Source organism: Streptomyces sp. ATLC9 (genome assembly GCF_057196705.1).
The window spans coordinates 1-47298 of sequence record NZ_JBXUOY010000010.1; the positions used below are offsets into that span (position 1 = coordinate 1).

36 protein-coding genes and 5 pseudogenes are annotated in these 47298 nt (G+C 71.7%); 18 read left to right on the forward strand and 23 right to left on the reverse strand.

The genetic code is table 11. The annotated features are described in order from the left end of the window. Positions 1-369, reverse strand: a 369-nt coding sequence (locus AC2CJA_RS02190; protein ID WP_484600926.1) for an FHA domain-containing protein, incomplete at its 3' end; no start/stop codon positions are given. Positions 370-595: 226 nt separating this feature from the next. Between AC2CJA_RS02190 and serB the strand changes: the two genes are divergently transcribed. Then, on the forward strand, positions 596-1837 hold the full coding sequence (gene serB / locus AC2CJA_RS02195; protein ID WP_484600927.1) for a phosphoserine phosphatase SerB: 1242 nt from the start codon (positions 596-598) through the stop codon (positions 1835-1837). Between the two features lie 61 nt (positions 1838-1898). On the opposite strand, the gene AC2CJA_RS02200 is transcribed toward serB, so the two are convergent. The 4 genes from AC2CJA_RS02200 to AC2CJA_RS02215 form a co-directional block, all read right to left on the reverse strand. Beyond that, the gene (locus tag AC2CJA_RS02200) at positions 1899-2420 is read right to left on the reverse strand and encodes a SixA phosphatase family protein (protein ID WP_484600928.1); all 522 of its coding nucleotides are present in this window, start codon (positions 2418-2420) and stop codon (positions 1899-1901) included. Between the two features lie 88 nt (positions 2421-2508). After that, the gene (locus AC2CJA_RS02205) at positions 2509-2724 is read right to left on the reverse strand and encodes a hypothetical protein (protein WP_484600929.1); all 216 of its coding nucleotides are present in this window, start codon (positions 2722-2724) and stop codon (positions 2509-2511) included. Positions 2725-2935: 211 nt separating this feature from the next. Then, on the reverse strand, positions 2936-3052 hold the full coding sequence (locus AC2CJA_RS02210) for an SGM_5486 family transporter-associated protein (RefSeq protein ID WP_093848199.1): 117 nt from the start codon (positions 3050-3052) through the stop codon (positions 2936-2938). A gap of 16 nt (positions 3053-3068) precedes the next feature. Further along, positions 3069-4373, reverse strand: a complete 1305-nt coding sequence (locus AC2CJA_RS02215; protein WP_484600930.1) for a CynX/NimT family MFS transporter — start codon at positions 4371-4373, stop codon at positions 3069-3071. Positions 4374-4469: 96 nt separating this feature from the next. On the opposite strand from AC2CJA_RS02215, the gene AC2CJA_RS02220 reads away from it, so the two are divergent. Then, complete coding sequence (locus AC2CJA_RS02220; RefSeq protein ID WP_484600931.1) at positions 4470-5150, forward strand: FadR/GntR family transcriptional regulator; 681 nt, start codon at positions 4470-4472, stop codon at positions 5148-5150. A gap of 96 nt (positions 5151-5246) precedes the next feature. Here AC2CJA_RS02220 and fabI read toward each other — a convergent pair whose 3' ends face one another. Together fabI and fabG are read right to left on the reverse strand one after the other, a co-directional pair. Then, positions 5247-6026, reverse strand: coding sequence for an enoyl-ACP reductase FabI (fabI, locus tag AC2CJA_RS02225; protein WP_484600932.1), 780 nt, complete (start codon positions 6024-6026; stop codon positions 5247-5249). Between the two features lie 5 nt (positions 6027-6031). Continuing rightward, positions 6032-6736: a 3-oxoacyl-[acyl-carrier-protein] reductase gene (gene fabG, locus AC2CJA_RS02230; protein WP_484600933.1), complete on the reverse strand. Its 705-nt coding sequence runs from the start codon at positions 6734-6736 to the stop codon at positions 6032-6034. Between the two features lie 253 nt (positions 6737-6989). Here fabG and AC2CJA_RS02235 point away from each other — a divergent pair, with 253 nt between their 5' ends. Next, complete coding sequence (locus tag AC2CJA_RS02235) at positions 6990-7250, forward strand: hypothetical protein (RefSeq protein WP_484600934.1); 261 nt, start codon at positions 6990-6992, stop codon at positions 7248-7250. Positions 7251-7306: 56 nt separating this feature from the next. Here the strand turns inward: AC2CJA_RS02235 and AC2CJA_RS02240 are convergent, their stop codons facing one another. After that, entirely contained in the window at positions 7307-7543 is a 237-nt protein-coding gene (locus tag AC2CJA_RS02240; protein ID WP_484600935.1) for a hypothetical protein, read from the reverse strand. Between the two features lie 101 nt (positions 7544-7644). Next, on the reverse strand, positions 7645-8175 hold the full coding sequence (locus AC2CJA_RS02245; protein ID WP_484600936.1) for a DUF1648 domain-containing protein: 531 nt from the start codon (positions 8173-8175) through the stop codon (positions 7645-7647). A gap of 140 nt (positions 8176-8315) precedes the next feature. On the opposite strand from AC2CJA_RS02245, the gene AC2CJA_RS02250 reads away from it, so the two are divergent. Together AC2CJA_RS02250 and AC2CJA_RS02255 are read left to right on the forward strand one after the other, a co-directional pair. Next, positions 8316-9881 carry a TldD/PmbA family protein gene (locus AC2CJA_RS02250; RefSeq protein ID WP_484600937.1) on the forward strand — a complete coding sequence of 522 codons (1566 nt, stop codon included), beginning with the start codon at positions 8316-8318 and terminating at the stop codon, positions 9879-9881. Beyond that, a complete protein-coding gene (locus AC2CJA_RS02255; RefSeq protein ID WP_484600938.1) occupies positions 9878-11278 on the forward strand; it encodes a metallopeptidase TldD-related protein in 1401 nt (466 codons plus the stop codon). Before AC2CJA_RS02250 ends, AC2CJA_RS02255 begins: the two co-directional genes overlap by 4 nt. On the opposite strand, the gene AC2CJA_RS02260 is transcribed toward AC2CJA_RS02255, so the two are convergent. From AC2CJA_RS02260 to AC2CJA_RS02275, 4 genes are read right to left on the reverse strand one after another with little or no spacing between them, the layout of a single operon-like run. After that, positions 11262-11918, reverse strand: coding sequence for a hypothetical protein (locus tag AC2CJA_RS02260; RefSeq protein ID WP_484600939.1), 657 nt, complete (start codon positions 11916-11918; stop codon positions 11262-11264). The genes AC2CJA_RS02255 and AC2CJA_RS02260 overlap by 17 nt on opposite strands. After that, a complete protein-coding gene (locus AC2CJA_RS02265; protein WP_484600940.1) occupies positions 11915-13123 on the reverse strand; it encodes a glycosyltransferase family protein in 1209 nt (402 codons plus the stop codon). Before AC2CJA_RS02265 ends, AC2CJA_RS02260 begins: the two co-directional genes overlap by 4 nt. Before the next feature lie 7 nt (positions 13124-13130). Further along, the gene (gene asnB / locus AC2CJA_RS02270; RefSeq protein ID WP_484600941.1) at positions 13131-15083 is read right to left on the reverse strand and encodes an asparagine synthase (glutamine-hydrolyzing); all 1953 of its coding nucleotides are present in this window, start codon (positions 15081-15083) and stop codon (positions 13131-13133) included. A gap of 5 nt (positions 15084-15088) precedes the next feature. Then, a complete protein-coding gene (locus AC2CJA_RS02275; RefSeq protein WP_484600942.1) occupies positions 15089-16111 on the reverse strand; it encodes an NAD-dependent epimerase/dehydratase family protein in 1023 nt (340 codons plus the stop codon). Between the two features lie 376 nt (positions 16112-16487). Here AC2CJA_RS02275 and AC2CJA_RS02280 point away from each other — a divergent pair, with 376 nt between their 5' ends. Beyond that, a complete protein-coding gene (locus AC2CJA_RS02280; protein WP_484600943.1) occupies positions 16488-18194 on the forward strand; it encodes an ABC transporter ATP-binding protein in 1707 nt (568 codons plus the stop codon). A 16-nt stretch (positions 18195-18210) separates the two neighbouring features. Further along, on the forward strand, positions 18211-20064 hold the full coding sequence (locus AC2CJA_RS02285) for an ATP-binding cassette domain-containing protein (RefSeq protein ID WP_484600944.1): 1854 nt from the start codon (positions 18211-18213) through the stop codon (positions 20062-20064). Between the two features lie 11 nt (positions 20065-20075). On the opposite strand, the pseudogene AC2CJA_RS02290 reads toward AC2CJA_RS02285, so the two are convergent. Next, positions 20076-20507 (reverse strand): annotated as a pseudogene (locus AC2CJA_RS02290) (DDE-type integrase/transposase/recombinase); the annotation flags it as partial. Positions 20508-20510: 3 nt separating this feature from the next. Then, positions 20511-20675: pseudogene (locus AC2CJA_RS02295) on the reverse strand (transposase); the annotation flags it as partial. Positions 20676-21296: 621 nt separating this feature from the next. Between AC2CJA_RS02295 and AC2CJA_RS02300 the strand changes: the two are divergent. Then, on the forward strand, positions 21297-21665 hold the full coding sequence (locus tag AC2CJA_RS02300) for a hypothetical protein (RefSeq protein WP_484600959.1): 369 nt from the start codon (positions 21297-21299) through the stop codon (positions 21663-21665). On the opposite strand, the pseudogene AC2CJA_RS02305 reads toward AC2CJA_RS02300, so the two are convergent. Next, positions 21626-21772: pseudogene (locus AC2CJA_RS02305) on the reverse strand (IS256 family transposase); the annotation flags it as partial. The gene AC2CJA_RS02300 and the pseudogene AC2CJA_RS02305 sit on opposite strands and share 40 nt — an antisense overlap. On the opposite strand from AC2CJA_RS02305, the pseudogene AC2CJA_RS02310 reads away from it, so the two are divergent. Next, positions 21760-22066 (forward strand): annotated as a pseudogene (locus AC2CJA_RS02310) (transposase); the annotation flags it as partial. The pseudogenes AC2CJA_RS02305 and AC2CJA_RS02310 sit on opposite strands and share 13 nt — an antisense overlap. Here AC2CJA_RS02310 and AC2CJA_RS02315 read toward each other — a convergent pair. Beyond that, positions 22067-22270: pseudogene (locus tag AC2CJA_RS02315) on the reverse strand (transposase); the annotation flags it as partial. A gap of 580 nt (positions 22271-22850) precedes the next feature. Here AC2CJA_RS02315 and AC2CJA_RS02320 point away from each other — a divergent pair. The 8 genes from AC2CJA_RS02320 (at position 22851) to AC2CJA_RS02355 (ending at position 32909) form a co-directional block, all read left to right on the forward strand. Further along, on the forward strand, positions 22851-25457 hold the full coding sequence (locus AC2CJA_RS02320) for a collagenase (protein WP_484600945.1): 2607 nt from the start codon (positions 22851-22853) through the stop codon (positions 25455-25457). Between the two features lie 174 nt (positions 25458-25631). Then, positions 25632-26792, forward strand: a complete 1161-nt coding sequence (locus tag AC2CJA_RS02325; protein ID WP_484600946.1) for an NAD(P)/FAD-dependent oxidoreductase — start codon at positions 25632-25634, stop codon at positions 26790-26792. Between the two features lie 53 nt (positions 26793-26845). Then, a complete protein-coding gene (locus AC2CJA_RS02330) occupies positions 26846-27160 on the forward strand; it encodes a (2Fe-2S)-binding protein (RefSeq protein WP_484600947.1) in 315 nt (104 codons plus the stop codon). Next, positions 27141-28616 carry an FAD-dependent oxidoreductase gene (locus tag AC2CJA_RS02335; RefSeq protein ID WP_484600948.1) on the forward strand — a complete coding sequence of 492 codons (1476 nt, stop codon included), beginning with the start codon at positions 27141-27143 and terminating at the stop codon, positions 28614-28616. The genes AC2CJA_RS02330 and AC2CJA_RS02335 overlap by 20 nt, the downstream gene beginning before the upstream one ends. A 124-nt stretch (positions 28617-28740) precedes the next feature. After that, positions 28741-29604, forward strand: coding sequence for a dihydrodipicolinate synthase family protein (locus AC2CJA_RS02340; RefSeq protein ID WP_484600960.1), 864 nt, complete (start codon positions 28741-28743; stop codon positions 29602-29604). 49 nt (positions 29605-29653) lie between these two features. Next, on the forward strand, positions 29654-30655 hold the full coding sequence (locus tag AC2CJA_RS02345) for a proline racemase family protein (protein ID WP_484600949.1): 1002 nt from the start codon (positions 29654-29656) through the stop codon (positions 30653-30655). Next, a complete protein-coding gene (locus AC2CJA_RS02350) occupies positions 30652-32073 on the forward strand; it encodes an aldehyde dehydrogenase family protein (RefSeq protein WP_484600950.1) in 1422 nt (473 codons plus the stop codon). The genes AC2CJA_RS02345 and AC2CJA_RS02350 overlap by 4 nt, the downstream gene beginning before the upstream one ends. Before the next feature lie 122 nt (positions 32074-32195). Continuing rightward, positions 32196-32909, forward strand: a complete 714-nt coding sequence (locus AC2CJA_RS02355; protein WP_484600951.1) for a GntR family transcriptional regulator — start codon at positions 32196-32198, stop codon at positions 32907-32909. An 85-nt stretch (positions 32910-32994) separates the two neighbouring features. On the opposite strand, the gene AC2CJA_RS02360 is transcribed toward AC2CJA_RS02355, so the two are convergent. Continuing rightward, positions 32995-34458, reverse strand: a complete 1464-nt coding sequence (locus AC2CJA_RS02360; protein ID WP_484600952.1) for an aminopeptidase P family protein — start codon at positions 34456-34458, stop codon at positions 32995-32997. A gap of 373 nt (positions 34459-34831) precedes the next feature. Between AC2CJA_RS02360 and AC2CJA_RS02365 the strand changes: the two genes are divergently transcribed. Then, a complete protein-coding gene (locus AC2CJA_RS02365; protein WP_484600953.1) occupies positions 34832-35008 on the forward strand; it encodes a hypothetical protein in 177 nt (58 codons plus the stop codon). A gap of 237 nt (positions 35009-35245) precedes the next feature. Here the strand turns inward: AC2CJA_RS02365 and AC2CJA_RS02370 are convergent, their stop codons facing one another. From AC2CJA_RS02370 to AC2CJA_RS02390, 5 genes are all read right to left on the reverse strand, one after another. Beyond that, the gene (locus tag AC2CJA_RS02370; protein ID WP_484600954.1) at positions 35246-35608 is read right to left on the reverse strand and encodes a transposase; all 363 of its coding nucleotides are present in this window, start codon (positions 35606-35608) and stop codon (positions 35246-35248) included. A gap of 5 nt (positions 35609-35613) precedes the next feature. Next, the gene (locus AC2CJA_RS02375; protein WP_484600955.1) at positions 35614-35754 is read right to left on the reverse strand and encodes a helix-turn-helix domain-containing protein; all 141 of its coding nucleotides are present in this window, start codon (positions 35752-35754) and stop codon (positions 35614-35616) included. Positions 35755-37048: 1294 nt separating this feature from the next. Next, entirely contained in the window at positions 37049-38176 is a 1128-nt protein-coding gene (locus AC2CJA_RS02380) for a ferritin-like domain-containing protein (RefSeq protein WP_484600956.1), read from the reverse strand. Between the two features lie 19 nt (positions 38177-38195). Further along, entirely contained in the window at positions 38196-39569 is a 1374-nt protein-coding gene (locus AC2CJA_RS02385; RefSeq protein ID WP_484600957.1) for a hypothetical protein, read from the reverse strand. Beyond that, positions 39566-46933, reverse strand: a complete 7368-nt coding sequence (locus AC2CJA_RS02390; RefSeq protein ID WP_484600958.1) for an SDR family NAD(P)-dependent oxidoreductase — start codon at positions 46931-46933, stop codon at positions 39566-39568. Before AC2CJA_RS02390 ends, AC2CJA_RS02385 begins: the two co-directional genes overlap by 4 nt. Between the last annotated feature and the right edge of the window lie 365 nt (positions 46934-47298).

Sequence of the window (47298 nt, forward strand, 5' to 3'; positions counted from 1 at the left end):
GCCCTGCGGCTGCGCCGCCGGCCAGTGGGCGGGAGCGGCCTGCGCGGGCGCGGGAGCCGCCGCGGTCCGGCCGGAGAAGGCCAGCCGGGGCCCGTCGGCGGCGTTGCCGAGGTGCACCACCGAACCCGCGCCGACCTCCAGTCGCTGGACGCGCCGGCCCTGCGCGTACGTGCCGTTGGTGCTGCCGTGGTCCTCGACGAGCCAGTTACCGCCGCCCCAGCGCAGTGTGGCGTGCCGCCAGGAGACCCTGGCGTCGTCGACCACGATGTCACCCTGCGGATCACGTCCGAGGGTGTACGGCCTGGACAGGTCGAGCGTCCAGGTCCGTCCGTTCAGTTCCAGTACGAGTTCCGGCACTCCATGCCCCACAAAGTTGTCCCCCCGAGCTACCCCCTGTGACGAGGGGGCTAGGGATGGCGAACGATCGTGGAGGAACTATTCCAGGCCCGGCGGCCGGATATGAAGTCGCCCTCGGCGGATGGCTGCCGAACCCCTACGGTCCGGCGCGCCGCCGTCGGCGGTGCCTGACCTGGGCTGTCCGGGGTACGGACGTGCGTACGGAACCGCCCTGGTGCTCGATACCGTAGGGACCATCATGAGCGCTTCGCAGACCCCGCCGCCCGTCCCCGCCGCCGCGACCGGAGCGGACGCCGACACCCCCACCCTCCTGGTGAAGATCTTCGGCAGGGACCGGCCGGGCATCACCGCAGGTCTCTTCGAGACGCTGGCCGCCCACTCCCTGGATGTCATAGACATCGAGCAGGTCGTCACCCGCGGCCGCATCACCCTGTGCGCCCTGGTCACCACGCCGGGCGGGAACGGCGCCGAGGGGGGGCTGCGGGCGACCGTGCACTCCTGGGCGGAGTCGATGCGGCTCCAGGCGGAGATCATCTCCGGCCGGGGCGACAACCGGCCGCGCGGTACCGGCCGCTCCCACGTCACCGTGCTCGGCCATCCGCTGACCGCCGAGGCCACGGCTGCCATCGCCGCCCGGATAACCGGTGTCGGCGGCAACATCGACCGGATCTTCCGGTTGGCGAAGTACCCGGTCACGGCGGTGGAGTTCGCCGTGTCCGGCACCGGCACGGAGGAGCTGCGCACCGCCCTGGCCCCCAAGGCGGCGGCCCTGGGCGTGGACGTCGCCGTCGTCGCCGCCGGGCTGCACCGCCGGGCGCAGCGCCTGGTGGTGATGGACGTGGACTCCACGCTCATCCAGGACGAGGTGATCGAACTGTTCGCGGCGCACGCCGGCTGCGAGGAGAGGGTCGCCGAGGTGACCGCCGCCGCGATGCGCGGCGAGCTGGACTTCGAGCAGTCTCTGCACGCCCGGGTGGCACTGCTGGAGGGACTGGACGAGTCGGTCGTCGACAAGGTCCGCGCCGAGGTCCGGCTCACGCCGGGGGCGCGCACACTCATCCGCACGCTCAAGCGCCTGGGCTACCAGGTGGGCGTGGTGTCGGGCGGTTTCACCCAGGTCACCGACGATCTGCGGGAACGGCTGGGGCTGGACTTCGCCTCGGCCAACACCCTGGAGGTCGTGGACGGGAAGCTGACCGGCAGGGTCGTCGGGGAGGTCGTCGACAGGGCGGGCAAGGCCCGGCTGCTGCGCCGCTTCGCGGCGGAGGCCGGGGTGCCGCTGGCCCAGACCGTGGCGATCGGCGACGGCGCCAACGACCTGGACATGCTCAACACCGCGGGGCTCGGTGTCGCCTTCAACGCCAAGCCGGTGGTTCAGGAGGCCGCGCACGCCGCGGTGAACGTGCCGTTCCTGGACACCGTGCTGTACCTGCTGGGCGTCACGCGCGAGGAGGTCGAGGCGGCCGACACCGCGCTCTGAGACCGCCCGCCCGTACGGGCCGGCACCGGCCGGGTCGGCCCGTGCGGCGTCAGTCGTGCCGTCAGTCGTGCGGTGCCCAGTGCGCCTCGAGGCGGCTGGTTCCGAGTTCCACGGACTTCCAGGAACCGGTGAAGGAGAGCACGACCGCGGCGGAGGTGGGGAAGCCGATGCGGGCGAGCCGGCTCCTGGCGTCCTCCTCGGCCTCTCCGGCGAGCGCGTCGGCCATGGCGTGCATGCCGGGGTTGTGGCCGACGAGCATGAGGTCCACGATGTCGTCCGGCACCTCGTTGACCACCGCGATCAGTTCGCCGAGCGAGGCCTCGTAGAGCCGCTCCTCGAAGACCGTCCTCGGCCGCTGCGGCAGTTCGTGGACGACCAGTTTCCAGGTCTCGCGGGTGCGGGCGGCGGTGGAGCAGAGGGTGAGATCGGGGACGATGCCGCTGGCGGCGAGCCAGCGGCCGGCGGCCGGTGCGTCCCTGCGTCCCCGTTCCGCCAGGGGCCTGTCGTGGTCGGCCACGTCGTCGGGCCAGTCGGCTTTGGCATGTCGGAGGATGACGATCCTGCGTGACACATCGGCGCTCATGCCTCCAGCTTCGCACGAACGGCGGCGTGTGGCGCGGGGAGTTGAGGACCCTCCCCGACCGGGTGACCTCGTGGGCGGAGGCGGCCGGTCAGCGGGACAGCAGTTCCCGGAGCCGGCCCAGCAGGTCCGCGAGGTACCGCCGGGACTCGGCGTCGGCGGCCTCGGCCTCGCCGGCGCCCGCGAGCAGCGACAGCAGCACCGCGAAGGCGATCACGGGCAGCGCCGCGGCCCACCACGGCAGCCGTGCGTCCGCGCCGCCGGCCGTCGGCCGGGGGGTGTGCCGGGTGGGTGCGTGGGCCGTCATCGGGCTCGCCTCCGTCGTCTTCCGTGGCGTCTTGGCGGTGTGCCACGACGCTACGGACCGCGGGGCGGCCGCTCCATCCGGTGGTCCACCCATTGCCCCCTGAGGCCGGCCCCCTAGGGGATGGCGGGGCGGGCCCCACCACGGCACCGCCGCGCCCCGCCGGGCGGTGGTCCCGGCGGTGGCGCCGTGCGGCCGGGGCGGGCCGGTACGGCTACGGGGCGATGACGGAGGCGAGCACGCCGATCACGACCGTGACGCCGAGCATCGCGCCGAGGACGAGGAGCAGCTTCTTCTGGCCATTGGGCGGATTGGGTTCGAGCACTGGCATGGGCCCAGTGTCGCACTCAGCCGCCGTCCTCGACGCATCGGTCCCGGCCCGCCACCAGGCCCACCGCGAGCTGGGCGGTCATCAGGGCGGCCATCAGAGCCAGGGGTGCGTGCCAGCCCCCGGTGTGCTGGTGGAGGGCTCCGACCAGCAGCGGCCCGGGAACGGCGATCAGGTAGCCGGTGCCCTGGGCGAAGGCGGAGAGTTTGGCGACCCCGGCGCCGGTCCGCGCCCGCATCCCGATCATCGTGAGGACGAGGGGGAAGGCGCAGTTGGAGACGCCCAGCAGCAGTGCCCAGGCCCAGGCCCCCTGCGCGGGAGCGAGCCACAGCCCGGCGTATCCGCCCAGTCCGCAGCAGGCCAGGACGGCGACGAGGGGACCCTGGTGGCCGAGCCGGGCGGCGATCCGCGGCAGCACGTAGGACAGGGGGATGCTCATTCCCATGGTGACCGCCAGCAGCAGGCCGGCCGTGGAGGCGGGGACCCCGGCGTCGCGGAAGATCTGCGGCAGCCAGCCCATGACGACGTAGGCGGCGGTGGCCTGGAAGCCGAAGAAGACGCCGAGCGACCAGGCGGTGCCGGAACGGGTGATCCGGATTTCGGCGCCGGGTCCCTCCGCGGCGGTCCCGGCGCCGGCGGTCCCGGTGGCACGGGCGCGGGCACCGCGTACGACCGGTGCCCACACCAGCAGGGCGAGGGCGCCGGGCAGTGCCCACATCCCGAGCCCCAGGCGCCAGTCGCCGCCCAGCGTCCGGACCGCCGGGACGGTGAGGGCGGCGGCCGCGGCGGTGCCCACGGAGAGCGACATGGAGTACAGGCCGGTCATCGGGCCGATCCGGTCGGGGAACCAGCGCTTGACGACCACGGGCATCAGGACGTTGCCGACCGCGATGCCCGCCAGCGCCAGGGCGCTGGAGGCCAGGAACCAGGCCGTCGCGCCGGTGAGGGGACGCAGCGCCAGTCCGGCGGTGACGGCGGCCATCCCGGCGAGGACCACGGCGGCCGGGCCCCAGCGGCGGGCCAGCCGGGGTGCGGCGCCACCGAAGACGGCGAAGCAGAGGGCGGGCGCGGAGGTCAGCAGCCCGGCGACGGTGCCGTTCATCGCCAGCGCTTCGCGGACCTCCTCCAGGAGCGGGCCCAGTGCGGTGATGGCGGGGCGCAGATTGAGGGCCGCGAGGACGATGCCCGCGACCAGCAGCCTCCGTGCCCACGGGGAGGCGCCCGGGGAAGCGTCGGAGGGAGCGCCCGGGGCGGTGCGGGTGCCTACGCTGTCCGGGTTCCCTCCTTCGGCGCGGTGGTCGGTGATCGCGGGATCCTCAGCCATGACATGCATCATAGAATCATCGGATGAATTAAGGCCACCTGGTGCGCCTCGCCGCTCGCCCGCCGTACTCACCGCCCCGCCGATCCGGGAAGTGCCATGCCCCTGACCTCACCCCGCCGCTCAGCCCTGGCCGACCAGGTCATCGACGCCCTGCGCGACCAGATCACCTCAGGAGAGTGGCCGGTGGGATCCCGCATCCCGACCGAGCCCGAGCTGGTCGAACAGCTCGGCGTGGCTCGCAACACCGTACGCGAGGCCGTGCGGGCGCTCGCCCACAACGGACTGCTGGACATCCGGCAGGGCTCGGGCACCTACGTGGTGGCCACCAGCGAACTCGCCGGGGTGATGCACCGCCGTTTCGCGGACGCCGACTCGCGCGACGTGGCCGAGCTGCGTTCGGCGCTGGAGGCCGAGGCGGCCCGGCTGGCCGCGCACCGCCGTACCGAGCAGGACCTGCGCCAGCTGCGGGCGCTGCTCCGCCGCCGCGAGGCGGCCTGGGAGACGGGCGAGGTGGAGCGCTTCGTGGAGGCCGACGTCACGCTGCACCTGGCGATCGTCAGGGCGTCCCACAACGAGGTGCTGACCGCGCTCTACGCGGACCTCGGCACCGTCCTGCGGGCCTTCCTCCGCAACGATGTGGGCGAGGAGCTGAGGTCGGAGGAGTATCTGGACCACGGGCGGCTGGTGGACGCCATCGCCGACCGCGACGCGGAGACGGCCGCGCGGGAGGCGGGCTCGTACGCCCGGGCCTGCCGCGGCCCCGGCTCCCGCGGCTGACCCCTCCCTCCGGACAGCCGTCCGCGAAGGACGTGCCGCGGCACGTCTGCCGCGGCACGCGCCGGGGCCGCCTCCGGTCGCGCGATCGCGGGCGCGCTACGCGCCCATCATGTGGACACCGCCGTCCACGTGCACGATCTCGCCGGTCGTCTTCGGGAACCAGTCCGAGAGCAGGGCGACCACGCCGCGCGCGGCGGGCTCGGGATCGGTGAGGTCCCAGCCGATCGGGGCGCGGGTCTTCCACACGTCCGCCAGCTCCTCGAAACCCGGGATGGACTTGGCGGCCATGGACTTGATGGGCCCGGCCGACACCAGGTTGCAGCGGATGTCCTTGTGGCCCAGGTCGCGGGCGAGGTAGCGGGAGGTGGACTCCAGCGCGGCCTTGGCCACGCCCATCCAGTCGTACTTGGGCCAGGCCACCTGCGCGTCGAAGTCCATTCCGACGACCGAGCCGCCGCGCTTCTCGAGCAGCGGCAGCAGGGCCATGGTCAGCGACTTCAGGGAGTACGCCGAGACCTCGACGGCCGTGGCGACCGACTCCCAGCCGGTGTTGAGGAAGTTGCCGCCGAGTGCGTCCTGCGGTGCGAAGCCGATGGAGTGCACGACACCGTCCAGCCCGACACCCTCGCCGAGGTGCTCGGCGACCCTGCCGGCCAGGGCCTCCAGGTGCTCGCTGTTCTGCACGTCCAGCTCGATCACCGGGGCCTCCTTGGGAAGCCGCTTGGCGATGCGCTGCACCAGTGTCAGCCGTCCGAAACCGGTGAGGACGACCTCGGCGCCCTCTTCCTGCGCCAGCCGGGCGACGTGGAAGGCGATCGAGGAATCGGTGAGCACCCCGGTGACGAGGATGCGCTTTCCGGCGAGAAGTCCGCTCATGACGTTCAGTGACCCATGCCCAATCCGCCGTCCACGGGAATGACGGCTCCGGTGATGTACGCGGCCTCCTCCGAGGCCAGGAAGCGCACCGAGGAGGCGACCTCCTCGGGCTGGGCGTAGCGGCCCAGCGGGACCTGTCCGACGATCTTCGCGCGCTGCTCGTCGGTGAGCGCACGCGTCATGTCGGTGTCCACGAAGCCCGGCGCGACCACGTTGCAGGTGATGTTGCGGGAGCCCAGCTCCCGGGCCACCGAGCGGGCGAAGCCGACCAGACCGGCCTTGGAGGCGGCGTAGTTGGCCTGCCCCGCCGAGCCCAGCAGGCCGACGACGGAGGAGATCAGCACGATGCGGCCCCTGCGGGCACGGAGCATGCCCCGGCAGGCGCGCTTGACGGCCCGGAAGGTGCCGGTGAGGTTGGTCTCCACCACGGACGTGAAGTCCTCCTCGGACATCCGCAGGAGCAACTGGTCCCGGGTGACGCCGGCGTTGGCGACCAGCACCTCGACCGGACCCTGCCTCTCCTCGATCTCCTTGTAGGCCTGCTCCACCTGCTCGGCGTCGTTGATGTCGCACTTGACGGCGCAGAAACCCTCCGGCGGCTCACCCGACCGGTAGGTGACGGCGACCTTGTCGCCCGAGTCGGCGAACGCCCGGGCGATGGCCAGGCCGATGCCGCGGTTGCCTCCGGTGACGAGAACCGAGCGACTCAAGGGAACACCCTCTTCCGTAGGGAGCAGGTACTCCGCAAGAAACTATCGTCCGGCCCCGCGCGCCGGGGAACGGGCCCCGACAGGGGCTCTGCCGGGCTCCTGTGGGATTCCTACAGAAAGCCGTCCCGGGCCGGGGCGCACATCGGGCCACGGAGTCCGCACAGGGAGCGACTGTACGGGAATCAGATGACCACACAGCGTTTCGTTCCACTACCCGGGCCGCGCATGGTGCAAGAGCGCGAGGAGGCGCGTCATGACAGTGATGCTCGACCGACCGGCGGCCACAGACGTTCCCTCCGGCACCGCCCGCTTCCGGGCGCTGTACCGCACTCCGCCGGACATGGAGGAGCAGGCCGCCACGGTGTTCCGGTACCCGTCCGGGCGGGGTTACGACTCGCGGCTGACCACGCCCTTCGGCGAGCCGCCGCGCATCCCCGGGCCCTTCGGCCGCGATCTGGACACCTCGGGGTTCAAGACCCCCGCCGGGCAGCCGGACGGCACGGAAGGACGGTGAGACGGACCGGCTCCACCGGGGCCGGTGAGCGGGGCGTCCGCCCCGGACCAGCCGGATCACCCCTCCGGGACCGGCGGCGGGCCGGTGACGGCGGGTCCGGTGCCCGGGCCGCGGTCCCCCTCCCCGGCCTCCTCGCCCTCCTCCCCGGGGCGTTCACGTCCGGTCCGCGCGGACCGCTCCTCCCCTTCGGGGCGCCGCTCCTTCTTCCCCTCGCTCCCCCCCTCGTCCGCGCCGGTCCTCATCTCGGACGGGTCGTGCTGCCTGCCGTCGTAGGGCCCTGAGTAGTCGCTCACGGCACGCTCCTTCCAGCGGTTCCCTCTCCGGTGGGCCGGCCCGCGGGCCGGCCTCGGCCGCGAGTACCCCGGTACGCCGCGCGGACACACCGGCGGCCGGATCACCGCCGGCTCTCGCGGCGGTCCCGCAGGGCCGCGGCGAGCACGGGCACCAGACCGAGCGCCAACGGGGCGAGTACCGCGGCGAACAGCCAGGCGGACACCTGCGGACCCGGATCGGTGCGCCACATCACCGCACACGTCACCGCGATCGACAGGCCGATGCAGAAGCCGAGCAGGAGGGTGGCCCTGGCCGTCCGCAGCGCCGAGGCCCGGGTGGCGGGGCGGTTGATCAGGGAGGAGGTCCGCTCGCCGGGGGCGAGTTCGTCCTCGGTGCGCATCCGCAGCGCCGCCGCCGCGGTGGCGGCCATCAGCGTGACGGTCCCGGCGTATATCAGGACGGGGAGGAAGACCGCGCCGACGGACTTGTCCGCCCAGGCGTCGACCCCGCCGGGGCCGATGTGCTGCGGCACCTTCTCCGGCAGGCCGGGGTACACCGCGGCGCCCCAGACCGTCAGCCCCGCCAGCAGCGCGAGCTGCGGCAGCAGCCACACCCACGGGAAGCCCGGCCGGCTCTCGTTCCCGTCCTCCATGTGTCCCTCCCCCGTCGTTTCCATCTCCGTCCCCCTGCCCCCGTGCCGGTCAGGGTAGGCCGGTTCCGGGCCCCGGCCGTCACCGGCCGGCCGGCGGGGCGTGGTTCACTGCGGTCATGCACCGACAAGGAGGAGCGTCCGTGGCGCACGAGATCGATGAGTCCTTCCTGGCGCTGCCGCTGCGCGCGCTCGCCGACGCGGCGCTCGCGCGGGCCCGGGCCCTGGGAGCCGAGCACGCCGACTTCCGTTTCGAGCGGAACCGCAGCGCCTCCTGGCGGCTGCGCGACGCGAAGCCGGCCGGGTCGTCGGACATCACCGACGCCGGATACGCGGTGCGTGTGGTGCACGGCGGCGCGTGGGGTTTCGCCTCGGGGGTGGATCCGACGATGGACGCCGCCGCGAAGGTGGCGGGCCGGGCCGTGGAGATGGCGAAGCTGTCGGCGAGGGTCGCCGAGGCCGCCGGAGAGGGTGCGGCCGCGCGGAGCGCCTCCGCCGGAGACCGGTGGGCGATGGGCGGACGGGTCGAGCTGGCGGACGAACCGGTGCACGGCGAGCGAACCTGGGTCTCCTCCTACGAGACCAACCCGTTCGACGTGCCGGACGCGGAGAAGACCGCCGTGCTGGCCCGGTGGAGCGACCGCCTGCTCGGGGCGGACGGCGTCTCCCACGTGGACGCCTCACTGCTGACCGTGCAGGAGAACAAGTTCTACGCGGACACCGCCGGCACCGTCACCACCCAGCAGCGCGTCCGCCTGCACCCGGAACTGACGGCCGTGTCCGTGGCCGACTCCGGCGACTTCGACTCGATGCGGACCCTGGCCCCGCCCGTCGGCCGGGGCTGGGAGTACATGACCGGGACCGGCTGGGACTGGGACGGGGAGCTGGCACGCATCCCGGAACTGCTGGCCGAGAAGATGCGCTCGCCCGGTGTGGAGGCGGGCTCCTACGATCTGGTGGTCGACCCCTCCAACCTGTGGCTGACGATCCACGAGTCGATCGGCCACGCCACCGAACTGGACCGGGCGCTGGGATACGAGGCGGCGTACGCGGGCACCTCCTTCGCCACGCCCGACGGGCTCGGCACCCTGAAGTACGGCTCGCCGGTGATGAACGTCACCGGCGACCGCACCGCCGAGCACGGGCTGGCCACCATCGGCTACGACGACGAGGGCGTCGAGGCGCAGTCCTGGGACCTGGTCAGGGACGGGGTCCTGGTGGGCTACCAGCTCGACCGGCGGATGGCGAGACTGACCGGGCTGGGCCGCTCCAACGGCTGCGCCTACGCCGACTCCCCCTCCAGCGTCCCCGTGCAGCGCATGGCGAACGTCTCGCTCCGGCCCGATCCGGACGGGCCGTCCACCGAGGAGCTGATCTCCCGGGTGGAGCGGGGGATCTACGTGGTGGGCGACCGGTCCTGGTCGATCGACATGCAGCGCCACAACTTCCAGTTCACCGGACAGCGTTTCTTCCGGATCGAGAACGGACGGCTCGCCGGGCAGCTGCGCGACGTGGCCTACCAGGCCACCACCACCGACTTCTGGGGCTCGATGGAGGCCGTGGGCGGGCCGCGGACGTACGTGCTCGGCGGTGCGTTCAACTGCGGCAAGGCCCAGCCGGGCCAGGTCGCCTCCGTCTCGCACGGCTGCCCCTCCGCGCTCTTCCGCGGCGTCAACATCCTCAACACCGCCCAGGAGGCCGGCCGATGACGAAGCCCCCCGCCCCCCACGAGCTCGTCGAGCGCGCCCTGGCGCTGTCGCGGGCCGACGGCTGCGTGGTCATCGCCGACGAGGAGTCCACCGCCAATCTGCGGTGGGCGGGCAACACGCTGACCACCAACGGGGTCACCCGCGGCCGTACCCTCACCGTCGTCGCGACCGTCGACGGCTCCGAGGGGACGGCGTCGGGGGTGGTCTCCCGCTCGGCCGTCTCCGACGACGACATCGAGCCGCTGGTGCGTGCCGCGGAGGAGGCCGCGCGTACGGCGGGCCCGGCCGAGGACGCCCGGCCGCTGGTGGAGGGCGTGCCCGTCTCCGCCGGCTTCACCGAGGCCCCGGACGAGACGTCCTCGTCGGTGTTCGACTCCTTCGCCCCGGCGCTGGGCGAGTCCTTCGCGCGGGCCCGCTCCGAGGGCCGGGAGCTGTACGGCTTCGCCCACCACCAGGTGGTCTCCACCTACCTGGGGACCTCCACCGGGCTGCGGCTGCGGCACGACCAGCCCACCGGCACCCTGGAGGTCAACGCCAAGTCCCCCGACCGCGCCCGCTCGGCGTGGGCGGGGCGGGCGACCCGCGACTTCGCCGATGTCGACCCCCTCGCGCTGGACGCCGAGCTGGCCCGGCGGCTGGAATGGGCCGGGCGGCAGGTGGAGCTGGAGGCCGGACGGTACGAGACGCTGCTGCCGCCCAGTGCCGTGGCGGACCTGCTGATCTACCAGATGTGGTCATCGGCGGGGCGCGACGCCGCCGAGGGACGCACCGTGTTCAGCAGGCCCGGCGGCGGCACCCGGGTGGGCGAGCGGCTGTCGGAGCTGCCGCTGAGGCTCTACAGCGATCCGGGCGCCCCCGGTCTGGAGGCGTCGCCGTTCGTGATCGCGCACTCCTCCGGCGACGAGGCCTCGGTCTTCGACAACGGCCTGCCGCTGCGGGCCACCGACTGGGTGCGCGACGGAGAGCTGCGCCACCTGCTGACCACCCGGCACTCGGCGGAGCTGACGGGTCTGCCGGTGGCCCCCGGGATCGACAACCTGGTCCTGGACGCGGGCGGCACCGCGTCGCTGGAGGAGATGGTCGCCGGCTCCGGACACGGCGGCCCGGCGCTGCTGCTGACCTGTCTGTGGTACATCCGCGAGGTGGATCCGGCGACGCTGCTGCTGACCGGGCTGACCCGCGACGGCGTCTACCTGGTGGAGAACGGCGAGGTCACGGGCGCGGTGAACAACTTCCGCTTCAACGAGTCGCCGGTCGACCTGCTGTCCAGGGCCACCGGGGCGGGGCGGACCGAGCGCACCCTGCCGCGTGAGTGGTCGGACTGGTTCACACGGGCGGCGATGCCCGCCCTGCGTGTGCCGGACTTCAACATGAGTTCCGTCAGCCGGGGTGTGTGAGGCGGCCCCGGGGGCGCCTGCCCCGGGCAGGCCGGACACACGGGGGCCGGACGCACGGGAGGGGGGGGGGCGGGCGGGGCCGCCGCCCCCCCCCCCCGCCCCCGCCCCCCCCCCCCCCCCCCCCCACCGAGGCGCGGAACAGGTCGATGAAGCCGTCGACCGCCTGCTCCTCGGTCATCTCGGCGGACCCCGGGCACGGCATCCCCCCGGACCGAAGCCGCGTCCCGCCGGTGTCCCAGGTGAGCGTGGCCGCCGGGGGCAGCGCGCGGACCCCGGCGAAGGCGGTGTCCTCGGCGAGGAAGAACCCCAGCCGGAGGAAGACCGCCAGCGCGTCGTGGTCCAGCTCGGCGGGCCCGTCGTCCGGCAGCAGCGCCAGCGGGTCGGGGGAGAGGGCGAGCGAGGTGCCGCCGGACCGGTAGAACAGGGGGCAGACGCCATAACGGTCGTTGCGGGCCACCAGGCGTTCGCCGTCCCAGCGCCACCCGGCGAAGATGCCTTCGGCCGGCGGGCCCGGGTCCAGGTGGTCGCCGGTGAGGGGGTGCCCGAGACGCACCTCCTCGTCGCCCTCCGCGCGCACCCCGCCGGCCCCCGCGGCCAGGAGGAGGCGGGGGGCGGGCGCGGCTTCGCGGCGGAGGGTCACCGGGCGTCCAGCAGAGGCCGGAGGGCGGCTCCGATCCGGTCCGTCACCGCGTCCTGGTCCAGCACGGAGTCGGCGAAGGAGAGCGCGGCCTTCTTGTGCCCCTCGATCACCGATGGACGGGACAGCCAGTCGTCCGCCGTGTCGAAGAGCTCCTCGGGTGTGGCACAGGCGCGGCCCAGCCCTTCCTCGTCGATGAGTCCCGGCACCCACTGCTCCATGGGCAGCCCCGATTCGAGCATCAGCACCGGTATGCCGAAGTAGGCCGCCTCAAGGGTGGTGTTGGGGCCGGCCTTCGAGATGAGGAGTCCGTACCTGGACCGGGAGGCACGACGGATGTAGTCGAAGTACTCGTTCTGGCCGAGCACGCTGTGGAACCGCCAGTGGGGCCGCCCGACCGCCGCGGTGCGACGGGCCAGTTCGGGATCGCCGTAGCCGACGAAGACGAGGTCGATCCCGGGATGCCGGTCGGCGAGGCGCCGCACCAGCTCCGGGTACGTGTCCCCGCCCCGGTTGGAGAAGACGATCACCCGGGGCCGCTCCGGGCCCGGGCCGTCGCCCCAGGGACCCGCGCCGGGGGCGGCCGACTCGCCGGTCATGAAGTCCCGCAGGTCGTGCTGCGCGACCAGCGGCCCCACCACCCGCACGCGATCCGGGTCGCCGCCGGCCGTGGCGAGCAGGTGCTCCTTCGCCCGGGGGAAGCCGACCAGCGTCAGGTCCGGGTACCGGCTGCGGTGCAACGGCAGGTGCAGCAGCCCGGGGTTGGTCACATGGCTGACCACCCGGGTGGACGTCCCGGCCAGCCGGACGGCGGCCACGCACAGCCTCGCCACGAACCCCTTGGTGCCGACCATCATGTCCGGTGCGGTCCGGCGCAGATGCCGGGTGAGGGGCTCCAGGTCGGCTCGCTGGGCGGTCGTGGGGCCGGCCTCGAACCCTTCCGGAAACCGCGCCTGGAGACGGTCCATGAGAGCCATGTAACGCTGGTTGCGGACGACCGCGTCAGGACTGTCCAGGGAGATGGCGCGGATCTCCGCCCCGGCCTCACCGACCCACGGCAGGATCGGCTCCGCCTCCAGGAGGGTCACCTCCGCGTCGACCGCGCTCCGCAGGGCGCGGGAGAAACGCGTCGCAGCCAGGTAGTTGCCGAACTCACCCCAGGTCCGGGGAGAGAGCACGTGGACGAGCGGTCGGTCGGGAGCAGCCATGGTTCTCCTAGGGGAGGGCCGGGTACGCGGGGGACTCGCAGACGCGGGGCCGGGCCGTCAGGCTCTCGGCCCAGAGCTGGTAGACCAGGAGGGCCCACAGCTTGCGGGACGTGTCCCGCCGGCCGCCGAGGTGGTCGTCGACCAGCAGGCGCACCGCCCCGGTGTCGAACAGACCGCCGCGGCGCAGTGACGCCGTGGAGAGGGTGTCCAGGAGCAGGGGTCGCAGCTCCCCGCGGAGCAGAGCGGCCGTCGGCGCGCGGAAGCCCAGCTTGGTCCTGTGGACGACGGTGGGGGGGAGCCAGCCGGCGGCGACCCGCCGCAGCAGGTACTTGCCGGTGAACCGGTGCAGTTTCAGGCCGGTGGGCAGGGAGTTGCCGTACTCGACCAGATCCAGGTCGAGGAAGGGCGACCGTAGTTCGAGGGCGCTGCGCATGCCGCCCCGGTCCGTCTTGGTGAGGATCACGTCCCGCAGGAAGTGAGCCGTCACGGCGAGCTGGCTGCGCTGGACCGGGGAGAGGCCGGGCTGGTCCCGGAGGAGGCGCGAGACCTCGGCGAACGGATCGTGCCCGGTCAGCCCGGCCCCGGCCTCGGGGGTGAGCACCCCCGGCAGCTCGTCCGGGGTGAAGGGCGCCGTCGAGAGGTAGAAGCGGTGCTCCGGCGAGGCGCGCAGCCCTCTGGCCAGCAGACCGAGGGCCGCCGCCACGGGAAGGTTGCCGGAACGGGCCGGCAGCCGACGCGCGAGCTGCCGGGCGAGAGCCTCCAGCCGGGGAGCCGGCATGACGCGCAGCAGTAGCTCGATCGCCCGTTCGGCCTGGAAGTAGCGGTACCCCAGAAGCAGCTCGTCCGCGCCGTCACCGGTGAGGGCGCCCCGCACGTGCGCGCGGGCCGCCCGGCAGACCAGGCGCGTCGGCAGCAGTGAGGGATCGGCCAACGGCTCGTCCGCGTGGGCCAGTTCGGACTCCACCACGCCCGCCAGGTCCGGGCCGCCGATCCGCACCACATGGTGCTCGGTGCCGAGATGACGTGCCACCGCCAGAGCGTGGTCGCTCTCGTCGAAGTCCGGGTCCACGAACCCGGCACTGAAGGTGGGCACCGGCTGCCCCGGCCGGAGCTGCTGGGCCACCGCGGCCACCGCGCTGGAGTCCAGTCCGCCGCTGAGCAGCACGCCGAGGCGGCGGCCGGTGCTGGTGACACGCCGGGCGACGGCTGCCCGGAACAGCTCCTCGAACCGCCGCTCGGCCTCCCGCAGTCCGGGGCCGCCCCGGCGCGCCCCGGTGCGGGGGGCGAGACGGGGCCGCCAGAACTCGGTCTCCCGTAACTCCCCGCGCTCGTGGGTGACGCAGCCTCCGGGGCGTACCTTGCTCACTCCCCGCACGGCCGAGGCGGGGGCGCAGAACGCCTGGAACACCAGGTAGTCGGCGAGCGCCCCGGGGTCGAGGGCGCGCGGGGCGGCGGGGTGCCGCAGGAGGGCGGTGAGTTCGGAGGCGAAGGCGATGCCGTCCGGCACGCGGGTGTAGTAGAGGGGCTTCTTGCCCATCGGGTCGCGGGCCAGCACGGTGGTGCCGGTACGGGCGTCGTGCAGGGCGAAGGCGAACATGCCCCGCAGCCGGTCGAGCATCCGCGTTCCCCGTAACTCGTACAGCTCCACCAGGACCTCGGTGTCGCTGCCGGTGCGCAGCGCGACACCGGCGGCCCGCAGCTCGGCCCGCAGTTCGGCGTGGTTGTAGATCTCGCCGTTGAATACCACGGCGGTCGCTCCCGACGCGGAGACGAACGGCTGCGCGCCGTGGTCCGGATCGGTGAAGGTCAGGGCGCAGTGCGCGAGGGTGACACCCTGGTGGTGCAGTCGGCCCGAGCCGTCGGGGCCCCGGTGCGCCACGGCGGCGAGCATGTGCTCGACCGTGGCCCGGGTGTCCTCCCGCACGGCGCCCGCGTCGCTGAATCCGACGAATCCGCACATGCCGGCTACAGCCGCGTCGCGGGCGCCGTGGAACCGCCGGCCGCGACGGTGCCCTGCGCTTCGCGGGCCAGTGACCGCCGGGTCGACTCGATCTGGGTGGCGAGCCCCTCGCGCAGCCTCGTCCGGGCCGTGAAGCCCAGGACGACGGCCGCCCGCCGGACGTCGGCGGTGGTCGAGCGGACATCGCCGATGCGGGCCGCACCGTACGAGGTGCATGGGCGCGCCTCGGTCAACTCGGCGGTCAGGGAGACCACTTCGTTGACCGAGACGGCGCTCCCCGTACCGATGTTCAAGACCGTGCTGCCCCGGTCCCGGACCGCTGCGGCCAGCACCAGTGCGCGCACCACGTCGGACACGTGGGTGAAGTCACGGAGCTGGGTTCCGTCGCCGTAGATCTCGACGGGCTCGTTGCGCAGCGTCGACCGGATCAGGCGAGAGATGAACATGTCCGGGCGTTGTCCGGGACCGTAGACGGTGAAGAACCGCAGAGCGCCGACCGACAGTTCGGTGTCGTCTCTGGCGGCGAAGGCCAGGGCCAGCCGCTCCGCGGCGAGCTTGGTGACCCCGTAGGGGGAGAGCGGACGGGGCAGGTCGTCCTCGCTCATCGTGCCGTCCGCGCCCCCGTACACGCTGGACGACGAGGCGACCACCACGCGTTCCACTCCGGCCTGGACGCAGGCCTCCAGCAGGCGCTGGGTCGCCAGTACGTTGCACTGGAGGTACTCGGGGAATTGGGTCCACGACGGGCGGACCCCGGGTAATGCGGCCAGGTGGAATACCGTCGAGGTGTTCTCCAGGTAGTCCGCCAGGTGGAGCGAGTTCAGATCTCCGCGTATCGTCCGGAGTGATCCGGAAATGCTTGGTGACGGCCTCTCCAAGTCGTCCGGAAAAGGCTTGCGATCCAGTGCCACGACATTTCTTCCGGAACTTCTCAATTCCGTCACGAGATGGGACCCGATGAAACCGGCCGCACCGGTGACCAGAACGCTGTCGCCTGCTGGGTTCGTTCCGCGTGTGTCGCTCGACACGAATCCCCCTTGTTTCGCTCACATGTGGCTGGTCAAGGCGGTGCTTGGGCGGTGCATTCGGTGCACGTACGCGCGCGTCTGCCTCCGGATCGACCGGCCCGACCGCTCGGACGCCCGTGGCACTGCGCGGTGGTGAGGAGTGCGGCTGACCAGGCTTTTCGGTGTCGAGGAACACATGTCCGGACCAAGAGACCTGGGGAGTCTAACAGCACGGGTCAATCACGAGCAATAGCATGCTCCAGCCTCTGCCCGAGAGGGGTGCAGTCGGCATTCCCGTGTCATTCACAAGGAGGCGTACGGACTTTATGCTGGCCGTTCGCCGCCGGGCGAATGGGGGAGGGACACGTTGGCAGGCAGTCCGTTACGGCACCTTTCCATGCTTGTCCGCTACCTGCGCGGCGAACGGACCGCCATGACGCTGCTCGCTCTGCTGGTCCCCTCCGGGATCGCTCTCCAGCTCGCGGCGCCCTACCTGCTGCGCGAGTTCATAGACGGGACGCTCTCGGGCGACTCCGGCGACGCGCTGACGGACCTCGCCACCTGGTCCCTGACCGCAGCCCTGGGCGCGCTCCTGGTCACCACGGGTACCGAGGCGCTGTCCTCTCGGGTGGCCTGGCGCAGCACCGACCGGCTCCGTGCGGACCTGGTCGCGCACTGCCTGAGCCGGCCGCCGGGCTTCTACCGCAGGCATCCCCCCGGCGAACTCGTCGAACGGATGGACGGCGACGTCACCCGGCTCGCCGCGGTGATGTCGGCGCTGCTGCTGGAACTGCTGGCGCAGGCGCTGCTGATCCTCGGCATCCTCGTCGCCCTGTTCCGGCTGGAGTGGCGGCTCGCCCTGGTCTTCGCCCCGTTCGCGGCCGGCACCCTCTTGTTGCTGCGGACCCTGGTGGGCCGCGCCATGCCCTTCGTCACCGCACGGCAGCGGGTGGCGGCGGACCTCCAGGGCTTCCTTGAGGAGCGCCTCGCGGCGGCGGAGGACCTGCGCGCCAACGGGGCCTCGCGGTACACGCTGCGGGAACTCGGCCGGCGCCAGGACGACCTGTACCGCAAGGCCCACAAGGCCGCGCGCGTGTCGGCCCGCTGGCCCGCCACCGTGCAGGGCCTGTCCGCCGCCAGCGTCGTCCTCGCACTGGCGGTCAGCGCCTGGCTGCACTCCCGTGGTCAGCTTTCCACCGGGACGGCCTTCGCCTCCCTGTCCTACGCCATGCTGCTGCGCCGTCCCCTGCTCGCGGTCACCACCCGCTTCCGCGACCTGGAGGACGCCGCCGCGAGCGTCCAGCGGCTGAGGGACCTGCTGGGCCACGAGACGGCGTCCCGCAGGGGGGACCGGACCCTGCCGACCGGGCGGCCCGGCGTCCGCTTCGACCGGGTCTCCTTCTCCTACGAGCCCGGCGAGCCGGTGCTGCGGGACGTCTCCTTCACTCTGCGCCCCGGTGAACGCCTCGGTGTCGTGGGGCGCACCGGAAGCGGCAAGTCAACCGTGGTACGACTGCTGTTCGGGATCCACCGGCCGGTGGCGGGCACGGTGTCGGCCGGAGGCGTGGACGTGGCGGAACTCGACCCCCGAGCGCTGCGCGACCGGTTCGCGCTGGTCACGCAGGAGGCGCACGTCTTCCACGCCGCACTGCGCGACAACCTCACCTTCTTCGACCGTGCCGTTCCCGACGACCGGCTGTACGCCGCGCTGGGTGATGCGGGGCTCGGCCCCTGGCTGCGCGCCCTGCCCGACGGTCTGGACACGCTGCTCGGCGCCGGCGCCCGCGGCATGTCCGCGGGCGAGGAGCAGCAGCTCGCGCTGGCCAGGGTGTTCCTGCGCGATCCGGGACTGGTCCTGATGGACGAGCCGACGGCCCGGCTGGACCCCTACAGCGAGCGGCTTCTGTTGCCCGCGCTGGAGCGGCTTCTCGACGGCAGGACCGCCGTCGTGGTCGAGCACCGCCCGCACCTGCTGCGCAACGCCGACCGGATCCTGGTACTGGAGGACGGCGAGGTCGTCGAGGAGGGGGAGCGGGCCGTCCTCGCCGCCGACCCCTCGTCGCACTTCCACGCCCTCCTCCGCACGGCGGGGGCAGTCCGGTGAGGGGCGGTGACGGACCGTGACCCGGCTGCGGCCCGCGGAGCGGACGGGGCCCGTGGCCGGGGAGGTGGAGCGGCGGTCCGTCCTGGGGCGGCTCGTGGACGTGCTGCACGGGTCCGCCCGTGCCTGCTGGACCCTCGCCGGTCTATGGGTCCTCCTGCGGCTGGGCGCGCTCGCGGTGGGGCTGCTGTTCCAGCGGCTGTTCGACACCCTCGGCGCGGACGGTGGCGTATGGCTGATCATCGCGCTGGTGGCCGGGATCGAGGCGGGGCGCCTGTTCCTGCAGTTCGGCGTGGTGATCACCAGACTGGAGCCGCGGGTCCAGTACGGCACCGCGGCCCGGCTGCGGCACGCCCTGCTCGGTTCGGCTCTGCGCGGGCCGGAGGTGACAGCCCGTACCACGCCCGGTGAGTCCCTGCGCACCGTGGGCGAGGACGTCGACGAGACGGGGTTCTTCGTCGCCTGGGCGCCGACCAACCTCGCCCACTGGCTGTTCGTCGCCGCGTCGGTCACGGTGATGATGCGCGTCGACGCCGTGGTCACCGGTGCCCTCCTGGCTCTCCTCGTCCTGTTGACGCTGGTCACCGCACTGGCACACAGCCGGTTCCTGCGCTACCGGCGCGCCACCCGGACCGCCTCCGGTGAGGTGGCGGGAGCCCTGCGGGAGATGGTGGGCGCAGTCGGCGCGGTGCAGGCAGCCGCCGCCGAACCGCAGGTCGCCGCGCACATCACCCGGCTGAACGGCGCCCGTGCCCAAGCCGCGGTGCGCGAGGAACTGTGCGCCGTCGTCCAGCGTACGGTGATCGGCAACGCGGCCCCGATCGGGACCGCCGTGGTGCTCCTGCTGGTGGCGGGCCGGATGGACGAGGGGGCCTTCAGCGTCGGCGACCTCGCCCTGTTCGCCTTCTACCTGCAGATCCTGACCGAGGCCCTCGGTTCGATCGGCATGCTGTCCGTACGGCTGCAGCGGGTCTCCGTGGCGCTCGGGCGGGTCGCCGGCTTCCTCGGCGGCCGGCTGCGGTGGGTCCTGGAGCGGACCGGCCCGCCCCCCGCACCGGAAGCGGAAGGGAGGGCCGTCGCCCCGGACACCGGCCCGCGCCCCGCCCCGCCCCTGCGGGAGCTGGCCGTCCGCGGACTGACGGCCCGTCACCCCGGCACACCCCACGGCATAGCGGACGTGGACCTGGTGGTGGAGCGGCACACCGTCACCGTGGTCACCGGCCGCGTCGGATCCGGCAAGAGCACCCTCGTGCGGGCCGTGCTCGGACTGCTGCCGCACGACAGGGGCACTGTCCTGTGGAACGGCGAACCCGTCGCCGACCCCGCGTCGTTCCTGGTCGCCCCCCGCTGCGGATACACCCCGCAGGTCCCGCGGCTGTTCAGCGCGACGGTGCGGGAGAACATCCTGCTGGGCCGGGACGACGCGGCCTTCGACGAGGCCGTCCGTCTCGCCGTGATGGAGCCCGACCTCACGACGATGCAGGACGGACCGGACACCGTGGTGGGCCCGCGCGGCCTGCGCCTGTCGGGCGGGCAGGTCCAGCGCGTCGCCATCGCCCGCATGCTGGCGGGCGGCCCCGAACTGCTGGTGCTGGACGATGTCTCCAGCGCCCTGGACCCGGAGACCGAGCACCTGCTGTGGGAGAGGCTGCTGGACGGGACGCGCACCGTGCTCGCGGTCTCCCACCGGCCGGCGCTGCTGAGCGCGGCCGACCGCGTGGTGGTGCTCGTGGACGGGCGGGTGGAGACCTCGGGAACCTTCGACGAGGTCATGGCGGCCTCCGCCGAGATGGGCAGGATCTGGACCGGCACGGAGCCGGGAGACGGAACCGGGGACACCGGGCCCGCTCCCCCCGGCCCTCCCGGACGGTGACCTCCGGGGCCTCAGACCTGCCGGGCCGCTCCCAGTTCGGACCAGATGCCGTCCAGGGCGCCCACGAACCGGTGGATCTCGTCGGGCTCGCGCACTGCCGAGGGAGCGATCCGCAGGATCTCCTCACCCACCGGGACACTGTCCGCGACGGACCCGACCGACGCCGAGGCGCCGACCTCCGCGAGACGCTCCGTGTACCGAATGGACACGTACTGCGACCCGCGGTCGCTGTGATGGATGAGATCGGCGTCCTTCTTGATCCTCTGCCGCCACGGCGCCATCTCCGGCGCGTCCAGCGGCAGGTCCGTGCGCGGGTGGGCGGCGGCCCGCCGGCCCACGATCCGGCGCGAGTACGCGTCCGGCACGAAGGTGACGTGGACCCAGCCCGACCAGGTGCGGACGCAGGGCAGGTCCGCCGGCCACAGCTGGTTCGGGCGCTCGGCGGTTGTGAGACGGTCCTCACGCTCGCCGGTGTCGGCCTCGGCCTGGCGGACCCAGGACCTCAGGGCTTCCTCGTGGATGCCGAGGTCGCGGGCGACGTGCGCCACTGGACGGCCGGTCGAGCCGACCTCGCGCTCACGCAGCTCATCAGGATATCTACGCGCCGGCATTGCTCGTGGCTCTCCTCACGCCTGGGGGCGTAACCCAGGCTTCAGGAACTCCACGAAGATCAGTACAGTTCACCTGGCCCGAGGCACTGGGAATGGTGTTCTGGTCCGGCATCGCGATGCTCGCGGTGTCCCTGCTGCGGCTGCGTGAGGCCGTGATCAACGCGATCCCCCCCCCCGCAGATGCGTTCGGCACTCGCCGCCGCGGTCGGCACGTTCATCGGACTCATCGGCCTGCAGATCGCCCACCTCGTCACCACGTCCGACGGGAGGCTGTCCGGCCTGGGCGACTGGACGGGACCACCTGCCATCGCCCTCTACATCGGCCTCACCGTCGCCCTGGCTCTGGATGCCGTGGGCGCCCGTGCCGCAGCGGTACTCGGAGGCATCGCGGCCGCCGCGCTGCACTGCGCGTTCGCGGGCATCCGCACCGACGCCGTCCACGACGGCGTCCACGGCAGCGGCGCCGCACCACTTCGCTTCGACCTCACCGTCATCACTGACCCGAGGGCGTGGAGCATCGTCCTCGTGCTCTTCGCCCTCGATTTCTTCGGTGGCCTCGCGAAGGCGGTGGCCCTGTCGGCGCACACCCCCCTGCAGGACGGCAACGGACAGGTGCCCGGTATGCGTCAGGTGCTCATCGTCGACGCCGGCGCCACCGTGGCCGGATCCGCAACCGGATCCTCCGGCTTCGTAGCCTTCGTGGAGAGCGCGGTCGGCATCCGAGCCGGCGCCCGCACCGGGATCACGGCGATCGTCACCGGACTGCTTCTGTCCTCCTGCCTGTTCTTAGGCCCGCTCCTGGCCCGCGTCCCCGTCGAAGCTACCACCGGTGCTCTGGTCTTCGTGGCGGTCAAGATGCCCGCCGCGCCCCGCTCAGGCGGAGCGGACCGCCTGGGCCTGGCCGTCACAGCGACTGCCGTGGGCGTCACGATCGTCACCCTCGCGATCGACCAGGCCATGGCCGCGGCCTTCACCGCCTTCTCGGCGTGAGCGCGGTCCTCGGCGCCTGTGATCTCCTGCAGCGCCTTCTTCGCGCCGGGCTGGGCCGATCTCGGCAGGGCGTTGACCACGTTCCGGGTTGTGTGAACCCAGCACCTTGATCACCGACAAGGTCCTGGACGGCATGACCGAATGGCTCCAGCCGGCCGCTCGACGCCGTCTATCCGGTGGTCTTCATCGACGCGATCCACGTGAGGATCCGGGACGGCGCCGTGGCGAACCGGCCGATCTATGTGGCCCTGGCCGTCACCGTCGAGGGTCGGCGGGAGATCCTGGGGCTGTGGGCCGGCGACGGCGGGGAGGGCGCCAAGCACTGGCTGCACATCCTCACCGAGCTCAAGAACCGCGGCGTGAACGACGTCCTCATGCTCGTCTGCGACGGCCTCAAGGGTGAAGTGCGCCAGCGCCCGGCGGTTGCCGTCCTCGCCCAGCCGGGCGGCCATCGGCTCCACCGATTTGCGCTGCCCGTCCAGCAGCAGCCCTCGCAGATACACCCCGCCCCACCGACGCTGGTCCGCCCGCGCGAACGACTCGAACACCTCTGCCGCGAAGTCCTCCAGATCACACCGGACCGCGGTCAACTCTCCAGCCGACACAACCGGTCAACGACACAGCCCCTCAACCGGGCACACCACCAGCGAGTGAACCTGACCAAGCCCTACCAGGAGGACCAGTCTTGCTGACCAGGGAGTCCACCGGCACACGGCAAGTGGATTCTCGGAAATTGAAACGTCACCCTTGATATGTGAAATGACACCCGCCATATTGTTTCCTGCCGTGCTCCTGACGCCGAATGTTCACGGATCCACCGCGCACGGCATCCTCGGCGGCGGTCCGAACAGCGGCTGCGGCATGCTCCACGAGCCGATCAGCCGCGCGCTCTCCTCTCTGGGAGTCACGCTCCCGGCCGGCTGACCGGGCGAAGGCCGCCGCGCTCGGCGCAGAGGGAGCGCGGCGGCTCCTCGCCGGACGCGCCGAACTCCAGGCGCGCCTCCCATCCCTTCACTTCGGACTCTTCCCACCTGAAGTGGCATGTGCAATATTACCTGTCACATCTTAGAGATGTGCCCATGACAATCCGGGGGTGTGCCTCCCCGCTACTCCTCCGGGCCCGTCGTGTGGACACCCCACCCGGCCGTGCCCCCATACGGCCCTTCCTCCCGCTGGAGGCAGCGAGTGAGAACAGAAAATGCCCGACTCCCTCTCGCGAGGCTGAGTGTGCTGATCCTGGCACTGTGCCTCGGGATCGGGATGCTCGCCGCTCCGGGACACGCCGTCCCGGGCCGTGCGGGTGAGAAGCCGACCGAACAGCAGGCCCCCAAGGACGTACCGCCCCAGGCTTCGGTGCAGACAGGGGCGGGTGACGATCCCGAGCACGTGCGTCACAAGCCGCTGAAGGTCGAGGACCGTGCCCCGCTGCCCTCGACGAAGGACGCGCTGCGCCGGGACTACGACGACCCCGCCTCCCCCTCGCCGCGGCAGAGACCGTCCATGCAGGCGGACCCGGAGAAGAAGGCGTCCAAGAAGGGGAAGGCCTCGGCGGCAGCGGTGCCCGGCTGCAGCACGAGCGACTTCACCAGCCGCACCGGCAGTGCTCTGGTGCGGCAGATCAAGGCGTCCACGACCGACTGCATCAACACTCTGTTCAGCCTCACCGGAAGCGACGCCTACCACGCCTTCCGCGAGAGCCAGATGACGAGCGTCGCCTACGCGCTGCGCGACGGCTCCGTCTCCTACCCCGGCAACGGCGGCACCGGGATGCCGCAGCTCGTGCTCTACCTGCGCGCCGGCTACTACGTGCACTGGTACAACGAGGCCACCGTGGGCACCTACGGGCCGAGTCTGCGGACCGCCATCCGCGCCGGACTCGACGCGTTCTTCGCCAGCCCCCGCTCCCGGGATGTCACCGACGCCAACGGCGAGGTGCTCGCCGAAGCCGTCACCCTGATCGACAGCGCCGAGGAGAACGCCCGTTACCTGCACGTCGTCAAGCGGCTGCTGAACGGCTACGACAGCACCTACGACTCCTCCTGGTGGATGCTCACCGCAGTCAACAACGTCTACACCGTCCTCTTCCGCGGCCACCAGGTGCCCGCCTTCGTCGCCGCGGTGTCCTCTGACCGCAGCATCCTGGACACACTGCACAACTTCGCCTCCTCCCACAGGAACCTCCTGGGCACCGACCAGAGCTACCTGGCTTCCAACGCCGGGCGAGAGCACGCCCGGTTCCTGCAGCACACCTCGATGCAGAACACGGTCCGGCCGCAGGCGGCCGGGCTGCTGAACCAGAGCTCCATCAAGGGGGCCACCGCCCCGCTGTGGGTCGGCATCGCCGAGATGACCGACAGCTACGACAAGGCCAACTGCGGCTACTACGGCACCTGCAACCTCCAGCAGCGCCTGATAGCCGACATCCTGGTGATCAACCACACCTGCAGCGCCAGTCTCCGCATCCGCGCCCAACAGATGACCTCGGCGCAGCTGGCGGACACCTGCCGCAGCCTGGCCGACCAGGACGCCTACTTCCACAGCATCGCCAAGGACAGCGGCCCGGTCGCCGGCGACCGCAACACCAGCCTCGAGGTGGTCGTCTACGACAGCAGCACCGACTACCGGACCTACGCCGGGGCAACTTGGGGCATCGACACCAACAACGGGGGCATGTACCTGGAGGGCAACCCCTCCGCCGTCGGCAACCAGGCCCGCTTCATCGCCTACGAGGCCGAGTGGGTGCGTCCGGCCTTCGAGATCTGGAACCTCAACCACGAATACACGCACTACCTCGACGGCCGCTTCAACATGTACGGCGACTTCAGCGCCAACGTCGCCACCCCCACCATCTGGTGGATCGAAGGCTTCGCCGAGTACGTGTCCTACTCCTACCGCAACCTGCGCTACGACGCGGCCATCACCGAGGCAGGCAAGCGTACCTACGCGCTGAGCACCCTGTTCGACACCACCTACAGCCACGATTCCACGCGCGTCTACCGCTGGGGCTACCTCGCCGTGCGTTACATGCTCCAGTCCCACCGCGCCGAGACGGACACCGTCCTGGGCTACTACCGCACCGGCAACTGGAACGCGGCCCGCTCCTACCTGACCGGCAGCATCGGCACACGCTACAACAGCGACTGGTACAGCTGGCTGTCGCGGTGCGCGGCCGGCGACTGCGGCGGCTCCACCAATCCGCCCGGTAACCAGGCACCCACCGCATCCTTCACCGTCGCCGTCAGCGGCCTGACGGCGAACTTCACCGACCGCTCCACGGACTCCGACGGCACCATCGCCTCACGCTCGTGGAACTTCGGAGACGGCACCACCTCCACCGCCGCCAACCCCTCCAAGACCTACACAGCGGCGGGCACCTACACCGTGAAGCTGACCGTCACCGACGACAAGGGCGCCACCAGCACCGCCGCCCGGAGCATCGCCGTCGGCGGTGCGGACCCCACTCCCGAGTGCACCGGCAGCGACACCCGGGAGCTCGGCCGCAACTGCAAGCGCAGCAACCTGACCGCGACCGCCGGGAACTACGCCTACCTCTACATCTACCTCCCCGCCGGCACCCGGCAACTGAAGATCACCTCGTCCGGTGGGACCGGCAACGCCGACCTCTACTACAGCAACAGCACCTGGGCGACCACCACCACCTACACCAGCCGGTCCACGGGCGCGGGCAACAGCGAGACGCTCACCGTAACCAACCCGGCGGCCGGCTGGAACTACATCAGCCTGGCCGCGGCGGAGGACTTCTCCGGGGTGACCGTCAAGACCGAGTACTGACCCCTCCGCCCCCTCACTGACCGCCGGGGCGGGTGAAGGAACCCCGCCCGCCCCGGCACCGTGGCCTTGCCACAGGGCCCGGGCAGAGCACTACGCACGTTAATGAGGTGTGACATAAGGAAAGGGTGCCTTCTGGGCTACCACAGAAGCATGTGACATATTACTGTGGTGTTCATGAGACAGACCGTCGATGCCGTCGTCATCGGCGCGGGAGTCGTCGGTGCCGCGTGCGCCTACTACGCCACCCGCGCCGGACTCGCCGTCGCCGTCGTCGACCGCGGCAGCCCGGCCGGTGGTACGACGGGGGCAGGGGAGGGGAACCTGCTGGTCTCGGACAAGCCCCCAGGCCCCGAACTCGATCTCGCCCAGCTCTCCGCGAGCCTGTGGCGCGACCTGGCCGCCCAGCTGCCCGAAGGGATCGAATACGAGGCCAAGGGCGGCGTCGTGGTGGCCGCGGACGACACCGAGTGGTCCGCGCTGCGCCGCATGGCCGCAGGGCAGGCCGCAGCCGGTGTCGTGGCCCGAGAGGTGCCCGCCGACCAGCTGCCGGCCCTCGAGCCGCACCTGGCCCCCGGCCTGGCCGGGGCCGTCCACTACCCCCAGGACGCCCAGGTGCAGCCCGCCCTCGCCGCGTCCCGCCTGCTGCGCGCCGCCCAGAGCTCGGGCGCCGCCCTCCACCTGCGCGAGGCGGTCACGGAGGTGCTGGTAACCCCCGCAGGGCGGATCGACGGCGTGCGCACCCCCCACCGCGAGCTGAAGGCCCCGGTGGTGGTCAACGCCGCCGGTACCTGGTCAGCGCAGATCGCCGCCCTGGCCGGGACGACCCTGCCGGTCATGCCGCGCAGGGGCTTCGTCCTGGTGACCGAGCCCCTGCCCCGCGTGGTGCGGCACAAGGTCTACGCCGCCGCCTACGTCGCCGACGTCGCCAGCGACTCAGCCTCTCTCCAGACATCTCCCGTGGTCGAGGGCACACCGGCCGGTCCCGTACTGATCGGATCCAGCCGGGAGCGCACCGGCTTCGACAGGGCCCTGTCCACCGAGGCTCTGCGGCGCATGGCTGACAGCGCGGTAACCCTCTTCCCCGTCCTGGCCCAGGTCTCCATTCTGCGCGCCTACCACGGATTCCGGCCCTACCTGCCCGACCACCTCCCGGCAGTCGGAGCCGACCCCCGCGTCCCCGGCCTCCACCACGCCTGCGGACATGAGGGCGCAGGGATCGGGCTGGCACCGGCCACTGGACTGCTGCTCGCCCAGACCCTGACAGGGGAAAAGCCCTCGCTGAACCTCGCCCCCTTCCGCCCCGACCGCTTCGAATCCGAGGTCCAGCACGCATGAGCACGTGGCACCGCACCGGCGACCACCACCCGTCGACACCCCAGGGAGGCCCCATGTCACGCACCCCGGCCGGGCTGGTGCGGGCCGAGCCCCAGACCGCCATCAGCATCGACTACGACGGCAGGAAGCTCCCGGCACTGCCCGGCCAGAGCATCGCCGCCGCCCTGTGGGCCGCGGGCATCGTCTCCTGGCGCACCACCCGCCGCGGCGAGCGCCCCCGCGGTGCCTTCTGCGGGATGGGAGTCTGCTTCGACTGCCTGATCACCGTCAACGGCCGCCCCAACCAGCGCGCGTGCCTGGTGCCGGCGCACGACGGCGACACCGTCACTCCCCAGGAAGGAGACGGCCGTGCCGACCTCGCCTGCTGAGCTCCCCGGAACCCCGTACGACCTGGCAGTCGTGGGCGCCGGCCCCGCCGGACTCACTGCGGCCGTCACCGCCGCCGATGCGGGGCTGACCGTAGCCCTGGTCGATGCCGAACCCAGGCCGGGCGGCCAGTACTACCGCCACCCCGCACCCAGCCTGGGAGCGCGGCACCCCGAGGCCCTCCACCACGGCTGGCCCGCCTTCACCGCCCTGGAGGCCCGGCTGCGTCAGCACAAGCAAGCCGGCCGGGTCCGGTACCTGCCGGGACGACAGGTGTGGACCATCCAACAATCATGCGACCACGCGGGCCGCTGGACACTGCTCACCACCGCGACCGTGCCTGGCGACCAGAACACCGACGAGGCGCCAGGAGAGAGCGTGCCGGCGCATCATCTGTTGCTGGCGACCGGCACCTACGAGCGCCAGCTGCCCTTCCCCGGCTGGACGCTGCCCGGAGTCGTCGGCGCCGGGGGAGCCCAGGCCATGATCAAGTCCGGCCTGGTACTGCCGGGCCGACGCGTGATCGTGGCCGGAAGCGGTCCCCTGCTGCTGGCCGCGGCCGCCTCGCTGTCCGCCGCCGGGGCCCGCGTGCCGTACGTCCTAGAGGCGAACGGCTACCTGCCCTACATCCGCCGACCGGGGCCGCTGCTGCGCAACCCCGGCAAGCTCGCCGAAGGAGTCCGGCACGCGGCGGCGCTCGCCCGCTGGGGGGTACGGCTGCGCACCCGGACCGCCGTGGTCCAGGCCCATGGGACCGACCGGGTCACCGGCGTGACCGTGGCGAGGCTGGATGGCGACTGGCGGCCGCTGCCCGGGACCGAGCAACACCTGTCCTGCGACGCCCTGGCGGTAGGACATGGCCTGGTACCCCAGCTCGAACTCGCCGTGGAACTGGGCTGTGCTACCCGCACCGCACCCGACGGCACACCCGCCCTCGCGGTGGACTCCTCCCTGCGCACCAGCGTCGAAGGCGTATGGGCGGCAGGCGAGACAAACGGCGTCGGCGGCGCCCGGCTCGCCCTGTGCGAGGGAGAACTGGCCGCCCGCGCGATCGCTGCCGCGGCGCGCGGCGAGACCGCTGCCGCGCGCAAGGCTGCGGCGCTGCGCATACGTGCCACCCGGCTGCGGGCCTTCGCCGACCTCATGGCCCGGGTTCACCGGCCCGGACCGGCCTGGCCCCAGTGGCTGCGAGGCGACACCGAGATCTGCCGCTGCGAGGAAATCGATGCCGCATCCGTGCGCGAGGCGGTCGACGCCTTCGGCGCGGGCGACACGCGCACGGCCAAGCTGCTGACCCGGGCCGGCATGGGCTGGTGTCAGGGACGAATGTGCGGCCCCGCGGTCTCCTGCCTTGCGTCCGGCGACGGCAGCGCACCGGTGAGCGTGGACCGGCGCCCGATGTCCCGCCCCGTCCCCCTCGTCCAGCTCGCCCGGCACCGGCCTCAGGGACGTCCCTGACCGGCGCAACCCGACCAGAACCTCCAACCCTCCCGAGAACCGGCCCGGCCGGATTCGCCCAACCCATGGAGAACCGAACGTGAGCGCATCCCAGCACAGCTCCGAACACCCCTGGCGCGGAGTCATGGTGGCCACCGCCCTTCCCTTCAAGGAAGACCTGTCGGTGGACTACGACGCCTACGCCGAACACGTCCGCTTCCTGCTGGACGCCGGTTGCGACGGCGTCGTCCCCAACGGCTCCCTGGGGGAGTACCAGACCCTCACCGACGACGAACGCGCCCGCGTCATCCGGACCGCGGTGGAGGCCGCCGGGGACGGCAGCCGGGTCATGGCCGGAGCGGCCGCCTACGGCAGCACCGAGGCTGTGTGCTGGACCGAGCAGGCAGCCGAAGCCGGCGCCGGTTCCGTCCTGTTGCTGCCCCCCAACGCCTACCGCGCCAACGACACGGAGGTCCGCGCCCACTACGCCGAGGTCGCAGGTGTCGGGCTGCCCGTGGTGGCTTACAACAACCCCTACGACACCCGCGTCCACCTCACCCCGCAGCTCCTGGCCGATCTGCACGCGCAGCAGCACATCGTCGCGGTCAAGGAGTTCAGCGGCGACGTGCGACGGGCCTACGAGATCGTCGAGCGCGCCCCTGGCCTGGACCTGCTCATCGGCGCCGACGACGTCCTGCTGGAAATGGCCCTGGCCGGCGCCGTCGGCTGGATCGCCGGCTACCCCAACGCCCTGCCCCACTCCTGCGTCGCACTGTACCGGGCCGCCATCGCCCAGGATCTGGAGACCGCACTGCCTCTCTACAGAGCGCTGCACCCGCTGCTGCGCTGGGACACCAAGCACCTGTTCGTGCAGGCCATCAAGCTCTCGATGGACATCGCCGGACGCCGTGGCGGCCCCTGTCGCCCGCCGCGCTCCCCGCTGGACACGGAGGCGGAGGTCGCCGTGCGGTCCGTGACGGAGAAGGTCCTGGCCGAGGGGCTGAACTGACCCGTCCCGCAGGCACCCCCGACACCCCCCAGTCCGCAGGAGAAGAGCCATGCGCAGTCGCCGTGTCTTCCACGCCGTCGACTCACATACCGAGGGCATGCCCACGCGCGTCATCACCGGAGGAATCGCACCGGTCCCCGGGGCCACCATGGCCGAACGACGCACGTACTTCATGCGCCACCTGGACCACATCCGCACTCTGCTGATGTACGAACCGCGTGGGCACGCGGCGATGAGCGGTGCGGTCCTGCAGCCTCCGATCCACCCTGAGGCGGACTGGGGGGTCATCTACATCGAGGTGTCCGGCTGCCTGCCCATGTGCGGGCACGGCACCATCGGAGTCGCCACCGTATTGGTGGAGACCGGCATGGTGCCGGTGACAGAGCCGGTGACCACCGTCCGGCTGGACACACCGGCCGGGCTCGTCACTGCCGAGGTCCACGTTCACGACGGCGCCGCCCGCGCGGTGACACTGCGCAACGTCCCCTCTTTCGCTGTCGGCCTGGGGGAAAAGATCGAAGTCCCCGGCTTCGGGCAGATCACCTACGACCTGGCCTACGGCGGCAACTTCTACGCCATCCTCCCCGTCGAGGAGCTGGGACTGCCCTTCGACCGGTCACGCAAGGAGGAAATCCTGCGCGCGGGTCTGGAGGTGATGGCCGCGATCAACGCCACAGGCGAACCGGTGCACCCGGAGGATCCCGGGATCACGGGATGCCATCACGTCCAGCTCCTCGCCCCGGGGTCGGACGCCCGGCGGTCGCGGAACGCGATGGCCATCCACCCCGGCTGGTTCGACCGGTCGCCCTGCGGCACCGGCACCTCGGCGCGAATGGCGCAGCTCCACGCCCGCGGGGAACTCCCTCTGCACCGCGATTTCGTCAACGAGTCCTTCCTGGGCACCTCCTTCACCGGCCGCCTGGTGGAGGAGACCGAAGTCGCCGGCAGGGCGGCCGTGGTGCCGACGTTCACCGGAAGCGCCTGGATCACCGGTACCGCCCAGTTCTTCCTCGATCCCACAGACCCGTTCCCGGAAGGCTTCCTGCTGTGAACACCCCTCCCGCCCCGGCGGCCGACAGCCCGGTGATCTCCCGCAACCCCGCCGATCCCGGCGACATCCTCATCGAGCTGTACGACTGCGGCCCGGACACCGTCCCCCGTGCCGTGCGGCGGGCTGCCCGAGCCCAGAGCGAGTGGCTCGCCGCCGGCGCGGCCGCGCGGTCCGCGGCCCTGCGCCGCGCCGGAGACGCCGTGGAGACCGCGTCAGAGGAACTGGCCGCACTCCTGGTGAGAGAAGTCGGCAAGCCACTCGCCGAGGCCCGCGGCGAGCTGGCGCGCACGGCGGCGATCTGGCGCTACTACGCTCAGCTTCCCTACGACGCCACCGGGACGGTGCACGAGCCGGCCTCGGGACCGGGACTGCTGCTCACCCGGCGGCGCCCGCACGGCACCGCCGGCCTGATCACCCCGTGGAACTTCCCGCTGGCCATCCCGTCATGGAAGGCCGCTCCGGCCCTGGCCGCCGGCAATGCCGTCGTCCTCAAGCCCGCACCGGAGGCGACCGCGTGCGCTCTGCGGCTGGCCGAGATCCTCAAGGAGGTCCTGCCCGCGGACGTTCTGCAGGTCGTTCCCGGGGGTGCCGAGGTCGGCGCCGCTTTGATCGGCCTGGCCGATGTCGTCTCCTTCACCGGGTCGACCGCCGTCGGCGCTGTGGTGGTCCGTGCCGCCGCAGCCCGCGGCATCCCCGCCCAGGCGGAGATGGGCGGCCACAACGCCGCCGTGGTCCTGCCGGACGCCAACATGGGGAGGGCGGCTGCGGACATCGCCGCGGCGATCGCCGGTTACGCGGGTCAGAAGTGCACCGCCACCAGAAGGGTGATCGCCGTGGGCGGCGCCCTGCCGAAGCTGCGCGAGGCGCTGGCGGAGGCCCTGCGGGAGCTGCCCGCCCGCAATCCCCACGCGGCGGCCGCGGTATGCGGCCCCGTCATCTCCGAAGCGGCCCGCGACCGTGTCCTCCGGGCCCGGGACAGCGCCCTCGCCGCCGGGGCACGTGTGTTGGCAGGGGGTGGTCGGCGCGGTTCGGGCGCAGCAGCGGGCTGGTACGCCGATCCGGTACTGCTGGAGAACGTGCCCGCCGCACACGAGCTGCACCGCCGTGAGGTCTTCGGCCCCATCGCTGTGCTGTCGGGGGCGGCGGACTTCGACGAGGCGGTCCAGGCTGCGAACAGCGGTCACTACGGCCTGGTCGCGTCGCTGCACACGGGCGACCTGGAGAAAGCACTCTCGGCGGTCGACCGCCTCACCACGGGCATGCTGCGGGTGAACGCTCCGACCACCGGTGTCGACTTCCACCTCCCCTTCGGAGGGGAGAAGGACTCCAGTTACGGGATGAGGGAGCAAGGGCGCGTCGCGATGGACTTCTACACTTCCAGCCGCACGGTGTCCCTCCTGCCCGCCGCATCAACCTGAACCGCCGAGAGACGGGCACCCCCCGATCCCCGGCGTGACCTGATTGATCGTGCCGAGGATGGCGCAAGTGTCGCACAACGTGACATTGTATAGTGGGATCACAAACCCACGGAGGGGAACCCATGAGTGAGCTCAAACCCCGGAAGCTCGTTTCGGTACAAGAGCACCTGCGTGACCAGGTGGCCAACGCCCTCCGTGCCGCGCTGATCGCGGGCGAACTGCAGCCCGGGGCGATCTACTCCGCCCCCGCCCTCGCCACCGAGTACGGAGTCTCGGCCACTCCCGTCCGTGAGGCCATGCTGGACCTGGCGCGCGAGGGGCTTGTTGAAGCGGTGCGCAACAAGGGATTCCGCGTCACCGAACTGTCCGAGCGGGATCTGGACGAGTTCACCGAGATCCGCTCTCTGATCGAGATCCCGACCGTCGGCAAGGTGGCCAGGTCCGCCACGCGGGAACAACTCGAGGCCCTGCGCCCCATGGCCGAGGAGATCGTGGCCGCCGCACGTGCCGGTGACCTCATCGGCTATCTGGAGGCCGACCGCCGCTTCCATCTCGACCTCCTCGCCCTGGCCGGCAACTCCCGTCTCGTCGAAACGGTGAGTGACCTGCGCAAGCGCTCCCGGCTCTACGGCCTCACCGAACTCGCGGAAGCGGGAGCGTTGGTGGCCTCCGCGCGGGAACACGCCGAACTGCTGGATCTCATGCTGGCCGGCGACGCCGCCGCGGCTGAGGAACACATGCGCCACCACCTGGCGCACGTGCGCTCCCTGTGGGCCGCACGCAAGAAGGAGACACCCGAGAAGAGGCCCCCGCTGCGGAAGCTCGGTGCCCGCTGACCTCACGGAGCCGGCAGAGCTTCACAGGCGGGGAGGGGGGGCGTTCGACCGTCCGCGCCCCCCCCCCGACGACAGACGGGCTCGGTCATCCCTGAAGCAGGGTGCCCATCCACTCCTCGATGCCATCCGCAGTCCTGGGAAGCGCGGAAGACATCAGCCGCGCACCGTCCTTGGTAATCACCAGGTCATCCTCGATGCGCACGCCCATGCCCCGCAGTTCGACCGGCAGGGTTTCATCGTCAGGCTGCAGATACAGACCCGGCTCGACGGTGAGGACTTGGCCTTCCTTCAGCACCCCGTCGATGTATGCCTCGGCCCGGGCCTTGGCGCAGTCATGCACGTCCATACCGAGCATGTGGCCGCTGCCGCAGAGGGTGTAGCGGCGGTGCGGGCCGCTGTCTCCGCTCAATTCGTCGGCGGGCACCTTCAGCACGCCCCAGTCGCGCAAACCTTCGGCGATCACTCTCATGGCAGCGCGGTGGAAGTCGCGGAACGAGGCGCCTGGGCGGAGCGCGGCGATACCGGCCTCCTGGGCCGCCAGGGTCAGGTTGTAGACCTGTCGTTGCACGGGGGAGAAACGTCCCGAGAGGGGAAGGGTGCGGGTGATGTCGGCGGTGTAGAGGGTGTCGGTCTCCACCCCGGCGTCCAGGAGTAGGAGCTGAGAGGGGTCCAGGGGGCCGTCGTTGCGTACCCAGTGCAGTACGCAGGCATGTGCTCCGGCGGCCGCGATCGTCTCGTACCCCACGCCGTTTCCTTCCGCGCGGGCCCGGAGATTGAAGACCCCTTCGACCCACCGCTCGCCGCGGTGGTGACGCAGTGCCTGGGGCAGGGCACGAACCACGTCCTCAAAGCCCGCCGTGGTGTGATCCACGGCCAGTTGGAGCTGCTCGACCTCCCATGCCTCCTTGATCAGGCGAAGCTCGGACAGGCAGGCCTCCAACTCTTCTTCTCGCAGCCGCTCGGCTTCGCTGGAGGCTCGGAGCTCGACCAAGGTGTCAACGGCACCGTCGATCCCGGTCAGAGCCCGAGTGAGGGGCTGGGGCCCGGACAGCCCAACGGTCAGCTCGTCCAGGTGGCGGCACTCGATGCCGGTGAGCTGTGCTGCCTCGTCGAGGTCGGGGCGGCGACCGACCCAGAACTCGCCGTACCGGCGGTCGCGGTAGAACTCCTCGTCCGTACGCGAGGACCGAGGCCGCATATACAGCACGGGGTGGTGCCCCGCAGGGCCGGAGGGCTCCAGGACCAGCACGTTGCCCGGCTGGTCCTCGCCGGTGAGGCCGGTCAGCCAGGCGTAGGCGGTGTGGGGGCGGAAATGGTAATCGCAGTCGTTGGACCGCACCTTGAGATTACCGGCCGGCAGAATGAGCCGCTCGCCGGGGAAGCGTTCCGAGAGCCGTGCCCGCCGGACCGAGGTGGCTTGGCAGCCGGGGACACGCACGTCACCGGGCAGACGGGAGGGAGCCCAGCCGCTGTTCATGAACGACGACAGGGAGGGGGAGACCGGAAGGTCGTGACTGCCCGTGGTGAGGCGGGCTGAGGGTGAGGTCATGCTGGCTCCGGGAAGTTGGGTGGTGGTCGGACTCGGCTATGCACCACGCCTGGCGCAGGAAAGCGCTGTGAGCGCCGTCGGGCACGGGGAAGTAACGAGAACTCCGCCTTCCTGTCAATGTAATTTTACATTACTGTGTAACACAACACTTCGGTGGAGGGGTGTACAACCCGCCGCCCGGCAGGGCAGACCTGGGCCTCTTTGCGCGCTGTTACCGGTCTCCCACGACGGAGTGGCACGATGACCAAGCTCCTACGCACGACCCTGGCAACCACACTGGCGACCTGTCTGGCTGCCGGCCTCGGCGCCTGTTCCACGGGTGCAGGGTCTTTGCGTGCGGTCGATCTGTCTGATTGATCATGTGATGCCGAGCGTGGTGAGTGCTCGTCGGGGAGCGCTGCTGGTGTGGCGGCAGGCAGCGGCGATGTTGGTGTGGCCGTCCTGGCGGGACACGCTGATGGCGAGGTTCCGCCAGGTGGCCATGGCGCGGGGCGAGCTGCCGCTGCGGATCCTTGAGGTGTCCTCGGCGAACATGGTGTCGCGGACGTGATGGGGCTGGTCCTCGATCTTCCAGTGGCCGCGGATCCAGTCGGCCGGCTCGGCGCCGGCGGGGAGGCTGGTGACGAAGCAGAGACGCTGAATCGACAGCTTTCCGCTGGTCAGGTCCTTGCGTCAGTGGACGGCCTGAAGGGCCTGGCGGGCGTCGGGATAGTCGAGGTGCCGGAACACCGCGGTCTTGAGCCGCTGGATCTCGACCCGATGGTGCCGTGTCGCTTTGTCATATTGATCAGGAACTCATGGGGTCCCCGTCCAGGATGCAGCGGATGTGTGGGCCGCCGAGGTAGCCGCGGACGATGTGCGGCCGGCGCTGGCGCCTGCGGAAGAAGCGGCGGGTCCCGGCGGCGAGTTCGGCCTGGTTCCGGGCCCGGTGCTGCTTGGGCAGGCCGTGCTTGAGGTCGGCGTTGACCAGCTCGTCGGGGTTCAGCTCGGGCGAGTGGGCGGGAAGGAAGCGGGACTCGACGTCGTCGGGGTGGGCGGCGAGCCAGTCACGGACCCTCTTGGAGCGGTGGGCGGAGTGTCCGTCGACCACGAGGTGGACCTTGTGGTCGAAGTGGCCGGCGATCCGGTCCTCGGTGCTGATCGCCGACATCGCGTTCACCGAGAACCGGTGCCTTCGCCCGGATCGCCGGCCAGATCTCCTGATGTCGGCGGCGCCACCGCCTCCGGGTCCTGCTCGACGGCCCGCTTGTCCGGTCGCTGGAAGGACAGGCCCCACCGCCTCAGGTACTTGCCCACCCCCGACCTCGGCCGGCCGCACCCGGTACAGCTTCGCGATCAGCTCGCCCACCAGCCGCCACGTCCTCACGGTCCCGCCCCGCCAACAGCGCGGCCACTGCCCGCAGCCGCGGGGCCTCCCGCGCCGACGGCGACAGACGCCGCGCGTCTCCCACCAGGTCGCTCACACCCCACCAACGCCCCAGAACCCGAACCGTTTCGGATCAATACTCGCCGGGAAGCGATTCGCGCCCCGAGCGGAGGCTGAGCGCCCGAGCCGTCACGCATCCCCGGCACCGGCGTTCGCCGTCTGCCCGTACCCGCCCGCCGGCACGGGCACGGGATCGACGGCTTCCTCCCGCGCCCGCACACGTCTCGCTCGGCTGGCAAGTCGTGGGGGCTCACCCTCTCCGAGGCGGCACGTCGTCGACGGTGGCGTCGTGGCGGGCTGCCCTCTTTCGTAGGCGGGCTTCGGTCACCTCCGCGTGGGCCCAGCGGACGCGGAGCGGCCGGGATGGACTGTCCGACGCACAGAACCCCCGCCATCGTGGGCGGCGCGGCACGATGGGGCCGCGGCCCCGAGGCCACCCGGTCGGCCAGGAGGGCGAGCACGGCATGGGCGGCGCTCGCACCGGCCTGCAGAACGTGGTGGACACGGTAGACGATCCGGAACGTCTCCCGGCCGGGGGCGCGGAGCAGCCATACTGCTCCAGGGCGGGTGAAGGGTCTGGAGCGCTGCCTGGTTCAGCAGCTCCTCGGCGGCCACCGCCAGTCCGTCCCTCTCCAAGGAGCGGACCCGCTCACGCACGTGGACGTCACCCCTCAGCGGTTCCCGTCGCGGGGCCCACCGGTGCCGCCCGGGAGGCGGAGGCAGCAGCCGCAGCGACGAGACCGAAGCCGGCTCCCTGGGCACACACTCCGCGAGCTGTTCGCGGTGGGGCGCCCGGCCCTCGAGATCCAGCACGTATCCGCCGCACATCGTGCCAGTGCCGAGGAGAACTCGGCCCACCGGTCCGGCGACAAGGGAAGGGGGCGTGGTCAAGCGCACCTTTCCCGAGACGCGGGGCCGCGGACGGTGATGGAGCCGCCGGGACAGGGGTTCCCCGCACGGTGCCTCCGCAGCGGAAGGCCACGTCGTCGCCGGTCGCGACGCGGGCCCGGCGCACGGACCGGGGCGGTGAGGACGCCTCCGTCCCGGCCGGAGAGGAGAGCAGGTCGTCCAGCCGTTCCCGGGCCCGCCCGCCGCCTGCGCGGGTGGCTGAGCCCGGACTGCTCGGGTGCCGGGCCGACGGTCGCACGGAGGTGGCTGCTCGCTCTACGCGGGGTCATCGGCGGCGCCGACCGGGGCCTCCCCGCCCAGGGCGATCATCTCGGTGATCTCCTCGGCGCGCGCCGCCTCCTCAGTGGTGAACCGCTGCCCGTCCAGCGCTTCGGCGATCTCGTCGTCCTGGCGCATCAGCCGGTCCAGGTCACCGCCGCGCACGTCGCCGTCACAGAGGTCGGTGAACGCCTCCTGTACTTCGGGGCTCCACAGCCCGATGTCCCTGACGCACGGCGCGATCCGGGAGAAGAGTGTCCGGCGGAAGGCCCTGAGGTAGCTGCTCTCTTCGGCGATGGGGACGGCCGCGGAGCGCGGCACCCCGAAGTTCTCCAGCACCTCGGTGCCACGCAGGCGGTTTCGCATCAGGTGGCAGCCCTCGATGACGAACTCCTCGCGCTCGGCCAGTTCGGCCGCGCTCAGTTCGCGGTAGTGGTCGCGCAGGGCCATGCGACCGAAGGCCACGTGCCGGGCCTCGTCCTGCATGACGTAGGCGAGCAGGTGCCGGGGAAGGGGTTCACTCGTGGTGTCCCTGAGCAGCCCGAACGCGGCCAGCGCCAGCCCTTCGACGAGGACCTGCATGCCTAGGTACGGCATGTCCCAGCGGGAGTCGCGCAGCGTGTCGTCCAGCAGCGTGCGCAGGCTGTCGTTGATCGGGTAGCTGAGAGAGATCTTCTCCCGCAGGAAGCGGGAGAAGATCTCCACGTGCCGGGCCTCGTCCATGGTCTGGGTCGCCGCGAAGAACTTGGCATCGAGGTCCGGCGCGCTCTCCACGATGCGGGCCGAGCAGATCATGGCGCCCTGCTCACCGTGGAGGAACTGGCTGAACTGCCATGCCGCGAAGTGCTGTCGCAGTTCGCTGCGCCGCTCGACCCCCAGACGGTCCCAGTACACGGTTCCGTGCAGAGGCAGCGCCTCGTCGGGTGTGCCCAGCGGATCGGCCGGATCGACTTCGAGGTTCCAGTCGATCCGGCGCTGGGCGTCCCACTGCCGGTCCTTGCCGCGCTGGTAGAGCGCGAGCAGGCGTTCGCGTCCGTCGTTGTACGCCCAGGAGAAGGTGCCCGCCGCGCCGGCGGGCACGGTCCAGTGGTCTGCCGTCGGCTCGGATGGTGCGGAGGTGGCCACGAGCGCTGTCCCCTCTGGTCTAAAGCGGCTGGTCGACGTGGTCCGGGGTGTACCGGACGGATTGGGCGTAGGCGTCCAGAAGCCCTTGCAGGGGCTGCTCAGGCAAGCCGGGCTTCCACAGTTCGATCGCCATCTCCCCGTGGTAGAGCATCGGCCAGCGCACGTACAGCCGGGGGTCGTCGGAGTTGTTGACGGCGCTCGACCGGGCGACTGTGTCGGCCGCCACGTCGGCCATGAGGTCGGTACCACAGCCGAAGCCGTACGGGTACAGCTCCCTGTTGGGGGCCACTGACTCGATCACCGTGGCGTCGGCCCGGCCGACGCCCACGTGGGCGTGCACGCCGCCGCGGACAAGCGGAGCGGTCCGCTCCCCGGCGGGGTCCGGCACCCAGTGTCCGGCCGCCGACCGGCTGAGCCGGACGGTGGGAACGGCGGAGAGGAGGGCGCATACCTCCCACGCCTCAACCGAGGGGCCCTTGGGTTCGACACCCTCAGGGGCGAGCACGCGTAACCTGCCGTGGCGGGCCTGCGGGTGCAAGACGGTGACCTCGTCCTCGCGCAGTGCCCGTTTGTCGACGTTCCAGCTGCCGGAGGCGGTGACCACCACTGCGTCGAGTCCTGGGTCGTAGAGGAACAGCATGCCTTCGCTGAGACGCTTCCAGCCGAGGTACTCGCGGTACAGTCCGGCGAGGGCGTCGGAAACGTAGCGATCGATCCGTACCGGCTCCGGGAGCAGGTCGAGTTCGCCCATTCGCCGGCCGGCAGCCGCCAGCTGGCCCGAGACCGGGGAGTCGCCCCAGGACCCGACGGGCAGGGCGCCGTGGTCCACGTCGTACCGGTTGCCGACATCCCGTGCGCAGGCGACGGTGACCAGCCGGTCGCGGATTCGGTCGGCCAGTTCATCGGTCTCGGTGGGATGTCCTCCCTCCAGGGTGAGCAGGGTGGCTTCGCGTCCGTCCCGGTTGATCAGGACCACGCGAGGGGCGGCGGTCCGCGCCATGGCGGTCCGCCCGATCTCGACCACCTCGGTGTGCCGCAGGCCGGCCAGGTGCTCGGGGACCTGGGCGACCACCACGGTCCGGCGCGAACCCACGCGCAGGCCCAGTTCGCCGCAGATCCGGGCGCTCAGCGGGGGGCTGTGTTCGGGGATCCGCTCGCACAGCGGTTCCGGGCCGGTGGGAATGTGCGTGACGATCAGCAGGAGGTCGACATCACCGTTCGAGGTGTCGACGATGGTGTGGCCCTGTTCCTCGAAGGCGGCGCCGAGGTGCCGGATGAAGACATCCAGGGCGGCGTCGTCCGGGTGTGCCTGCCCGGCGATCTGCACCACCAGGGGGCGCCACCAGGGCAGTGCGTCCAGTTTCACCGCCGGGCGGTCCGGTACGCCGGTCATCGAGTGCCTCCGGTCATCAGCGGCAGAACGCGGCGCGCGAGGTCGTCGAGGCAGCTCGCCGCGATGAGTTCCAGGGCGGGGATGTTGCATCCCAGCGCACGCTCCACGGCGACGGAGAGTTCGACGACCATGAGCGAGTCGAGTCCCAGCCGGTCCAGCTTGCAGGTGCGGTCGACGCGTTCCGGGGTGGTTTGGAGGACCTCGGCCACCAGGGCCGCCAGTTCACCGGAGACCGTCTCCACCGCCTCGTCGTCGCGGAGCGTGGCGAGCCTGGACCGCAGCGCCTCGGCACGGTCCACCCCCGCCCGGCTGGTGCTCTGGAGGAAGGCGGCGAACGCCGGCCGGTTCAACCCGGAGAGCAGATGGCCCATCCGTTCCCAGTCCGTGCTGTCGAACACCCCGATGTCCGGCCCGTGTGCGAGCTGTCGCTCGAACGCCTGCCAGATCGCTTTCGGGGTGACAGAGCCCATGCCCAAGCGGTGCAGGGCCTTCTCAATGCCGGTGCGGACGACGAAGCCGGTTTCGGCGACGCCTCCCAGAACCTGGGCGGTTCCAGGCAGGCCGTCCGCCCGCCGTCGGCGAACCATGGCTTCCAGGAAGGCGTTGGCGGCGACGTAGCCGCTCTGCAGCTGATTGCCACCCAGGGTGGTCACCGAGGAGCACACCTGGAAGAAGTCAAGCTCACGGTCCGAGGTCAACTCGGACAGTACGACGGCTCCACGCACCTTCGGGTGCAGAACGGCCTCGAAGCGTTCGGCTGTCAACTCGGCGAGCGGGGCGTCGTCGAGAACCATGGCCGCGTGCAGAACGCCCCGCACCGGGTTCCCGGCGGCGTCCGCGCCGGCGATCGCCTGTCGCATCGCCTCACGGTCGCCCACGTCCGCAGCCACCACCGTCACCTGGGCCCCGGCCGCTGCGAGGCGTGCCAGCAGCCCCGGTGCCTCGGGGGAGTCCACGCCCCGCCGGCCGACGAGGACGAGATGGCGGGCTCCTCGCTGGACCAGTCGCTCCGCGAACGCCGCGCCGAGCCCGCTCAGCCCTCCGGTGACCAGGTAGCCGGCGGCCGGGTCCGGTTCCACGGGCGGCACCGGTTGTTCGACCGCCACCGACTCGCGCAGGTCGATGACGATCTTGCCGAGGTGCTTGGAGTGGCGCAGCGAGCGGAACGCCTCGGCGACGGCATCGGCGGGATGGACCTGGTGCGGCAGCGGCCGGTAGCGGCCGTCTGCGACACGTCGGCACAGCTCTGTGAACTCCCCCGCCGCGACCTCGGGCAGCTGCTCGGGAAGGGTCGCCACGTCGACCCCGAAGTAGGCGATGTTTCTCCGGAACGGGCCGAGGAGCACGGGAGTGTTGGCGTAAAGGTCACGCTTGCCGAGTTCGATGAACCGACCGCCGGGGCGCAGACACTCCAGCCCGCGGGCAATGGCCTCGCCGGCCAGTGAGTTCAGCACCACGTCGACGCCCTGACCGCCGGTCGCCTCACGGACGTCCTCAGCGAAGCCCAGGTCCCGGGAGTTCAGCACGTGCCGGACGCCGAGCATCCGCAGCAGATCCCGTTTGCCCGGGGTACCCGCGGTCGCGATGACCTCGGCGCCGACGGATCTTGCGTACTGCAGGGCGGCCAGGCCCACGCCACCGGCTGCGCCGTGGACCAGGACCCGCTCGCCCGCTCTCAGACGGGCGAGGCGCTCCAGCCCGTACTGCACGGTGAGGAAGACCGCGGGCAGGGTGGCCGCCTCGGCGAAGGACATCCGTTCCGGAACCCGGCCGAGCTGTCCGGCTCGCAGGACGACGTGGGAGGCGAACCAGCCAACGCCCGTGCCGAAGACCCGGTCGCCGGGGGCGAGCCCCGTCACCCCCGCTCCGACGGCCACCACTTCGCCGGCACCTTCCAGTCCCAGGGAGGGCTCCTGGCGGCCGGGCACCGGCTGGTCGTCCGGGATCAGGCCGGTGGCCAGCATCACGTCGCGGTAGTTCAGGGCGGCGGCGCGCACGGCGACCAGAACCTCGCCGGCCCCGGGGCTCGGGGTGTCCTGCGGCTCCCAGACCAGACGGTGGGACATACCGGGATCGCGCAGGCTCAGCCGGAATCGGTCGGTCTGCCGGCGAAGCGGCGGCGCGGCCGTGGTGAATCGGGGGACGAACCGGCCGCCGCCGGTCAGCACGATCTCGCGTTCGGCGCCGGGGGCGCACACTTCGGCGAGCAACCGTGCCGCGTCCCGGCCCGCGTCACCGGAACGTTCCAGGGAGACCATCCGGATTCCGACCGTGGGGTACTCGCTGGCGGCGGTGCGGCCGAGTGCCCACAGGGCTGCCGCCTCGGGCGTCCCGGGACGCTCGGGGGCCGGGAAGAGACCCGTGGGGGGCAGGATCAGCCAGAGTTGGGCGTCCCTGCGGGTGCTGAGACCGGCCATCACGTCGCGGACGAGGCAGGCCGCGCGGGTGATGACGGCGGCCGGGTCGGATTTCGCGCCGGACACGTCCAGGATCAGGGCCATGCGTACGGCGGAGTCCGGTTCGCCCGTCAATTCCGCCGTCCAGTCCGGCCCCTGCAGTGGCAGCAGCCGGGTACCGAGGCCATCGGCGAGTCGGTCGGGCAGTTCACCTGGGGTGTCCGACGCCACGATCCAGCTACCGGACGGGATCGGCGCGGTGGCGAGCGGCTCGCAAGCGGGGGCGGCCGCCGCGCGGCGAGCCAAGATCACCGAGTCGCTCGCGCGTGCCACGTCCGGCGCTTCACCGGTACAGGCAACGGCATCGAATCCGTGCGCGGTGAGCAGACTCTTCCACTCCTCGCGCTGGAGGAGGGGGGAGTCCTTCCGGAGGCCGGTGTCCGTGTAGTCCCAGTAGTCGTCCAGGATGCCGAAGGAGGCGGACACCCAGTCACTGTCGTGACTTTCCAGCGCGAGCAGCATGCCCCCGTCCGCGAGCAGGGCTCCGAGCCGGTCGAGGGCCGCGCCGGCGTCCTTGGCGGTGTGCAGGGCGTTGGCCGCGACGACCAGGTCGAAGTGACCGTCGTGGAAACCCTGTTCCCTGGGATCGGCGTCGATGTCGAAGGTGCCGTACTCGACGAAGTCATACGCGGTGAACCGAGCCTTCGCCTTGGCCAGGAACCCGGCCGAGCGGTCGGTGAACAGGTACCGGGTGCGTTCGGAGGGCAGTACGGACAGCAGCGCGGCGGTCATGCCACCGGTTCCGGCGCCCACCTCGAGGACGCGCAGGGGCCGGTCGCCGGGCCAGTGGTCGACCATCGCGCCGAGCAGGTGCGCGGCATACGCGTTGTGCAGGCACAGATGGGGCGCGTTGCCGTACAGCTGAGCGAGGAAGTGCTGGTCGGCCTCACCGAACAGAATCTCGCGGGGATCCTCCTCGCCCCGCAGCAGTCGGGGCAGCCGCAGCCCGCAGCGCAGGCCCGGCAGCGTCAGGGTCAACGCTTCGGGCAGGTCGGCGAGCAGGGCCCGCATGCGTTGGCGAGGGTCCACGGCAGCGGATGGGCCGGTGAGGCGCCAGCGGCGCTCGCTCACGGCCTCGGCCACGCCGAACGCGCACATGGCGCCGGCCAGCCGGTGAAGATAGGGCCGGAATTTCGGCAGTGCGCCGGCCCCGCACAGGTCGTCGACCGAGAACTCGGCCCTGCCCGGAAGGAGCGCCTCGACCGCTTCCCGGGCGAAAAGCGCCGTGACTTCCCCGGCACGGGCCGTCACCTGCTCGTAGCGGTCTTCGGTACGGTCACTCAGCCGCGCCCGCGCGGGGGCGGTGCGCCTCAGCAGTTCGGCGGGAGCGGGCAGCCGCACAGGCGCCGCGGGGCCCCTGGGAGCCGCTCGGAGGACGAGTTCCCGCAAAGCCGCCGAATCCCCGGTGTGCTGGTCGAAGCGACGCAGCCGGCACCCCTCCATCTGCACGCAGATCCGGCCGTCCGGATCGGTCAGCGAGACGTCCCAGACGGCCTCCCGGGCGGTCGCCTTGACTAGCCGCAGATGCAGATGGCCCTCGGAAGCCGGCGGGTGCCACAGGCGTACGGCCGTCAGTTGGGAGGGGAGAAAGAGCACATCTCCCGCCAGCTCGGCCAGAAGCGGCGCTCCGGCCTGCAGGGCACCGTCGGTCACCACCGGGTGGGCGAGGTACCCGTCCGTGTTCTGGTCGGTGCGGTAGGAGGCGAGCAGCTCCCCCTCGCCCAGCCGGAACCCGGTCAGGACCTGGAAGGCCGGGCCGTGTGTGATCCCGCTGGTGACCAGGCCCCGGTAGTGCACGTCGGCAGGCAGCGGGTCGGAGCGGAGCCGGTCGCGGAGCGCTTCCAGGTCGAGTGGGGCGGGCCTCGGTCGCAGCAGACGACGCACCCGTCCCTGCGCATGGTGCCGCCAGGTCCTGTCCACCCCGGTGCGGCTCGCGATGGTCACGGTACCGGTCCGCGGCTCGACACCCGTCTGGAGGAGCAGGTCGTCCGTGCTGTCCGGTCCCGGCAGGACGCAGGCGCTTGTGACAGCGAGGTCGGTGATCTCCAGCTCGGTCGTATCGAGGAGTTGCCGGCCGGCGGCGAGCGCGGTTTCGAGGTAACCGGTGGCCGGGAGCACGGTGGTCGCACCGACGCGGTGATCGGACAGCCACGGGGTTCGTACGGCGCTCAGCACGCCGTGCCAGGCGGGTTCGGCTGTGACGGCGCGCTGGCCGAGAAGCGGGTGCACTGTCACCCCGTCGCTGGCGATTCCGGCCCACCAGCTGGGCTCCGCGTCCCAGTGCCGCTCCCGCTGCCACGGGTAGGCGGGCAGTTCCACTGGCGTGGTGGGGACGGGCAGGTGCCGACCGGTGTCGACCGTGGCGCCGGCGGCCAGGATATGGGCGACGGCACCCCTGATGGCGGCCGGTCCGTCGGCGCGGCGGGAGCCAGTCCTCACCACCTCGCAGGGCGAGGAGCCACGCTGGGTCAGGCGGCGCAGGTAGGGGCCGAGAACGGCATGCGGGCCGATCTCCACGAAGATGTCGAAGCCCTGGGCGGCCAGGACCTCGACAGCCTGGGCGAACCGCACGGGTTCGCGGACGTTCCGCCACCAGTACTCGGCGTCCAGTGGCCGGGTGCCGTCCAGGAGGGTGCCGGTCACCGTGGAGGCGAACAGCAGAGACGGCCCGGAGGACGGGAGCCCGGCGAGAGCGCTGAGCAGCGGTTCCCTGATCGGATCCATGGCGGGGCTGTGGAAGGCGTAGTCGAGGTCGAGCTCGCGCGCGAACACGCCCCGGTCCTGAAGTCGTTCCCTGAGAAGTGCCACGTCGGCGGCCTGCCCCGCGACCGTGGTGTCCGTACGGCTGTTGACGCCGGCCAACTGCAGCCGGTCGCCTAAGTGCGCGAGCTCGGCAGCCAACTCCTCCTCGGACAGCCCGACGGCCGCCATGCGTCCCGTGCCGGCTGTGGACTCCTGCGCCCGACTCCGCGCGGCGACCACCCGCGCGGCGGTCGGCAGGTCGAGCGCCCCGGCCACGCACGCCGCGGTGATCTCCCCGACGCTGTGGCCGACGACACCCTCCGCTCGTACGCCATGGGCCCGCAGCACTTCGACGACACCCAACTGGTAGGTGAACAGCAGGGGCTGGGCGACCTCGGTCGACTTCAGCCGTTCCGCGTCGCCCGCCGCCAACGCGTCGACCACCGACCAGCCCAGCAGCGGGTTGAGTGCGTCCGCGACGCTCTGCACGGCCTGCCGGAAGACCGGCTCGGTACGGAGCAACTCCGCACCCATTCCCGGCCACTGCGATCCGTTACCGGCGAAGGCGAACGCCACACGGCCGCGCGCCACGGTCCTGGCTGTGGCCGAGCCGGGCGCCGGACGCGCGCCCCGAGCGGCTCCCAGCAGGGCGGACGCAGCCTCCTGGCCGGTCTCGGCCAGGACCACGGTGCGGTGGTTGTGCCGGGCCCGACGGCGGACGGTGGTGTGGGCGATCCCGTAGAAGGTGCTCGGATCGGCATGCTTCAGTCTCTCGGCCAGTAAGCCGCATGCCTCGGCCAGAGCCTCCTGGCCCCGGGCGGTGGCCATCACGGGCAGCGCTCCCTTGCCGGTCGGCTGCGGGCCGGAGCCGACCGGAGCCGGCCCCAGGAGCACGTGCGCGTTGGCGCCGCCGAAACCGAAGGAGTTGACCCCGGCCACGGCGGCGGGTGTGACCTCGACATGCTGTGGCCGGACGGTAGGGCTGAGGTTGAGGTCCTGGAAGCCGATGCGCGGGTTCAACGGCTCCGCGTGCAGAGTGGGCGGCACCATACCGTGCCGCAGCACCAGAATCGCCTTCAGCAGTCCCGGAATCCCTGAGGCCGGCTCCAGGTGCCCGAGGTTGGTCTTCACCGAGCCGACGGGCAGCGGTCCGACCGTGCGCCGTGTTCCCAGGGCGCGTCCGATGGCCTCACACTCGATGGGGTCACCGATCGGGGTTCCCGTTCCGTGGGCTTCCATGTAGACGAGGCGGTCGGGGTGCACTGATGCCTCGGCGTAGGCGGAGGTCAGCAGGTTTTCCTGGGCTTGTCCGTTCGGCAGGGCGATCCCCGGGGTACGGCCGTCATTGTTGGCACCGCTGCCGAGGACGACCGCGTGGACGCGGTCACCGTCGGCCAGTGCGTCGGACAGCCGCTTCAGCAGCACCAGACCACCGCCTTCGGACCGGACGTAGCCGTCCGCGTCGGCCGAGAAGGCCCGGCAGCGTCCCGTGGGCGACAGCATCGACGCGGCGGAGAACCCGGCGAACACGTTCGGGTCGAGGAGGATGTTGACACCACCGGCCAGGGCCATCCGGTTTCGGCCGGTGCACAGGTGCTCGTACGCGCGGTGGACCGCGGTCAGCGCCGAGGAGCAGGCGGTGTCGAGCGCGAGGCTCTCCCCATGCCAGTCCAGCAGGTGCGAAATGCGGTTCGCGGTGTTGGCGAGGGCGGTACCCGACATCGAGTACACATCGCCCTTGTCCGCTCTACCCTGGGCGAGTCGGCCGAAGTCGTGGCTGGAGCAGCCGATGAAGACGGCACCGTCGGACCCGGCACAGGACTCGGGGTCGACCCCCGCATCGTCGAGTGCCTCGATCGCCAGTTCCAGCAGCAGTCTCTGCTGCGGATCCATGTGCAGGGCTTCCCGTGGTGAGATGCCCCGGAAGAACTCGCAGTCGAAGCCCTGGATATCCGGCAGGAAGCCGCCGGCCACGGTGTAGGAGCGGCCGGGCCGGCGCCGTCCGCCGTCCAGGAAGTCGGCCCGGTGGAACCGGTCCGGCGGGACCTCCCCGACCAGGTCTTCCCCCTTGACCAGAGCAGTCCACAGGCCGTCCAGGTCGCTGATACCGCCGGGGAGTCGGCAGGCGGTACCGATCACGGCGACCGCACGGTCGAGCTCTGTCATGGGGCTCCTCACGATGGGTGGTCCAGGGGCCAGAGGGAGATCCTGCGAGTCTTCAACGGCCGGTCGGCCCGCCGCATCCGAATGCAGACCCCTCACCCTTTCGAGTGATCATTCGAATGCGTTACCGGTTGGCGTCCATCCTGCCCGCGCCCCGGCAGGCGGGTCGTGCGGGTTCGCACGCCTGCGGCCCGGCGGAGCCCACCAGTTCGCCCTGCCCGTCACCTGCATGACCGCCGGGACAAGGACGCCCCGGGCACGGATGCGGTGCTGTGCGCGGACGGACCGGTGAGGTCGCCGGTGGAGCTGACTTTGGTAGCCGAGCACCGGCGTGGACACGGTGCGATGTACGCCGCGCTGGACCGCGG

Bases quoted from the DNA above. Each gene is read 5' to 3' on its own strand.
- serB (WP_484600927.1), top strand. From the start codon at position 596: ATGAGCGCTTCGCAGACCCCGCCGCCCGTCCCCGCCGCCGCGACCGGA.
- AC2CJA_RS02200 (WP_484600928.1), bottom strand. From the start codon at position 2,420: ATGAGCGCCGATGTGTCACGCAGGATCGTCATCCTCCGACATGCCAAA.
- AC2CJA_RS02205 (WP_484600929.1), bottom strand. From the start codon at position 2,724: ATGACGGCCCACGCACCCACCCGGCACACCCCCCGGCCGACGGCCGGC.
- AC2CJA_RS02210 (WP_093848199.1), bottom strand. From the start codon at position 3,052: ATGCCAGTGCTCGAACCCAATCCGCCCAATGGCCAGAAGAAGCTGCTC.
- AC2CJA_RS02215 (WP_484600930.1), bottom strand. From the start codon at position 4,373: ATGGCTGAGGATCCCGCGATCACCGACCACCGCGCCGAAGGAGGGAAC.
- AC2CJA_RS02220 (WP_484600931.1), top strand. From the start codon at position 4,470: ATGCCCCTGACCTCACCCCGCCGCTCAGCCCTGGCCGACCAGGTCATC.
- fabI (WP_484600932.1), bottom strand. From the start codon at position 6,026: ATGAGCGGACTTCTCGCCGGAAAGCGCATCCTCGTCACCGGGGTGCTC.
- AC2CJA_RS02235 (WP_484600934.1), top strand. From the start codon at position 6,990: ATGACAGTGATGCTCGACCGACCGGCGGCCACAGACGTTCCCTCCGGC.
- AC2CJA_RS02245 (WP_484600936.1), bottom strand. From the start codon at position 8,175: ATGGAGGACGGGAACGAGAGCCGGCCGGGCTTCCCGTGGGTGTGGCTG.
- AC2CJA_RS02255 (WP_484600938.1), top strand. From the start codon at position 9,878: ATGACGAAGCCCCCCGCCCCCCACGAGCTCGTCGAGCGCGCCCTGGCG.
- AC2CJA_RS02265 (WP_484600940.1), bottom strand. From the start codon at position 13,123: ATGGCTGCTCCCGACCGACCGCTCGTCCACGTGCTCTCTCCCCGGACC.
- asnB (WP_484600941.1), bottom strand. From the start codon at position 15,083: ATGTGCGGATTCGTCGGATTCAGCGACGCGGGCGCCGTGCGGGAGGAC.
- AC2CJA_RS02280 (WP_484600943.1), top strand. From the start codon at position 16,488: ATGCTTGTCCGCTACCTGCGCGGCGAACGGACCGCCATGACGCTGCTC.
- AC2CJA_RS02300 (WP_484600959.1), top strand. From the start codon at position 21,297: ATGCGTCAGGTGCTCATCGTCGACGCCGGCGCCACCGTGGCCGGATCC.
- AC2CJA_RS02325 (WP_484600946.1), top strand. From the start codon at position 25,632: ATGAGACAGACCGTCGATGCCGTCGTCATCGGCGCGGGAGTCGTCGGT.
- AC2CJA_RS02330 (WP_484600947.1), top strand. From the start codon at position 26,846: ATGTCACGCACCCCGGCCGGGCTGGTGCGGGCCGAGCCCCAGACCGCC.
- AC2CJA_RS02340 (WP_484600960.1), top strand. From the start codon at position 28,741: ATGGTGGCCACCGCCCTTCCCTTCAAGGAAGACCTGTCGGTGGACTAC.
- AC2CJA_RS02345 (WP_484600949.1), top strand. From the start codon at position 29,654: ATGCGCAGTCGCCGTGTCTTCCACGCCGTCGACTCACATACCGAGGGC.
- AC2CJA_RS02355 (WP_484600951.1), top strand. From the start codon at position 32,196: ATGAGTGAGCTCAAACCCCGGAAGCTCGTTTCGGTACAAGAGCACCTG.
- AC2CJA_RS02360 (WP_484600952.1), bottom strand. From the start codon at position 34,458: ATGACCTCACCCTCAGCCCGCCTCACCACGGGCAGTCACGACCTTCCG.
- AC2CJA_RS02370 (WP_484600954.1), bottom strand. From the start codon at position 35,608: ATGTCGGCGATCAGCACCGAGGACCGGATCGCCGGCCACTTCGACCAC.
- AC2CJA_RS02385 (WP_484600957.1), bottom strand. From the start codon at position 39,569: ATGACCGGCGTACCGGACCGCCCGGCGGTGAAACTGGACGCACTGCCC.
- AC2CJA_RS02390 (WP_484600958.1), bottom strand. From the start codon at position 46,933: ATGACAGAGCTCGACCGTGCGGTCGCCGTGATCGGTACCGCCTGCCGA.